Origin of the sequence: Kurthia sp. 11kri321, assembly GCF_001534765.1 — a bacterium.
GTDB classification, from domain to species: domain Bacteria; phylum Bacillota; class Bacilli; order Bacillales_A; family Planococcaceae; genus Kurthia; species Kurthia gibsonii.
This window is the reverse complement of the sequence record NZ_CP013217.1, coordinates 2,324,976-2,382,646: the sequence shown is the minus strand read 5'-3', so window position 1 is coordinate 2,382,646 and position 57,671 is coordinate 2,324,976. Positions and strand designations below refer to the sequence as shown.

The window sequence follows — 57,671 nt, the reverse complement described above, 5'->3', positions numbered from 1 at the left end:
GCAATTTTTATTTGGAATACCCTCCGTTTACTGTTGTAAAAAGTGTGAAGAACAAATTGAATATACATCCGATTCTCATGCTATCTATTTCTATAATTCATTTATGCAAGATGTTCTGCACCAATTTAAATTTTTAAAAGATATTCGTGTAGCGGACTTTTTTGCCAAGGCTTTAAAAAAGAAAGTAAGGGGTATGGAATATGACTTAATTATTCCGATTCCGATGCATGTTGAGATGGAAAAAAAGCGAACATTTTCACCAGTAGAAGTCGTTTTACAACAAGCGAAATTACCTTTTCAATCGGTTTTAGAGAAAACGACCATGTCACAACAGAGTAAAAAAACATATGAACAACGTATTAATAGCTCCTCTTTTTTCAAAAGTTTACCTCAAGTAGATGTAACACAGCAAAAAATCCTATTAATTGATGATTTAATCACAACTGGAACGACAATTAAACATGCTAAAACAATTTTACTCGAATTAGGGGCAAAATCCGTTGAAGAAGTCATTTTCATCTCAGGGAAGAAGTGAATTATGATAAACTACATGAAGAAATGGTCGACATTAATAGTAGATTGAAAATGTGGAGGTAATGGAGCATGGGTGAAATCAGAAATTGTCCAAGATGTGGAGAATTCTTTAATTATAATGGTGTACGCGATATTTGTGGGAAGTGTGCAATGGCTGAAGAAGAACAATATGAAATCGTATATCGTTTTTTAAGAAGACGTGAAAATCGCGCAGCAACAGTAGAACGTATTGTGGAAGCAACAGGTGTAGAAGAAGACTTGCTACACAAATGGGTACGTAAAGGACGTTTACAGCCAGCACTGTTCCCGAATTTAGGTTATCCATGTGATCAATGTGGACATTTAACGACGACTGGAAAGTTGTGTAGTTCATGCCAAGATGAATTAAAAGGTGAGTTACGTAAGTTTGAAGCAGGACAAGAATTTAGAGAAGCTGTGAAGAAAGCAGAAAAAGGAACATATTTATCTGATAAAAGATAAAAGAAATCGTAAAAAAATAGTTTAAGAGATATTTAGAAAACGATATATGAGTATATTGAACTAATGAGTTATTTCTTGAATAGTCATAGTTACTCTATTATGCATTTATTACTAAAACAATGATGTTTACTGCCGAAATAAGGAGTACATCAACAATAAATGAAGGAGGTCGAATGAAAATGAAGATAAATAATTACGGCGTGAATCCAATCAATCCATACAAGAATCAGCAGTTGAAAACAGAAGCAACAAAAAACGCAGGTATGAAATTTGCGGATCAAATCGAAATTTCTTCTCAAGCAAAGGACCTTCAGGGGATAAAAGATTATTCAACTGAACGAGCTGATAAAGTTCAACGAATCAAACAGCAAATTGAAGCTGGCACGTATCAAGTAGATGCGAATAGATTAGCGAACGATGTAGCGACATTCTATCGCCTATAAGAAGGAGTTTTAGAACGATGTCAACTGAGCAAATTATTTCGATTATGGATAAATTGAACATGATGCATCGTAGTTTATTAAAATTGGCGTATCATAAGACCGAAATTTTAAAAACATCGAATGTAGAAGAATTAAGCGAAACGATGAAAAATGAGCAGTCACATATCGCAGCAATTAGTCAATTAGAGGAACAACGTCAAAAATTAGTTGTACAATTCTTTCAAGCGAATCAAATTGACTACAAAGAACCGACAATTAACGAGTTATTAAAATATGTAACAGGTGAAGAAGCAGCACAATTAGATACAAAGCGAAAAGAATTGCTTTTAACAATTGATACATTGCAAAAGCAAAATGACTTAAATCAAAAAATGTTGTTTCAGTCACTTCAATTCGTGAATCTTACATTAGACTTACTTCGTCCACAACCAGATCAGATTAATTATCAATCTAAAGCTGGTGGACGTTCTGCTATAAAAACAGGACAATTCGATTCACAAGCATAAAGAAATCATACAATGATGTGTGATTTCTTTTTTATTTTCAAAAATATAAGATTGCTCGAAAAGCATGTATTTTACGTGAAATACTTAAAAAAATTCGATTCATGTCGATGAAAAGAACAGAATGAATATGCGTGATTTTTATTAAAAGGAGCGATTCGATGGGTTCAACATTTATGGGACTTGAGACGAGTAAACGTGGTTTAAGTGCTCAACAGTCCGGTTTATATACAACAGGTCATAATATTTCAAACGCCAACACAATCGGTTATTCACGTCAAACAGTGAATTTAAAGCCAACGAACGGTTTCCCAGGTACCGGGATGAATGCACCACAAATTCCAGGGTATTTAGGTACAGGTTCGACAGCTGGTTCTATTCAACGTGTACGCGATCAATTTATAGATAATCAATTCCGTCAAGAGACGACGAAATTAGGCTATTGGGGTTCTCGTACAGAGGCGATTGGTCAATTAGAAGGCATTTTAAAAGAACCGTCAACATATGGTATTGATACAGCATTTAATGATTTTTTCAAAGCTTTACAGGATTTAAGCGCTTCGCCTGAAAACAGTGCGGCACGTCAAGTAGCGATTGAAAAAGCGAAAACACTTGCAGAAAGTTTTAACTATACGAATAAACAATTAACAGAAGTACAAGAGAATTTAAAAAATCAAATTAATGTTGAAACGAAAAATGTCAATTCGATTTTAAAACAGATTGCACAACTGAATGATCAAATTGCGAATTCAGAGCCAAATGGTTATTTACCAAATGATTTATATGATGAGCGCGATATTTTAGTTGACCAATTATCACAATATTTACCGATTACGATTAAAAAAGAAGGTAATGGTGGTAATTCAAAAGAAGCTGCTGAAGGAACATATAATATTTTCTTGAAATTAGCAGATGGTTCAGAAGTTCAACTAGTAAATAAACGAGAAGCGGCAACATTAACACCACAAACGACAACAGTTGATGTAGGTGGAAATCTTGTCGATTCAAATTTTGATGAATCGAAAACATTTACTCCCTTCTCACAATTTAATATTGTAATGGGTTCAGGTGGCGGTACGGGTGCTACTGTGAATATGAGCCAATTAAATAAAGGTTCTGGTATTTTACAAGGAATCGTAGAAAGTTATGGTTACGTAAATAAAAATACAGCGGGAACAGCGATTTCTGCAGTAGATGGTGTCTTTTCAGACAAATTAGCGGAATTAGATCAATTAGCAGATGAGTTTGCGAAAGAATTCAATAAAATTCATAAAACAGGATATACTCTAGAGAAAAAAGATGCGAATGGCGTCGTAATTGATGCATCTGTACAGGGTGGAGATTTCTTTGTAGGAAATGGCGCAGGTGGTATCAAAGTATCGGATGGTATTTTAAAAGATTTTAATAAATTCGCTGTATCAAGTGCTGCTAATGAAGTTGGTAATGGTAAAATTGCGATTGAATTATCTAATTTAAAAACAAAAGCCCTAGCTGGTTTAAATAACGCATCAGCTCAAACTTTCTTCCAAAGTATGATTGGAGATGTGGGTGTAATGGGTGAGCAAGCAACGCGCATGTTTAAAAATTCATCTTCTCTGCAATTAAGTATTTCGAATAACCGTGCATCTGTTAGTTCGGTATCTTTAGACGAAGAAATGACAAATATGATTATGTACCAACAAGCATATAATGCGTCAGCACGTATGTTAACAGTTATGGATGAAACATTAGAAAAGATTATTAATGGTATGGGGCGCGTAGGTCTATAAATAAGGAGGACGTATAAATGCGTATTACACAAACAATGCTTTCAAATAATATGTTACGTAATTTAAATAGCAGTTATTTGAAAATGGGTAAACTACAAGAACAACTATCGTCTGGTTCTAAATTAACAAAACCTTCGGATGATCCAGTCGCGTCTGTAAAAGGTATGGGATATCGTACAACATTAGCGAAAAACGAACAGTACACTCGTAATATGAATGAAGTGAATAGCTGGTTGGATACAACCGATTCAACACTTTCAGAAGTAAATAAAGCACTTCAACGTGTAAAAGATCTTGTAACACAAGCAGCGAATGATACAAATAAACCTGAAGACCGAGAAGCGATGCAAAAAGAAGTAGATCAATTACGCATGCAAATTCGTGATTTAGCCAATACACAGCAAGGTGGAAAATATTTATTTGCGGGTACGGCAACAGATCAGCCATTATTTGCGGACTCATCTGTGAATGCGGGTGCAAATGATCCATTACCAACTTTAGGAGGTAATGATAATTCAGTCGACATCGAAATCTATGAGGGAATTACGTTCCAAATTAATGAAAATGCACGTGGTTTATTTGAAGGTATCGACAAAATGATGCAACAAGTTCAACAAGGTCTGAAAGGGACAGGTGCGGATTTAAGTAATCTCGTTGGAACTGTTTCAGCTCAAACAGATAAAGTACTTGAAATGCAGGCGGGGGTCGGTGCAAAACAAAACCGTATTGATGTTATGACAGACCGTTTAAGTTCTCAAAAAATCAACGTAACAAAACAAATCTCAAACAACGAAGATGTTGAATATGAAGATGCGATTACACAGTTGATTACAGAGGAATCGATTCATCGCGCAGCTTTATCAGTTGGGGCAAAAATCATTCAACCAACATTAGTTGATTTCTTATAGTCATAAAAAGCGTTCAGCGAATTGCATCGCTTGAGCGCTTTTTTCATAGGGAGGCGTTTTTATGAAACTTGATCAAATTCAATTAAATATACAAGATGCTAAAGTAGATTTAAATATCCTACAGCCGAAGCAATATATTGAACAACCACAAGCACAGCAACATATTGAGCAACCTGCAGCAACACTTCAAATTCAACATACAGACGCAAAATTACTTGTCGATTCCTCACAGGCCTATCGTGATTTAGGTTTAATTTCAAATGGAGAGTCGATTCAAAAATTTGCGTCGAAAGGTCAGTCAGCTGTCATGGAAGGAATAGCGAGACGTGCTTCAGAAGGAAAGCAAATGATGGAAATAAGAAAAGATAATGGGCGATTGACATTATCGAATATTGCGAAACAACATGACACATTTGAACAACAGCGACTTGGGATTACATGGAAGCCATCTGTTGGTTCAGTAAAGATTAAATACCAAGAAGGTAGTTTGGATATTCGCATTAAAGCCCAAAAACCACAAATTGATGTACAATTAGGAAAAGTCGTTCATGATTATACACCTGGTGATGTAACAGGGACACTTGTTCAACGTGAAAAAGTTGAAACAACTGTAATTAAAGGAGAATAGTCTGTGAAAATTCAAACAAAATTTTTAGGTGAAGTTCAAATCGATCCCGCTTCAATTATTCAATTTCCACAAGGTATTCCAGCTTTTGAAGAAGAAAAAGAGTTTGTCGTTATTCCATTAGGTGCACAATCACCTTTTGTGACGTTACAGTCGGTCCAAACACCATCTGTTGGTTTTATGGCAGCCTATCCATACCATTTTAAACCAAATTATGCTTTTGATTTAGAGCAAGAAGATTTACAGCAACTTCAAATTGAGAAATCAGAAGATGTATTGGTATATGCTATCTTGACGTTAAAAGATACGTTAGAAAACTCAACAATGAATTTATTAGCTCCAGTTGCTATTAATGTAAAGAAACAAATTGGTAAACAAGTTGTTCTACACGAAAATGCCGAACACCCACTTCGTTATCCTTTAAAACCACTGGAAGGAAGTGTGCGCTAATGCTGGTACTTTCACGTAAAATTGGTGAATCGATTATGATTGGAGATGGCATTGAGGTAAAAATCATTAGCATTGATGGTGATCAAGTGAAGCTAGGAATTGAAGCACCCCGTCATATTAAAGTACATCGTCATGAAATATTTAAAGCGATTCAAGATGAAAATAAGGCTGCTCTTGATGTAACAGAGCAGTTAATCAATCAATTAAAAAATTTTTAAAAGAAATACTAAACATTTTAAAACCCACTTCGATATATATAGTGTAAGGTAGAAATACCGAACAACTCCACAGGGACGTGGACATTAAAACAAATTCAAGGAGGAATCTCAAAATGAGAATTCAACACAATATCGCAGCTTTAAACACACACCGTAACTTAGCAGCAAACAATGCAGCAGCTTCTAAAAACTTAGAAAAATTATCATCAGGTTTCAAAATTAACCGTGCTGGTGATGACGCAGCAGGTCTTGCAATTTCAGAAAAAATGCGCGGACAAATCTCTGGTCTAAACATGGCTTCTAAAAACTCAAGTGACGCTATTTCATTAATTCAAACTGCTGAGGGTGGATTAAATGAAACACACGCAATTTTACAACGTATGCGTGAATTAGCAGTTCAATCTCGTAACGATACGAACGATGAAGCTACAAATGACCGTTCAAATCTTAACGATGAGTTAAAACAATTACAAGAAGAAATCACTCGTATTTCTAGCCAAATGGAATTCAACAACAAAAAATTATTAGATGGTTCTCAATCAACTAATGGTTTAACTTTCCAAATCGGTGCGAATGCTGGTCAAACAATCACAATGAAAATTTCAACAATGTCAGCTACTAAATTAGGCGTTGACGCTGCAAAAGCAAGTATTTCAAAAGGTACTGCAGCATCTAAAGCAATTAAATCAATTGATGATGCAATCAATACAGTATCAAAAACACGTTCAGCTCTAGGTGCTGTTCAAAACCGTCTAGAACACACAATCAATAACTTAGGTACATCTGCAGAGAACTTAACTGCAGCAGAATCACGTATTCGTGATACTGATATGGCTGCTGAAATGATGGCATTCACTAAGAATAATATCTTAACTCAAGCTGCTCAATCAATGTTAGCTCAAGCTAACCAACAACCACAAGGCGTTCTTCAATTATTACAATAATATTGAAGTAAGCAAATTATTACTTTTATGTACACCTTTAATAGCAGTTTATTCTGCTATTAAAGGTGTACTATTTTTTTATTAAAATGCTTTGATTTTTCTACATATGCAATAATAAAGTCTTGATAATAAAATAATTTAACCGATATAGAGGATGAGGTGAGTATGTATGAATCAGATAAATTTAATAGAAGATACTTCAAAGATAGGTTTACCTGTATATCGATATAAAAATATATATCTACATAGTAAATATGATCCATTAAAAGAAGCACAACGATTTGTAGAAAAAAAATATGAGGCTGCTTCTTTACAAATTTTAATTGGGTATGGTAATGGATATATATATGAGGAACTTAAAAATAAAATAAAAAAAGATGAAAAAATAATTGTAATTGATTCATTCATATCTCCGAATATTGCAGATTCTTCATTAAATGAATTCACTCATCAAGCTATTCAAGATTTTCTAAACCAACATATAAAAGTGACTGATAGCATTAATTTGTTAATTTCAATAAATTATGAAAAGATAATTGAAGATAGTCCGGAATTACAGTTATTTGTCAAATCTTTAAATGATCGCATTCGCTCTAACCAAATTACAGAAAATACAATTACGTATTTTATTAGTCAGTGGAACGAAAATTATTTGAAAAATTTAAAATATGCTTATAATGACCATTCTATTCGAGAGTTGTTTAGTGAAAAAAACCTTCCAGTAGTAGTGGCTTCTGGAGGACCATCTCTGACAAAACAATTGGATTTAGTAAAACAATACAGAGAGTCGATTATTTTAATCGCTGCTGGAACAACAATTAACTCTTTATTATCTCAAGGGATAAAACCAGATTTAGTCGTTTCAGTTGATGGTGGGGAAGTTAATTATCAACATTTTAAAGATTTAAAGATTACAGATTTCCCTCTTATTTATTGTCCTACAGTCCATTATGGAATAAGAGAAAACTTTAAACATGCATATTATTGTTTTTTAACAATGGAAGAGCAGTTAATTCCACATTATGAAAAATATGCGAATGATTCAGTTGAAACATTGATTGGTGGAAGTTCTGTAGCAAATGTTGCTTATAATTTAGCTCTCTTTTTAACTAATGGACCAGTTGCTTTAATAGGGCAAGATCTTGCATTTACAGATGGCTTTACTCATGCAAAAGGAAATTTGAATCGTATAGAAAATAAAAATACAGAAATGTTATTACGTGAAGGGTATTACGGTGATTTAGTTAAAACAAATGGTGTGTTTTTACAAATGAAAGAAGCTTTTGAGTTTATACAGTCCAAATTATTAGCACATAATCGTTCATATAATTGTACGGAAGGTGGATTGAATATAGAGAGTTTTCAAAATATATCTTTCTGCGAGTTTTTAAAAACTTATGCACAGAAACCAGTTGAAATTCAATATAGTTATCCAATAGTAGAAGAGAATTTGACAAGTTATAGACGACAGCTACTAAAAGATATACAACAATATGAAGGAATCATTATTTTATTTGAGAGGGCATTAAAAGTATTAAAAAGTAATGTCAGTAAAGTTAGCTATGAAGAGCAAGTTTTGAAAAAATTAGAAAAGATTGATTCGAAAATAAAAAAAGAAATTCAAGATACAAATTTATCTTATGCATTCAGCACCATTAATTTACATGTATTACGATATTTTAGAAGTTCCAAAAATGCTTCGCGTGAAGAAGAGTTTGCACTCTCTTTTAAGCAAAGTGAATATATGTATGAAGAAATGCTCAAAGTTACTCGACAAACAGTAGATATACTAAATACATTAAAAGAAGAGGTGTAAAATGGAACAAATCGTTTTTGAAACAATGGTAAACTACAATGAATATATTGAAAGAATTAAATTAAATATAAATCCTTTGATTGAAAGTTTAAGAGAGGAGAAGCCAGAAGAACAATTAAATGAAGTAGCTAATCTAATAGAAGGATTAGAGTGGTTAGTAACTGTAAACCAAAAATTAAGTGAGCTTAATTATGAAAATAAAATAGATGTATTTTCTTTAAATCAACAACTACAAGAAGTCGTGGTTGCGATAGAAAATCAAGATTATAATCTATGTGCAGATATTTTAGAATATGATATTTTAGAAACGATTCAAACATATCAACCATATAATTTAGAAGGTGAAATAAAGTGAATAACTTAGAAAATAAAACAGTACTTGTAACAGGCGGTACGGGTTCTTTTGGCAAAAAGTTTATTACAAAAGCTTTAACAATGGGTGTGAAGAAAATTATTGTATTTTCACGCGATGAGTTGAAGCAATATGAAATGAAGCAGCAATTTACAGATGAGCGTATTCGCTTCTTTATTGGGGATGTTCGCGATAAAGAGCGCTTATATCGTGCGTTTGATGGAGTAGATATTGTGATTCACGCAGCTGCTATGAAACATGTAGAGGCTTGCGAATATAATCCTTTTGAAGCAGTTAAAACAAATATTCATGGTGCACAAAATATTATCGATGCAGCGATTGATCAAGGCGTAGAAAAAGTAATCGCATTATCAACAGATAAAGCATGTAGTCCAATTAATTTATATGGTGCGACAAAATTAGCTTCAGATAAATTATTTATTGCGGCGAATGCTTATGTAGGTGATAAACATACAAAATTTGCAGTAGTTCGTTACGGAAATGTTGTAGGTAGCCGTGGAAGCGTAGTGCCTTTCTTCCAAAAGATGCGCGAAACAGGTACATTACCAGTTACAGATGAGCGTATGACACGCTTTTGGATTACATTAGAACATGGTGTTCAGTTTGTAATTGATAGTTTGGGACGCATGCATGGTGGTGAACTATTCGTTCCGAAAATTCCAAGTATGAATGTTATCGATTTGGCAAAAGCAATTGGTCCAGAATGTAAAATTGAAATTGTAGGAATTCGTCCTGGTGAAAAACTACATGAGGCGATGATTACAGAAGATGATGCCCGTCATACAATTGAATTTGATGATTACTATGTCATTCAACCTGAATTTAATTGGTGGTCAGCTGACTATGCAAAAGGCGGAAAGACGTTACCAGATGATTTCAATTATATTAGTAATCATAATGAAGATTGGTTAACAGTTGAAGAATTAAGAGAATTAGTGGAAAAAATGTAGTCAATTTGACTGCATTTTTTTATTTGAGATAAATAGATAATTTTTATTGAAAATAACCGATATTAATGTAGTAGAAAGAAAACATATATAAATAAGGGAGGAAACATAATGAAAGTTGTAGTAGTTATACAAGCGCGAATGGGTTCTTCTCGTTTACCTGGAAAAATACTTATGCCACTGGGAGAACAAACAACTTTACACTATGTGACAGAAAGATGTAAACAGATTAAAGGAGTAGCAAATGTAATTGTTGCAACGTCTACTTTAGAAAAAGATAACCAAGTAGAGCAATGGTGTTTAGAAAATCAAATACAATGTTTTAGAGGCTCAGAAACAAATGTTTTACAACGCTATATGGATGCAGTTCAAGATATAAAGCCAGATTATATATTGCGTGTAACAGCAGATTGTCCATTTGTAGATTATGAACTTGCTTCCGAATTAGTAGAAAAGCTAAATGATACAAGTATAGACATTATAGATTTACAAGGCGAGTTACCACGTGGTTTAGCAGTAGAAGCTATTTCTTATCGTGCTTTACAATATATCGCAGAACATGCATATGCAGAACGACATTATGAGCACGTAACATACTATGCCTATGAATATAAACAAGAATTTAAAAGAGCGATGTATGAAGTATCTAAAGATCATCAACAACCACAATTGCGAATCACATTGGATACAAAAGAAGATTACGAAGTACTATTAAAAATTGCTAGTCATTTTAAGAACCCACTTGTATCGAGTTCAGATATCATCGACTTTTTATTAAAAAACCCACACATTGCACAAATTAATCGTGATATTGTGCAAAAGCCTGTAGTGTAATGTGGAAAGTTATTATTCGAGTTGATGCCTCACAAGATATTGGGTCAGGTCATGTTATGCGCTGTTTAACATTAGCTCACCAATTACAAAACTGTGGTCATCAGGTCAAGTTTATTTGTCGAGAAGCAGATGGAGACTTAGAAAATTATATTCGAGAACAAGGTTTTGAGGTAAGGTTACTCCCATATATTAAATCTAATATATGGGAATGGATGAAAGAGAACTACAAACAAGATGTAAATGAAACAACCCAACTATTAAAAAATGAAATGATTGATTTACTTATAGTTGATCATTATTCAATTGACGAAAAGTGGGAAAAAGTATTATCTAAATATGTGAAAAAAATAATGGTAATTGATGATTTAGCTAATAGACGCCATCACTGTGATTTATTACTTGATCAGAACTATTATAAAAATAAAGAAATACGCTATCAAAAATATATCTCAAATGAAACAATTCAATGTTTAGGGCCTAATTTCATGTTAGTTAGAGAAGAATTTTACGCGTCTTATTCAACTAATCAACAACCAACGATTTTTATATTTTTTGGATCAGTAGATCAAACAAATGAAACGTTAAAAGTCTTAAAAGCGTTAGGTAAATTACAGAAAAAACGTTTTTTTCATATAATTACAGTTGTAGGTTCAATAAACCCTAAACGCTATGAAATAGAGGCTTACTGTCAATCGCTATCTTCTTGTGAATTTCATTGTCAAGTGGATAATATGGCAGAATTAATGGCAAAAGCTCATTTTTCAATTACATCAGGTGGGACAATTACGTGGGAACGTGCAATGATGGGTTTGATGGGAATTGTGATTACTGTGGCAGATAATCAGATAGAATTAACAGAAAACCTTAATGAACAACAGGCTATTTGTTATTTAGGTGAGTCTATACAAGTATCTGAAGAAATGATTTATAATCAAGTTTTAGAAATTTTTCAAAAACCTAATCTCTTAAAGACTTGGCAATTGAATATGAATAAAATATTTAATAAAGAGTATGTTATGAAAAAGCCTTTACTAGAAAAAATAAATGAGGTTATGGCAGATGTTAGATATTAATAAAAGTCGACTTGAAGACTTATCAGAATCTACAAAAACAACTGTATTGAAATGGAGAAATCAACATCATATTCGAAGTATGATGTTTAATCAAAATAAAATTACTGTGAGAGAACATGAACAGTGGTTTGAGAATTTAAAAAACAATCAAAATCAAATTGTAAAAGTCTTTTATTATGATGAGATGCCAATGGGTGTTGTTACATTTACGAAAATTAAAAATACACTTTTATACGAGTGGGGATTTTATATTGGCAATATTGAAGCACCAAAAGGACTAGGTACGCTACTAGGGGTATGCGCGTTAGATTATTATTTTACTTCGATGAACAAACATAAGTTAGTAGGAGAAGTCTTAGCATATAATCAAAAAAGTATTGCATTTCATAAAAAGCTAGGTTTTCAGCAAGAAGGCATTTTAAGACAGCATTATAGCGTTAATGAAAAATTACATGATGTACATCTATTCGGTATTTTAAAAGAAGAGTGGTTTGAAATAAGACCGTATTTTAATAAATGAGGGAGATTAGTATGACAATTAAAGTAGAACAATATGAAATTGGCTTTGACCAAAGACCGTTTATTATTGCAGAAATGTCAGGCAATCATAATCAGTCTTTAGAAAGAGCTTTAGAAATTGTAGAAGCGGCTGCAAAGTCAGGTGCACATGCGTTGAAAATCCAAACATATACAGCTGATACATTGACATTAAATGTAGAAAGAGATGATTTTCTAATAAAAGATGAAGAAAGTCTTTGGAAAAGTAGAAAATTACATGATTTATATAATGAAGCCTATACACCGTGGGAGTGGCATGAACCGATTTTTAATCGTGCAAAAGAATTAGGTATGTTAGCGTTTAGTACTCCTTTTGATGATTCAGCTGTCGATTTTTTAGAAACTTTGGACGTGCCACTTTATAAAATTGCATCATTTGAAAACACTGATTTACCTTTAATTAAAAAAGTTGCAGCTACAGGAAAGCCAATGATTGTTTCAACGGGTATGGCAAACGCAGCAGAATTAGATGAGTTAGTTAGAACAGCAAAAGAGAATGGTTGTAAGGATTTAATTCTATTAAAATGTACAAGCACGTATCCTGCTACTCCAGAAAATACAAATATTGCAACAATTCCACACATGCGTGAATTATTCGATGTACAAGTGGGATTATCTGACCATACGATGGGAACTGGCGTGGCTGTTGCTGCAGTTGCATTAGGTGCAACAGTTATTGAAAAGCATTTTACGTTAAGTCGTGCGGATGGTGGTGTGGATGCCGCATTTTCAATGGAACCTGCTGAAATGAAAGCACTAGTAGAAGAAACGGAACGTGCATGGCAAGCAATTGGTAAAGTAACGTATGGTCCAACAGAGAAAGAGAAGGCGTCATTAAAATTTAGACGTTCTATTTATGTTGCGAAGGATATTCAAGCAGGTGAATCTTTCACAGAAGAAAATATTCGAATTGTACGTCCTGGATATGGATTAGAGCCAAAATATTATCCTAATCTTATCGGAAAAGTAGCTAAAAAAAGTTATACAATGGGAACACCTATTACATTTGACGACTTAATTTAACGGAGTGATTTGAATGAAAAAAAGAACTGATTTTTTACCTTACAGTACACAACAGATTTCAGATGAAGACATCAAAACTGTAATCGAAACACTCAAGTCACCCTATTTAACAACGGGACCAAAAGTTAGTGAATTTGAAAAAGTAGTGGCAGATTATGTAGGTGCGACTTATGCTGTTGCTTTTTCAAATGGCACAGCGGCGCTTCATGCAGCTTGTTATGCAGCGGGTATTACACAAGGTGATGAGGTGATTACAACGCCTATTACGTTTGCTGCGAGTGCTAATTGTGTGCGCTATATGGGGGGCGAAGTTATATTTGCGGATATTGATGAAGAGACTTACAATTTAGATCCAAAAGAAGTAGAAAAAAAGATTACTTCAAAGACAAAAGCCATTATTCCAGTTGACTTTACAGGACAACCAGTTGATATCGATGCTTTTATGGAAATCGGTAAGAAACATAATATAGTTATTATTGAAGATGGCGCTCATTCTCTTGGTGCTAGTTATAAAAAACGTAAAGTCGGTGCCACTGCAGATATGACGATGTTTAGTTTTCACCCTGTCAAACCAATTACCACAGGTGAAGGCGGTATGATTGTTACAAATAATCGTACCTATTATGAAAAACTCCGTTTATTTAGAGGGCATGGTATTACACAAACAGCCTATGCAAAAGAGCAAGGTGATTGGTATTATGAAATGACGGATTTGGGATATAATTATCGCATGACTGATATTCAAGCAGCTTTAGGTATTTCACAGATGAATCGTCTAGATGAGTTTATTGAAAAAAGACAAGAACTAGCGAATTTATATACCGAAAAAATTAATCAGTTACCGACATTAAAAGCACCAAACCAGTTAGCAGATACAAAATCAGGTTGGCATCTATACTCCGTTCAACTGGATGAAGTAGCTTTAGGTAAAACACGTAAAGAAGTATTTGAAGATTTAAGAAATGCTAATATAGGCGTTCATGTACATTACATTCCAGTATATTGGCACCCATATTATCAAGAGTTGGGCTATAAAAAAGGGATATGTCCAAAGGCAGAACAATGGTATGAACGTGCATTAACATTACCATTACACCCACAGATGAATGAAGCAGATGTAGATTTTGTTTTGTCATATTTTAAATAATAAAGAAAAAAGGGGATGTAATATAGACATCTCCTTTTAAGTAGATTTTTATGAGTTACTGAATGTTTTTTTGAAACGACCGATAATAAGGGTAATAACGTTTTGTAAAAAGGAGAGTTAATTATGAAAATCTCAACTGATACAACATTAGAAAGTACTGTATATGCTCAAAAAAATAAAGAGAAAATGATTACTAATCCTATTCCTAATAATACAGTGCGTACATCAAATATTTCAGAAATGACCGATGAGTCTGGCCATCCCACAAAAGAAGCATTTCAAGTCGCTGTGAATAAATTAAATGAATTCATGGAATATACAAATAAAAGTTCGAAATTTATTTTTCATGAGGGTTTAGGTAAATATTACGTTGAAGTTGTCGATGCTAAGACAGAAGAAGTAATTAAAGAGATACCTCCAAAGGAATTACTAGACGCATATTACGAAATGCAAAAAATGATAGGCAATATTGTTGATCAAACGATTTAAAAGGGAGCTGAATGTTAATGGTGAATAATGTTAATAACTCAAATACAGCAACGTCATCTTACTCTTATTTACAATACAAAAATAAAGTAACAGGTCTTGCGTCAGGTATGGATATCGACTCTATTATGGAGAAGTTAATGAAAGCTGAAAGTGCCCAAATGGAAAAGCTACAGCAACAAAAGCAAAAATATGAGTGGAAACGTGACGCTTATAGAGAAGTAAACACAACGTTATCTGCATTTGAAAAAGGAATATTTGATAATTACGGTTTGTCAAAAAACTGGAATGCTAAAACGGCAACAAGTACATCGTCTTCAGTTTCCGTAACGGCAAACAGTACAGCTTCAGGTAATTTAACAATTACAGAAGCAACAGCAGCAACAGCAGGACAAAAAGTAGGAGATTTAGTTGGAGTTACTAGTCAATCTACATTATCAGAATTAGGTATGACAACAGATGGGAAAATTAAAATTAAAGCAATTAACGATTCTGGTACGTATACTGAGAAAGAAATTTCTTATAAAACGACAGATACGATTTCTGATTTAATGTCTAAAATTAATAACTCGGGTGTAGGTATCACAGCTTTAGCTTCTGAAAATAAAATTTCTTTGCAAGCTAATTCAACTGGAACTGGAGTAGATGGTTCTATTAATGTAACCGAAGATGATGGCGGTGTATTTAAAGCGCTAGGTTTATTGGCAACTGGTACAGGTAAAGTAGCAGAAGGCACGAATGGTTCAATGGTTGTAAACGGTGTAAAGATGGAAAGCACATCGAATAAATATAATGTGTCGGGCTATACAGTAAAGGTAACGAATAATATCGTTGCAGGTACAGATGCGCCAGCAAAAATATCTTCTACAACAGAAACAAAATCCATTGTAGACAAAGTAAAAGAATTTGTTGCCACATATAATGGATTAATTGAAGATTTAAATAAGCGAGTTTCAGAGAAAAAGAATCTATCATACCAACCTTTAACAGATGCACAAAAAGCAGAATTAAAAGATGATGAAATTAAAAAGTGGGAAGATAAGGCTAAAGCTGGTCTTTTAAAAAGTGATGCGAATATCAATAAAGTACTTTCAGACATGAGAAGTACTATTTCGAACTATGGTGCAGGTTCAGATGACATGTTAGCTAAGATTGGAATCAGCACTTCGAAAACTTGGTCTGATAATGGGAAATTAGAAATCGATGAAAATAAACTTACAAAAGCTTTAGAAGAAGATCCAAATGTTGTCATGCGTATTTTTACAGGCGACCCTGAAAAAGGTACAAAAGGAATTGTTTCAGAGTTAAAAACTACAGCTCAAAATGCAGTGAAGAATATTGAAAAAACAGCAGGTAGAGAATCTGCTTCAGATAGTTCATATGCTTTAGGGAAAAATTTACAAGATATCAATATGAAAATTGATGATTGGAAAGATCGTTTAAAAGGAATTGAGGAACGATACTGGAAGCAATTTGCAGCGATGGAATCGGCCATTCAAAAAGCAAATTCACAGTCAGCTATTTTTGCACAATAATTTTAGTAATGAGTTTTAAATAAAAAGGAGTTGTTCGATTTGTCAGTACAAAATGCTTATAATGCGTATAAACAAAATAGTGTTACGACCGCGTCCCCTGGTGAACTGACATTAATGCTTTACAATGGCTGTCTTAAATTTTTAACACAAAGTAAAAAAGCAATTGAAGAAAAACAATACGAATTAAAAAATACGTACATTCAAAAAGCGCAAGCAATTATATCGGAATTAATGGCTACATTAAATATGGATATAGAAGTTTCTAAAAATATGTTGTCTTTATACGAATATATGTATCATCAATTAACATTGGCAAATGCAAAGTTAGATGTCTCAATAATTGAAGAAGTAGAAGTTTTAATTACAGATTTTCGTGATACATGGAAACAAGTAATTCAAATCAACCGTAAGCAACAATTTGTATCTGGAGATTCTGTATAATGGACTTAGTTCAACAGCTTCTTCTTTTATCTGAAAAGTTGTATCAAACACTCGAATATGTTGAAGAAGATAAAGACGAAAAACGTGATGAACAAATTGATTTAATTAATAAATTACTTGATGCACGTGGACAAACAATTTCGAAGCTAGAAGAATTGGGTGAACGCCCACTTCATGGACATGAAAAAGAAGCATATTTACGTGATTTAAATCATGGTATTATTGAACGTCTTCATACCTATAAAGGACGTATTAAAGAAGATATGCAAAAACTACAAGTATCCATGAAGTCAGAGACACGTTATGTTAACCCATACAGTCATCTTCAAAATTTAGATGGAACATATTTTGATAAAAGAGAATAAATCAGAATCTAATAAGTGATACATCAATGAATAAAATAGAATACTAAGAAACGCGGAAATGTAATTTATATTACCTTTTCGCGTTTTTCTATAGGGTAGATATTTAAATTTTTAATAAATGTATAGCTTGGCTAGCAATAGAGAATTCTTTTTCAGATAGAATGTTAACAGCTTCATCAAAGTAAATAGAGCTATGAGAGCAAGCTTTAGTAAATTTTTGAACGATTTTAACTAAACTTTGACTATTCATATCTATATGGTTTATATTCCCGATTATTAATAAGCGTAAAAGAGAAAAATGAATTACAAGATATGAAAAGAAATGAATATTTGTTTTTGCTTCACTTTCGAAATATTTAGTGAAAACTAAATTTACAAGATAATTTTCAAGTATGATTTGAATATCACTATTATTTTGGTAATCTTTTTTATACGTATTGATAAATTCACTAAAAGCAATAATGTCTTCAAGTAAGTCTATACTATTGAAAGCAGAAGTAGCTATTTCTTTAAAGTAAGCAGAGTCTGTATTAAATTCTTTTAAAAAATAATGAGCTAATTTAGTTTGTATTAAAGGGTATGTTTGGAATGTTGCTAACAATTCATCTTCTTCAAGTTGATTTAGTAAGTCCAGATAGTGAGTACTAAGATATGATGATTGTTTCATACGTTCTTTAATCGATAAATTTTCAATTTTCTTAATATAAAGTCCAATCACCAACAGTCGTGTTTCAATAGAATGCTTTCTATGTTGTAGAGCACTAATAAAGAAAATACGGTTATCCCAAAAGTATTGATATTCTATCTCTGTCTTTTCGACATGTTCTATATAAGATGTATGTTGTATAGCTTCATCTTCAATAAAGTCAATGCCTTCTTTGTTTAATAGGATAAGTCTAGCTGCTTCTGGACAAGAAGTGTCTAAACTTTTCTCAAACGTCTGGTTAATTTGGATGTTTTGTCTTGGATATACAGTACACGTATGACAAAGCGCTTTTTCACCTAACGTTTTTTGAATTGTACATAAGTTTTCTTCATCAAGCATCGTACATTTTTCATCGGTATCTAATTTGAATTTTCCATATTGTAAATCAGTTTGTCCTTGGCGATTTCGTTGAATATTCTTTTTTAACACATCTTTAATTGCGAGATTTTTTTCATTTTTATATTTTTGATACGATTTTTTATCAATATCTATTCTCCAACCAGCACAACATGTATCTTCGCATGCTCCACCAATACATGAAAATTGATCGTAGTAGCTAGGTTTTAATTCAGTCTTTTGCATAGTTAAAACGCCTCCTTATTCTCTCATAATATCGGTAAGACTTTTAAAATGTTGCTTTTATTACAAAAGTTACAAAAATCTTTTTTCCTCAATAATGTATTCCTACGGACGATATAAAAATTATAGATTGATTCAATAATTATATAGTATGAACAACTTAGTTTAACAAAATTATTATAGGGAGGGTCCTTCATGAAAAAGCAATTAATCGCATTTGGTTTAGCTTCCATGCTGACAGTACCGACATGGCTTGCAGCAGCGCAACCAATGGATGTAAGTGCCAAGAAAAAAGTGACCGTATCGAAAAAAACAAAAGCTGTCATCTCAAAAATTAAAGCACTCAACTCCAAAAAATCCAATTATGTTAAGAATACATTAGCTGCTCAAACAGCATATAAAAAATTATCAAAAGCTGATAAAAAACAAGTTTCTAACTATAAAACACTTCAAAAGCATATGAAAGCTGTTCAACCAATGGTGAATCAAGTGAATTCGCTAAAAAAAGAAGCAGCTAAACTATCTTCTAAAAACTATAAAACACAAGCCGCAAAAGTTTCGATTCAATACGGAAAGTTAAAAAAATCCGCAAAAGAATATGTTCCAAAATCAACCGTTAATAAGATTACATATTACGATAATCTGAACTCTGCAAATGTAAATATGCGTAAGTTGACGAAGTTAGCTACTACAACAGACATTTTTTCATTAGGAGCTGAAAAAAGTGGCGATATTTTGAGTTTCATTGTAGCTTATGAAAAGTTAAGTGATAACCAAAAGCGTATTTTAGGTGGGTCTCAAGAAGAAATCGACTACTTATTACAATTAAAGCCGATTGTTCAATTAGCTATTAATTACGATACGCAGTATGAAAAATTAGCCCCAACAAATAGTAGCTATTTAAAACAAGCATACGATTTGCATGGGAAGTATAAAACAGATCGTGAACAAAAAGTTGAAACATCAAAAGGTCCTCGTCAAGTAAATCAGTTTACGAAGAATGATAATACTTTGACAAAGTTACTGGACACAATTCAAGTTGAAATAACATTGAAAAATAATTTTGAAGCAGCAGTTAATGCACTTCCAGGTCAATCAGATCGCTATACTCTTGTTCAAAATGCTGTGAATCTTTATAAAAATATAACGGCAACAACGTATAACGGTAAACGACTAAAAGGAAAGCCAATTGACATAGTTGATAAAAAAACACTTGCTGAGTATAAAAAGTATGAAACAATTCCTTCTGTTGTAAAAGATTTGAGAGAGGCAGAATCTTATAATTCAACAAATAGTTTTGCGATTACGAATCAAGCACGCTTAATTACAGCAGGTTTTGATCAAGAAACAATTGATAAAATCCGTAATCAAGGCCGTATTCCTTATGAAAAAAACATTACAACATTAGATATTGCTATTAAAAATTATGAGAAGTTAGGCGCAGATCAAAAATCGATTGTAGATGAGGTAGTAACTACACAAAAAAATTATGCGAATGATAGCGCCGCGTTTAAAAAGGGTCAGGCGATGACAAAAGCTTTTAATGATGGTATTGCGAAAAATGATTTAGCTGCTATTATGAAACAATTCGATTTGTATAAAAAAATAGCACAAGAAAATGACCGTAGTATCCGTTATGTTTCTGCTTCGGATTTATTAAGTGTTACACCGCTTACGTATAAGACACAGTTGGATCATGTGAAAAATTTTGAAACAGCTGCTGGACAATATGCGACAAAAGCAGATATTCAAAATTTAGTAAAGTTATATCAAACAGTTGAAAAAGATAAACCTTCAGCTCTCAAAATGATTGATACAAAAGTAGCCAAAGATTATACGTTGGCAAAATCAATCTTAGAAATTGATACATTGATGGCAAAATCAAAGCCGAGCTACACAACAGCGAAATTAAATAATATTTTAGCTGCTACAAAATTGTATAGTAAATTGGATGCGCCGAAAAAGTCAATTGTGGATAGTTTAGGACATAATGTAGATAGTTTTGTAGAAGATGAAGCTGCAATCAAACAAGCAATGACTATCGATAAAAAGTATTTAGCATTAAAGCCATCTCAAAAGTCTTATACAAAGGATGCAAAATCAGTCTTTAACAGTTATTTAGATGCAAATGATACGGTAAAAAAGTATATTTTAAATAGCACAAAGATTTCAAACTTAGCTTCTACTTTAAAAGAACCACAAGATAAAGTTGATTTATTTGAAAGAACAATTAATAACGTGTATGAGGAAGTCTATTCTAATGATTTAGTGAATAAGACAACAATTGCAAATATTAAAGCGGTTATTAATACGTATGAAAATACGATTAAACCTTATGCAAAATATAATAATTTGGTTGATAGCGATGTAATGAAGAAATATAAAAAATTAACACCAATTGTCGATGTATATAATCAAATTTTTAATTTAAAAGCAACACCTACAACAGAATTACAACGTGAAAATATTTTAACAGCTAAAAAAGCTTTTAATAAGTTGGACACTTTCGGTAAGGCAGTTATTCAAATTGAAGATAAGGTACAGCCGAAATTACGTTTATTGGATGATGAAAAACAAATTATCGAAGCGAAAAAAATTGATGGGATGTATAAATTATTAAATGTGAATGACACAAAATACGAAAGTAAGTTATACAATGTGTACAAAGAATATGTAAAAGCAACAGATGATGTAAAAAATTATGTCATTAATAAAGGTATTCTTACTGCAGTTCCTGCGAAATACGATAAAGCCATCAAAGCAGCCATTGTATTTGAAGAAAGTGTAAAATCAATTAATCGTACAAGTAAAATTATTAATGTACACCAGTTAAAGGCAATTTATGATCAGAATAAAAAAGTAGCACCTGAATTTGTTCAATTTGTTGATCCAGCAATTATGAAAAAATATGATGAATATATTCAATTATTATTCATTCAAGATGTTGCTCAAAATTTATATGAATATCAGCGCATTAATGGTAACTGGGTAAAATATGATGCATGGTTCTATGCATTCAGTCAATCGACAGATAATTTAAAAGACGTTTTAAATATGCGAAAAGCTTTACTTTATTTTAAAGAATTCAATCCAATTCAAATGTCAATTTTAAATAACTCACCGAACTATACAAGTTATGAAGGATTAAAAGAAGATTCTAATGGTAATAATATTCCAATTTATGATGTGAATACAGGAGAAATTATTGGTTATAAACCAGAACTTGACTATAAAGATAAGTTTGCACCAGATGAAGTAATTTATAATCCGATTGATTGGTTGAACTATACGCAAGTTCAAAATTTATTAGATGCGATGAAATATGAAGAACGCTATAAGACATTAAATAATAGTGGTAAAAATAACGCGCGTGATGCGATAAAATTAGTACGTGATTTTGAAAAAGAATCTTTAGGCGTACGCGGGTATTTCTTATATAGACCTGAATTAAAACAATTAGAAAATACGTTTGCAATTCCTGTAGCAAACGCAGATGCATTCGAAGAAGCAGTAAAAGTATATGATCCAAATACAGGCAATGTAACGGGTTTAGAACCGATGCGCTTAGCATATAATAAACTAGATTCAACTGCTTTAAGTATCGTGAGTGCATCATTATTAAAACAATACAAAGATTACATGTTGTCGAAAGACTTATATAGTCAGTATCAGCAAATTAATCCAACAGCTAAAACAATGAGTAATATTGAAAATATGGACTTGTTTTTAACAGCCTATACAAAATTACCAGCAGGTTCTAAAAAAATTGTACGCAATTCGATTGCAGACCCGACTTTCTTCAATCGTCTATTGACGGATGAAAAAGATATACGTGCTGCACATGCAGTTGATAAAAAATATGAAAAATTAGATACACAAGGTGATTCATATGAAGTAGAAGCTCTAAAATTATATAAAGAGTATGCGAAGTTAACAACGAATGCTCAAAATAATTACTCTGTATATGGCAAAATATTAGCTGATTTACATGCAAAGTATGGTGATTCTTTAGGCTTTGGAAATAAAGAAGATAATGCAAAAGCGACAGCAGATGAATTCACACGTTTAGTAACAGCTTTAAATGCAGATTCGACATATGCAGATGTAGTTAAAGCAGCTGAATTTTATGATTTTTTATCTGTACCACAGCAATATACAGGCAGCAGTAAAAAAGTTATTGGACTGACATTTGTTGATAAACCGATTGTGACCAAATATAAACTGTATGAGGGACTTATCACAATTAAAAAACAACTCGATAAAGTAACTTATCCAAAAGCAGCTCCAGCAAAATATACAGTAACTGAAAAAGAAGCAATTAAAACAGCGATTGCAGCTTATAAAAAGCTGTCAAAAAATCCGAAAAATATTTTAGAGCAAGATGATTCAGCATTTGGACCAGCAGCACAACCAGAAAATGAAAAACGTTATCTATTATTAATTGAAGAAGATATTAAAGTAGCTGAGGCGGCAGATGCGAACTTCTTAAAAGTGAAGAAAGGCGACAAAACATTTGTTAAAAATATTATTGTAGCGATGAAATCGTATAATGTATTGACAGATTTACAGAAGCAATTCTTTACACAAACGAAATTGTATACAACATATAAAAAATACGATATGGCAACATCAATTGTTGGTAAAGTCGATACAATTCCAGAAGCAATTAAAATTATTGTAGATTTTGAAAAAGCGATTCAAGAAACACAAGAACTACATGATGACATTAATCAAACACCAGGTACTATAGATCCGAAAAAGTACACAGAGATTCGAGATAAAATGGTTGAAGCGAATAAGGCTTATAACTTCATTAACCGAGATTTTAATATTGAAGGACAGGTCATTCGCCCACTTTCATTAGCAGATAAAGTGGCTGTACAACGCTATAAATACTTTATGGCTGTTTATAAAGTACAGGAATATTTGGATAATCTAAAAAAATAAGTGTAACTTTTAAAGCACCTCATATGTTGAAGTATGGGGTGTTTTTTTATAGGCTACAAAAGTGTTTCATCTATTAAAAAACCAGGAATTGTTCAAAAAGTCGACAAAATATCGTTTATTCTATAACAATGGTTGTGTTATATATAATTTATTTAGTATAAAAGTAATTGATATTTGGTATAATTAAAATAATATTATAAAGATAGGAAGGTAGTAAAAATGGAATACAAACGTTCTGAATCTTTCAGGCATATTTTAATTAAGCCTGTCGATGTTCAATATAGTTGTAATGTGGACCAGCAAGTAGCCTTAACACGTACGGGTAAAATGTTAGATATTAGTCCGAGTGGTATGAGCTTGTTAGTGACAAAACAGCTAACAGATGAAGAGAAAGAATATCCACTCTTGCTATCTTTTTGTTTATATAAACAAACGATTGAATCTCAAGGGGCGATTAGGTGGGAGAGGTTTCATCCAGAAGGTTATCAATATGGCATTGAGATGGTGGAAAGTACACAGTTAGAGAATATAATTGTTTCTGAGCTAAAACAACGTCGTCGACAAGAAGTATTAGATGCTAAAAAAGGCACTTTCTAAAATTTCTTTTATATTTCTATAATTTTTTCGTCGTTTAAAGAAGGAGTTACAGGGTAAATGTAGAATATAGTAGATATAGGTTCATGAAGGAGGAGTTAATATGCTAACATTTAACATTCGTGGTGAAAACATTGAAGTTACTCCAGCAATTCGAGAGTATGCTGAAAATAAGGTCCGAAAACTTGAAAAATACTTCAATGAGGAAATTGATGCTACAGCTCACATCAACCTAAAAGTTTATCAAGATCGTAGCTCTAAAGTGGAAGTTACAATTCCAATGAAGAAATTAATGCTTCGTGCTGAAGATCGAAATGATGATATGTATGTAGCGATTGACCAAGTAGTTGCAAAACTAGAGCGTCAAATTCGTAAGCATAAAACAAAAGTGAATCGTAAATTCCGTGAGCGTGAAGGCGTAGGCACTTATTTTGCACAAATTCAGCTTGAGCCAGAGAGAGTAGCGGATGATGCAGAAGAAAGTTTAGAAATCGTACGTACAAAACAATTCGATTTAAAACCAATGGATGATGAGGAAGCCATTCTTCAAATGAATTTGTTAGGTCATGACTTCTATATCTTCACAGATGCAGAAACAAACGAAACAAACATTGTTTATAAACGTAAAGACGGCAAGTACGGTTTAATTGAAACAAACCAATAATTTATTTTAGAATAGAAGGAGAACTAGTTCAGCTAGTTCTCCTTTTTGGTGTAAAAAATATGAAGAATGCTATCATATCGCACCTTTTTAATGATATAATCAAAAAGCCGTGTGAAAGTAAAAATTTAGGCTATTTCTAAGTCGAATGAAATAATCGATTCAAAAAAATAAACCAAGTAACTCGTATGAGAGAAATAAATATATCGTTCGTTTGCACTAAGAACTTTAAAAATGATAAAATGAAATATAAGACTATATAGGATGTGAAATGAAATGCTTGGCATATTTAATAAAGTTTTTGATCCGAATAAACGTGAACTGAAAAAAATCGAGAAGATTGCAGACGCGGTTGATTCGTATTCAAAAGAGATGGAAGCATTAACGGATGAACAATTACAACAAAAGACAACGGAATTTCGTGAGCGCTTAAATAATGGTGAAACACTTGATCAAATTCAACCAGAAGCTTTTGCGGTTGTACGTGAAGCTGCGAAGCGTGTACTTGGAATGTTCCCTTACCGCGTACAGGTAATGGGTGGTGCTGCATTACATGGTGGTAACATTGCAGAAATGAAAACAGGTGAAGGTAAAACATTAACAGGTACATTACCTGTTTATTTGAATGCCCTAACTGGTAAAGGTGTACACGTCGTAACAGTCAACGAATATTTATCAAGTCGTGATGCTGAGATTAACCGTCCTCTTTATGAATTTTTAGGTTTAACGGTAGGTTTAAACTTAAACAGCTTATCAAAAGAAGAAAAACGTGCTGCTTATGCATGTGACATCACATATAGTACAAATAACGAACTTGGGTTTGACTACTTACGTGATAATATGGTGCTTTATAAAGAAGAACGCGTACAACGTCCATTACACTTTGCTGTAATTGATGAGGTCGATTCCATCTTAATTGATGAAGCGAGAACACCATTAATTATCTCAGGTCAAGCAAACCAATCAGCTGCACTATACAAACAATCAAATGCGTTTGTACGTATGCTGAAAAAAGATGAAGATTATAACTATGATATTGAATCAAAAGGTGTAACGCTAACAGAACAAGGGATTGAAAAAGCTGAGCGTGCTTTCAATATTGAAAACCTATTTGATTTAACACATGTTGGCTTAAACCATGCGATTAACCAATCGTTACGTGCGCACGTTGCGATGCACTTAGACGTTGATTACGTTGTACAAGACGGCGAAGTGATGATCGTTGATGGCTTTACAGGTCGTATTATGAATGGTCGTCGTTATTCAGAAGGGCTTCATCAAGCAATTGAAGCAAAAGAGGGCGTTGAGATTCAAAATGAATCGATGACGATGGCGACAATTACATTCCAAAACTACTTCCGTATGTATCAAAAGTTATCAGGTATGACAGGTACAGCAAAAACTGAGGAAGAGGAATTCCGTAACATTTATAACATGGATGTTATTGTGATTCCAACGAACCGTCCAATTGTACGTGAAGACCATGCAGATTTAATCTATGCAACAATGCAAGGGAAATTTAACGCAGTTGCACAAGATATCGCAGAACGTCATAAAAATGGTCAACCTGTATTGATTGGTACAGTAGCAATTGAGACGTCTGAATTATTATCACAACTTTTAACAAAATTAAAAATCCCACATAAGATTTTAAATGCGAAAAACCATGAATTTGAAGCAGAGATTATTGCAGAAGCAGGTCATAAGGGTTCTGTAACAATCGCGACAAACATGGCTGGTCGTGGTACGGATATTAAATTAGGTGAGGGCGTTCTTGAATTAGGCGGTCTTGCTGTAATCGGTACAGAACGTCATGAATCACGTCGTATTGATAACCAGTTACGTGGTCGTGCGGGTCGTCAAGGTGACCCGGGTGCGACACAATTCTATCTATCATTAGAAGATGAATTGATGAAGCGTTTTGGTTCAGACAGTATGAAAGCGATGATGACACGTTTAGGTATGGATGATACGCAACCAATCCAATCGAAAATGGTATCGAGAGCTGTAGAATCAGCGCAAAAACGTGTAGAAGGTAATAACTTTGATGCACGTAAACGTCTTCTACAATATGATGATGTATTACGTAAACAACGTGAAATCATCTACAAAGAGCGTTATGAAGTTCTAGAAACAGATAATATGCGTGAATTAGTTGAGTCAATGATTGATGAAGAATTAACAACTGCTGTAGCAACATATACACAAGGTGATACACCTTCTGAATGGAATTTACAAGGTTTAGAAGCGTATGTTGGTAGCACACTATTACCAGAAGGTGAAGTGCGTGTTGCAGACTTTGAGCATAAAGAGCCTGAAGCAATCATTGAGATGTTACGCGAAAAAATTAAAGCTGCATACGATGAAAAAGAAGCTGAGCTATCTGAAGAACGTATGCGTGAGTTCGAAAAAGTTATCTTACTTCGTGCAATCGATTCAAAATGGATTGACCATATTGATGCAATGGATCAATTACGTCAAGGGATTCATCTGCGTGCCTATGCACAAATCGATCCATTACGTGAGTACGAGCAAGAAGGTTTCCGTATGTTTGAAGAAATGGTTGCAGCAATTCGTTCTGAAGTTGCCCGTTTCGCAATGAAAGCGGAAATTCGTTCGAACTTAGAGCGTGAAGAAGTAGCAAAAGGACAAGCGGTGAACCCGAAAGAAGAAGGTTCAAAACCGAAGAAAAAACGTCCAATCCGTAAAGAAAAAGAAATCGGTCGTAATGACTTATGTCCTTGCGGCAGCGGTAAAAAATATAAAAACTGCCACGGTGCGACTGAATAAATCAGAAAAAGAGAGGTTGGCCTATTCTGTGGCTAACCTCTTTTCTGTTATAAATATCAAAATTACTTGGAGGAATATGTATGATTGAATTATCAGAAGTACGAAATGCACTAGATGACACAGCGAAGAAAATAAATGATTTTAGGGGGTCTCTTTGACTTAGAGAACAAAGAGGCACGTATTCAAGAGACAGATGAAATGATGCTTGACCCGAATTTTTGGAATGACCAAAATGCAGCGCAAGAAATCATTGCGGAATCTAAGGGGTTAAAAGAAATCGTCAATGAATTTCATCGTCTTGTAGAGGAACAAGAAAATCTTGAAATGACGTTAGAGCTTTTAAAAGAAGAGCCAGACGATGATTTGCATGAAGGTTTGGAAGAAGAACTCGCAACATTTAAAAAGAGCGTAGCCGATTATGAACTGCAATTATTATTAAGTGGTCCATATGATGCGAATAATGCCATTTTAGAATTACATCCAGGTGCTGGCGGTACGGAATCACAAGATTGGGGCGAAATGCTGCTACGTATGTATACACGTTGGGCAGAAAAACACGGCTTCAAAGTGAAAACACTTGATTATCTACCGGGTGATGAAGCGGGAATTAAATCCGTTACATTATCGATTCAAGGACATAATGCATATGGGTATTTAAAAGCTGAAAAGGGTGTACATCGTTTAGTGCGTATTTCACCATTCGATTCAGCTGGTCGTCGCCATACATCGTTCGTTTCATGTGACGTGATTCCAGAATTCAATAATGAAATTGCAGTTGAAGTACGTCAAGAAGACTTAAAAGTGGACACGTACCGCGCAACAGGTGCTGGTGGTCAGCATATTAATACGACAGACTCAGCGATTCGTATTACGCATTTACCGACTGGAATTGTCGTAACATGTCAGGCTGAACGTTCACAGATTAAAAACCGAGAAAAAGCGATGAACATGCTTCAAGCAAAATTGTATCAATTAAAAGTTGAAGAACAACAGGCAGAAGTAGATGAAATTCGTGGTGAGCAAAAGGAAATTGGTTGGAGTAGCCAAATTCGTTCATATGTATTCCACCCGTATTCAATGGTAAAAGATCACCGTACAAATGCTGAGACAGGCAATGTACAAGCAGTAATGGACGGCGATTTAGATTTATTCATCAATGCATATTTACGTTCGTTAATTTAATAAATGAGAGATAAAGAATCCTGATGTCTATCGGCGATTCTTTATTTTTTAGTCTAATCGTTTTAAGTTATTGGAATCGATGAATACCACATGATTTTCAGAAATCGGTTCAGGCATTAAATCTTTTAATAAACGATAATTTCTTTTTAAAAACATCGCACGTGTAAGTTGTGTTTGTAATGTAGCGGTTGAGACATTTGTTTTAAAGAATGGACGGATTTGATTATCTAAATGAACAACGCAGTCCACTTTAGAATTTACATCGCAATTTAAAATAGCATGATGTGCGAGCCACATGGTGTAGGGACGATCAGGAGAAAGGGTAGGAATTAAAATATAAGGTTGTTCAGTTGTTCCAAGTACGATAGGAAGTTTATTTGTAGCTTTAGTAATCGTGCGAGAAAAACGCAATGCTTCGTCTAATGATGTTCCAAAAAGAAAACAACATTTTCGAATGACGCGTTTAATAGAAGATTGAATGAGATATTCACGTTGTTTTTCAAGTACATATGTAAATCGTTGTTGATTGTTTTTAGAAATGACTGGTTCAAGAACTTGGATTGCATCATTAAATCGAAAATCTTCTAAAAGAATAACAGGTAGACGATCTTTTATCATATTTGACACTCCTTTTTCTTTTGTTTAACAAAAACCAATTAATGGAATTTATTAAAATGATTATATGTGATTTTGTAGCCATAAGCAATGGTATTTAGACAAAAGTGGCGTTTTTAGAAAACGGGCTATTTCTATAAAGTCAGATAATTTTGAAATAAATAGTTTCTTTTAGTTGCTTTCTTGAATCTTTTTCGCATATAATAGCAAAAAGGTATTCGAGGTGATGAAGATGGAATATCGTTACTCACAGCAGAACTCTCCAAACAATGAACAGCCACTTAGTCAAGGGTTACAAGGTCAAGACTTATTGAACGATTTGTACATGGATATGTTTTTACAACATCTTCTAGCAGACCAACAAATTCGCTTACTTCGTGAAGCAATTGATGTCGCGTTAGACGAAAGAGATAAAGAAGCCTTTAAACGATTTACAAAAGAATTAATTCAATTACAAGACACTTTGATTGATGAAGAATAAATGATGACATAGGATTTCTATTAGGGGTAACTTAATAGAAATCTTATTTTTGTTCCAATTAAGAAACGTATGTTCGTAAAAGGGTTTGAGATATGTTAAAATAGAAGAATGAGAAAATGAGGAGGCAGCCGCATGTCACATGATTTTGATTTACAAGCGCCCTATCAACCAGGTGGTGACCAGCCACAAGCGATTGCAGAATTAGTGGAGGGTGTTAAAGCAGGGAAAAAACATCAAACATTACTTGGTGCAACAGGTACAGGTAAAACGTTTACGATTTCAAATGTGATTCAAGAAGTGAAAAAACCAACACTTGTTATTGCACATAATAAAACATTAGCAGGACAATTATATAGTGAATTTAAAGAGTTTTTCCCAAATAACGCGGTTGAATACTTCGTTAGTTACTACGACTATTATCAACCAGAAGCCTATGTACCACAGACGGATACATTCATTGAAAAAGATGCGAGTATTAATGATGAAATTGATAAATTACGTCACTCTGCTACTTCGGCTCTTTTTGAAAGACAAGATGTAATTATCATCGCTTCTGTATCATGTATTTATGGTTTAGGTAATCCGGAAGAATACGAAGAGATGGTCGTATCGCTTCGTACAGGCATGGAGATTGAGCGCAATCAATTACTGCGTAAATTAGTAGATATTCAATATGATCGCAATGATTTAAACTTCATTCGCGGTACTTTTCGTGTGCGCGGCGATGTAGTCGAAATTTTCCCAGCATCGCGTGATGAGCATTGTCTTCGTGTTGAATTTTTCGGTGACGAAATTGACCGTATTCGAGAGGTGGATGCATTAACAGGTGAAGTATTAGGTGACCGTGAACATGTTGCGATCTTCCCAGCATCCCACTTCGTTACACGAGAAGAAAAAATGAAAGTAGCGATTGAAAATATCGAAGCAGAATTAAAAGAACGCTTAGAAGTGCTTCGTGAAGAAGGAAAGTTACTTGAAGCGCAGCGCTTAGAACAGCGTACTAATTATGATTTAGAGATGATGCGTGAGATGGGCTTTACATCAGGAATCGAAAACTATTCACGCCATTTAACGCTTCGTGAAGCAGGTGCAACACCTTATACGCTGCTCGACTATTTACCAGAAGATTTCTTACTTGTAGTAGATGAAAGTCACGTAACATTGCCGCAAATTCGCGGGATGTATAATGGTGACCAAGCACGTAAAGGTGTGTTAGTAGATCACGGTTTCCGTTTACCCTCAGCGCTTGATAACCGTCCATTAACATTTGAGGAGTTTGAAAAACATATTCATAATGCAATTTTCGTTTCAGCAACACCAGGACCATATGAATTAGAACATACACCTGAAATGGTAGAACAAATTATTCGCCCAACAGGATTGGTTGACCCAGTCATCGAAGTGCGTCCAATTGAAGGACAAATTGATGATTTAATTGATGAAATTCAAATGCGGATTGCGAAAAATGAGCGTGTATTAATTACGACACTTACGAAGAAAATGTCCGAAGATTTAACAGATTATTTAAAAGAGATGGGCATTAAAGTAAACTATCTACACTCTGAAATTAAAACGTTGGAGCGAATCGAGATTATTCGTGAATTGCGTATGGGTGTATTTGATGTTCTTGTCGGAATTAACTTATTACGAGAAGGTTTAGATATCCCAGAAGTCTCGCTTGTTGCGATTTTAGATGCTGATAAAGAAGGATTCTTACGTTCAGAACGTTCACTTGTTCAAACAATTGGACGTGCGGCACGTAATGCGAACGGGCATGTCATCATGTACGCAGACCGTATGACCGATTCGATGCAAAAAGCCATCGATGAAACGGAACGTCGTCGTACCATTCAGCTTGCCTATAACGAAAAACATGGCATTGTACCACAAACGATTCGTAAAGAAATTCGCGATGTGATTCGTGCAACAACAGCGGCGGAAGAGCCAGAAGCGTATATTTCAAAGGTGACAGAAGGTAAGAAATTAACGAAGAACGAACGTATATCACTCATTGAATTACTAGAAGTCGAAATGAAAGAAGCGGCGAAAGCACTCGACTTTGAACGTGCAGCAGAACTACGTGATACGATTTTAGAACTGAAAGCAGAAGGGTGAGACCATTTTGAAGAATACTGAAATTATTGTACAGGGCGCACGCGCAAATAATTTAAAAAATATCGATGTGGCAATTCCGCGCGACCAACTCGTTGTCATGACAGGGTTATCGGGTTCAGGTAAATCTTCACTCGCATTCGATACAATCTATGCAGAAGGACAACGACGTTATGTCGAGTCTCTTTCTGCTTATGCACGTCAATTTTTAGGACAAATGGATAAACCTGATGTAGATTTAATCGAAGGTTTATCACCAGCGATTTCCATCGACCAAAAAACAACAAGTAAAAATCCACGTTCAACAGTAGCGACGGTGACAGAGATTTACGACTACATGCGTCTTTTATATGCACGTGTTGGTAAGCCAATCTGTCCAAATCATGGCATTGAGATTGCATCGCAAACTATTGAGCAAATGGTCGATCGTTTAAAGCAATATCCTGAACGTACAAAGATGCAAATTCTATCTCCAATCGTTTCTGGACGAAAAGGTACACATGTCAAATTACTAGAAGACTTGAAAAAACAAGGTTATGTGCGTGTGCGTATTGACGGTGAAATTCGTGATTTAGATGATGATTTAACATTAGAAAAGAACAAAAAACATTCAATCGAGGCAGTGATTGACCGCGTCGTATTAAAAGAAGGTGTGGAAGCACGTCTAAGTGATTCTCTCGAAACAGCATTACGCCTTGCTGAAGGTCGTGCAATGGTCGATGTAATGGAACATGAAGAACTTTTATTCAGTGAACATTTTGCATGTCCAATCTGTGGCTTCTCAGTCGACGAATTAGAACCACGTATGTTCTCGTTTAATAACCCGTTCGGTGCTTGTCCAACATGTGATGGTTTAGGAACAAAGTTAGAAGTCGATGTAGATGCGGTTATTCCAAATCGCGATTTAACATTGAATGAAGGCGCAATTGAGCCGTGGATTCCAACGAGTTCACAGTACTATCCAACGCTGTTAAAAACCGTTTGTGATCATTTCAATATTGATATGGATACACCAATGAAAGACTTATCAAAAGAGCAATTAGATATCATTTTAAAAGGTTCAGGGGATGAAAAAATCTTCTTCAGTTACACAAATGAGTTTGGAAAAACGCGTGAACAAGAGATTGAATTTGAAGGTGTATTACGCAATGTAGAACGCCGTTTTAAAGATACTTCGTCAGACTATGTACGCGATCAAATGGAAAAATATATGGCGCAGTCGAACTGTCCGTCATGTAAAGGCTATCGTTTAAAACCAGAATCACTTGCAGTAAAAGTTGACCATAAACATATTGGTGAAATCACTACTTTTTCAATTAAAGAAGCACTTGCCTTCTTCCAAGAACTACAATTGAGTGAAAAAGATATGAAAATTGCGAAGCTCGTTCTTCGAGAAATTTCAGAACGTCTCTCTTTCTTAGATAATGTAGGGTTGGATTACTTAACGCTAAATCGTGCTTCTGGTTCACTTTCAGGCGGTGAAGCACAGCGTATTCGTCTAGCAACACAAATCGGTTCACGCTTAACAGGTGTCCTTTATATTCTAGATGAGCCATCTATTGGTTTACATCAACGCGATAATGATCGCTTAATTGAAACATTACAAAGTATGCGTGATTTAGGAAATACATTAATCGTTGTAGAGCATGATGAAGATACAATGCTTGCGGCAGATTATTTAATTGATGTTGGTCCGGGAGCAGGTGTTCATGGTGGCGAAATTATCGCTGCTGGTACGCCAAAAGAAGTCATGGCAAATGAAAAATCATTAACGGGTCAATATTTAAGCGGCAAAAAATATATCCCTGTACCTGTAGAACGACGTCAAAACGATGGACGCATGATTACGATTCAAAAAGCTTCAGAAAATAATTTAAAAAATGTTTCAGTTGATATTCCACTTGGCGTCTTCACAGCGGTTACAGGTGTATCGGGTTCGGGTAAGAGTACATTGATTAATGAAATTTTGTATAAAGCATTAGCACAAAAAATTAATCGAGCAAAAGCAAAGCCAGGTGCAGTGAAAGCAGTTGAAGGAATGGAACAAATCGAGAAAATTATCGACATTGACCAATCACCAATTGGACGAACACCTCGTTCAAACCCAGCAACGTATACGGGCGTATTTGATGATATTCGTGATGTTTATGCAGCGACGAACGAAGCGAAAGTACGTGGTTATAAAAAAGGGCGCTTCAGTTTTAACGTAAAAGGCGGACGCTGTGAAGCTTGTCGTGGTGATGGGATTATTAAAATCGAGATGCACTTCTTACCAGACGTATATGTACCATGCGAAGTATGTCATGGTAAACGTTATAACCGTGAAACGTTAGAAGTGAAGTATAAAGACCGCTCGATTTCAGACGTGTTGGAGATGACAGTTGAAGATGGTCTGGAATTCTTCCAAAACATTCCGAAAATCGCACGTAAACTTCAAACACTTGTCGATGTAGGTCTAGGCTATGTGAAGATGGGGCAACCTGCAACAACTCTTTCTGGCGGTGAAGCGCAGCGTGTGAAGTTGGCTTCAGAGCTACACAAGCGCTCAACAGGTAAATCAATTTATATTTTAGATGAACCAACAACTGGACTGCATGTCGATGATATCGCACGCCTTTTAAAAGTTTTACAGCGTTTAGTAGACGGTGGTAATACAGTACTCGTTATTGAACATAATTTAGATGTTATCAAGACGGTGGATCATATTATTGATTTAGGTCCAGAAGGTGGCGACCGAGGTGGTCAAATTATTGCGACAGGTACACCGGAAGAAGTAGCGAGGGTGAAGGGTTCCTATACAGGGAAGTACCTACTGCCTATCTTAGAGCGTGACTGTAAACGCTTGGAAAAAGATTTACAAGAAGCAACCGGAAAATGAAACCTTCTGTCTGGTTCAAACGTATTAGTAAGTATTAAAGCACAAGGAGGCCACAACAATGCAAGATGAACGTAAGCGAATTTTACAGTTAGTTGAAAACGGCACCATTAGCGCACAAGAGGCAATTACATTACTAGAGAAGTTGGATCAAAAAGGTGTAAAGTCAGAAGACGCACCAAAAAAAGAAGAAGTTAAACAATCAACACATCAACAAGAGCAACTAAAAGAAGAACAAACCTATAAACATACACAGGAAGATGAAAAATCGAAAAAAGAAGATGAGTTTATTAATGATATAAAGCGTGATTTTAATGAATTCGGTACAAAATTCATGGACTTTATTGGTGCAGCAGTCAATAAAGTACGCGATATTGACTTCTCTTCGATGACATCAGGAAACAACAAATTTAGTTGGATTGAACCGATTGAAAATACATTATTTGATAACATCAGTGTGGATATGCCAAACGGTCAATTAACCATTCGTGATTCTGTAGATGGTTCGGCTTATTTAGAAGTATCAGCTACACCATTATTCCGAGTGGGCGCTCAAAAAGATTTATCAAATGAAGAAATTAAAAAGCAGTTTAACTGTGGAAACGATGCAGGAACATTACGCATTCATAACACAGCGAAAATGCTGAAAACAGATGTCATCATGTACGTACCGAAAGGCGATTATCGTCGTATTCGTGCTAATCTATTCAATGGTGGTTTTACATTACACAGCATTAATGCGGATCAAGTCAATGTAGAAACGAAAAATGGTTCGATTCATATTTCGGATGTCACATTTGATTCAGTAGATGTTGAATCAGCGAATGGAAGCATTGATATTCGCGATGTTGCAGGACGTGAAGTTGAAGCAGAGACGATGAATGGACGTGTATATATTGACGGTTCATTACGTTCGATTGAAGCGAAATCATTAAACGGACACGTTGTGGTTACATCGAAATCACAACAAACAGAACGCATTAAAGCCAATACAGCAGCAGGGACAATCGAGCTATATGTTCCTGAAAGCGTATCTTTAATCGGTGAATTATCTTCTACATTTGGTAAGATGGATGTTGTTTTGGGAGATGTTGAATTCTTACGTGAAGATAATCAAATGTTCAATAAGTCTGTTCGTTTCCGTAAAGTTGTACCTGACGCACATCAATTAACAATTGATGGCGAAACACAAACAGGCTCTGTCATTGTTCGTTATACTGTATAAATAGATGATGCTGAAACAAAGTGTTGTTTCGGATATACGAAAAAGCTAGGACATAACTGTAAAACACTTTCTCATATGAGCATAAAAACTGGAATCGCGCCGTGGTGCGGTTCCAGTTTTTCATTGTGAACGCTAAAAAATAGAAGAGAAGTGTTTTGTGCTAACCTATTATATATATTGAATCGATTTATGATAAAAAAATAAAAAGTGTCTGTTCTTTGAAAAAAAGAGTGCAAAAAACGTATAAAATCTATTTTTTTGTAACTTATTCCCTGTTATTTTAGTAAAATAGATACTATTAGTTATGTGAAAAAAAGCCTGTTTTTCTGTAGAATGGATGAAATTCGACGAAGTGTTACAAGCGAGGAGCAAATTGAAATGGAACTGTAATGGAGAAATGATTTTTAGATGATATACTATTGAAGTGCAGTTGAGTTCTTAGATACCTATGTGCTCAAATTCAGTAGTCACAAAGAGAAACGAACTACAATTTATAATAATAGGTGGTACGAACATGATCGAAATGAAAAATGTTGTAAAGAAGTACCCGAATAGTGTAGTAGCTGTTAAGGGACTGAACATACAAATTAAGCAAGGTGAGTTTGTTTATATTGTTGGACCGAGTGGTGCTGGTAAGTCGACATTCATCAAAATGATGTATAGAGAAGAAAAAGCAACTTCAGGTGAAATCAAAGTAAACGGAACAGACCTTACAACTTTAAAAGATAGAGAAATTCCGTTTTTGCGTCGTAATATGGGTGTTGTTTTCCAAGATTTTAAATTATTACCTCGTAAAAATGTATATGAAAATATTGCATTTGCTTTAGAAGTAATTGAAAAAGATCCAGAAGAAATAAAAAAACGTGTAATGGATGTTTTAAAATTAGTTGGTTTAACGAAAAAAGTAAAAATGTTCCCGGATGAATTATCAGGTGGTGAACAACAACGTGTGGCAATAGCACGTTCTATCGTTAATTCACCTAAAGTCGTGATTGCAGATGAGCCGACAGGTAACTTAGATCCTGAAACATCATGGGAAATTATGCGTTTATTTGATGAGATTAATGCTAGAGGAACAACGATTATTATGGCTACACATAACAAAGATATTGTAAATACAATGCGTAAACGAGTAATCGCCATTGAAAACGGACAAATTGTTCGAGATGAACGTGGGGGTGACTACGGTTATGAGTTTTAATACAATGAAGCGTCATTTTAAAGAGAGTTTCATCTCGATGGCACGAAATCGTTGGATGAGTTTTGCATCAATTAGTGCTGTAACAGTAACACTACTATTAGTTGGTGTATTTTTAACAATCATGATGAACTTGAATAAGATGTCTACAGATATTAAGAATGATGTTGAAATTAAAGTATTAATTGATTTAAGTGCAAACGAAACATCAGAAGCAGAATTACAGCAACAGGTAGAAAAAATGCCAGGTGTAGAATCTGTAAAGTATTCGTCGAAGAAACAAGAGCTTGATAAATTAGTCAAAGATTTTGGTAATGATGTTTCACTATTTAAACAAGAAAATCCACTTCATAATGTACTGTATGTGAAGGCAGATGATCCTGAACAAACAGAAAAAGTCGCAAAAGAGATTGAGAAAAATCCAGCTGTCGACACAGTGAAGTATGGTAAAGATAAAATTGAAAAATTATTTAATGTATTAAATATTAGTCAAAAAGTAGGCATTGTATTAATTATTGCGTTGTTATTAACAGCGACATTCTTAATTTCTAATACAATTAAAATTACGATTACAGCACGTCGTCGCGAAATCGAAATTATGAAATTGGTTGGAGCAACGAATTCATTTGTTCGTGTGCCATTTATTTTAGAAGGTATGTGGTTAGGAGCAATCGGTTCAATTCTGCCAATTATCGGTGTCACAACGCTTTATAGCATTGTGCATAGTTCGCTTGCGCCAAAACTTGAAAGCAGTGTTGTTCAAATTTTAGATGTCATGCCGTTCATTTTAGAAGTTGATATCATTCTACTTGTCATGGGTGTATTAATTGGTGTAGTCGGCAGTTTTATGTCTGTTCGAAAGTTTTTAAAAGTATAGGAGGATTTTGTTGTGTTACAAAAAAATAAAGTAATCGCAGCAGCACTTGCAACGACGCTCTTAGTACCTACTATGAGCGCGAGTGCTGAATCTGTTAGTGATTTGAAAAAAGAGAAAAATGCGTTGGATCAAAAGAAAAGTAAAATCAGCAAAGAACTTCAAGCTAAAAAAGAAAAAATTGCAAAAGCCCAAGCTGAAATTGAGAAGTCTGCAAAAGAAGTTTCGAAAATCACAGTGAAAATTCAAGAGACAGATAATAAAATCGAAGGTGTAGAGCAAAAGATTGCACAGACAAAGTACGAGATTGAAAAATTACAAAAATCAATTGAAGTACTTCAAAAGAAAATTGATGAGCGTAATGAAATCTTAAAAGAGCGTGCACGCGCAATGCAAGAAACAGGTGGACAAGTTGGCTATATCGATGTTCTTTTAGGTTCTAATAGCTTTTCTGATTTTATCGACCGCGTCTCAGCAGTGAATGAAATTGTCAATGCGGATGAACGCATTGTAGAAGAACAAAAAGCTGACCAAGCAAAAGTAGAAGAACAACAAAATCAAGTGAAAGAAAAACTTGCTGAACAAGAAGATCGTAAAAAAGAATTAGAAGACTTAAAAGCAAGCTTGAAAAAACAACAAGATAAGAAAAAAGCAGCTTTAACACAGATGGAACGCAAACAAGCAAAACTGAATAAAGAGCGTAAAGGATTAGAAAATCATTATTCAGAAGTTGCAAGTGTCAGCTCGAAAGTACAAAAGAAAATCGAAGCAGAGCAGCGTAAAGCAGCTGAAAAAGCACGTAAAATGGCTGAGGCAGCAGCAGCGAAAAAAGCTAGTGCAGCGATTTCAACAACATCCAATTCAATTTCAAGTGGCTCTTCATCAAGTGCAAGTGTAGGATCTGTACCAACAGCTTCATCGGGTACTTGGATGAAACCAGCACAAGGTCGATTCACTTCAGGTTTTGCAGGACGTGACATTGGTGCAGGAGCAGAATATCACTATGGTATTGATATTGCGAATAGTGAAGGGACACCAATTGTAGCAGCAGCAGACGGTGTTGTATTCCGAGCAAGTCCACTATCTACATATGGTAATGTCGTGATGATTACACATAATATTAATGGTCAAACATACACATCACTTTATGCACATATGAGTCGTTTTGGTACATCAGTTGGTAAAACAGTTAAAAAAGGTGAAGTTATTGGTTACATTGGGTCAACAGGACGTTCAACAGGACCTCATGTTCACTTTGAAATTCATATTGGTTCTTGGGTGAATCAAGCAACGGGTGCTGTAAACCCACTGCAATATATTTCACTATAATTCAATTCAAGAGGAGAGAATTGAATTGAAGCTGAGTCTGAAGAGAGAGAAAATCACTTCAGACTCGGCTTTTTTAGTTGTATTTCATATAAGAATATTATACCGTAACGGGTATAGGAGGATGTCTATGCAAAATAATATGTGGTACACCATATTCAATCTATCATTACCTGCAACATCGCTCGCCGTTTTAGGCGCAATGAGTATAACGATTCTTTTTCTCTTTATTTTAAAACGTAGAAAATGGATTGATTCATTTTTAAATTATTTCGTTCTTTTTATATTAGTTTGGAAATTTAGTTATGTTTTAACGAATTGGCAAGAAGTTATGAATTACCCACTTTCGATGCTTTATTTTGATGGTGGAACATTTGGTATTGCGTTGGCAGCGATCATTTTATTCATCTATAGTGTTTTACGGGTGAAAAGCGAAAAAGATACGATTCAACAACAGAGTTTCTATTGGCTTAGTATGTATAGTAGCTCGCAGTTTTTATACGCACTTTTAAATGATGGAGTGTTATGGCTAACGATTTTGATGGTTTTCTTTAACTTGGCTATTCTTATTTTAATCTTGTGGCAACGTTCTTTTAAAAAAATGGATCGTTTTGCGTTACGTATGACACTTATTTATTTATTGTTTACACTATTAGTTGAACCACTCGGTTTTCAACAACCTAAACTATGGATGATCTTAACATTTATTGTCTATACAGCATGGTATCAGTTTAAAATGAAAAGGAGCGAACTTTCGTGAAGTGGCAAAGAATTGCAAGTTTTGTTTTAGTAATTGCGCTAATTGGCATTGCGGTTACAACAATTATTCAAAAAAATACAGAACCAAAAGAACAAAAAAAAACAGTCGTTGAGGGGAAAAAACCAGAAGATATTCCTGGTATTGCAATCGGGCAAAAAGCACCTGATTTTACGCTTCGAACATTAGAAGGTGAAGAAGTTTCGTTATCGGATTTTAAAGGGAAGAAAGTTATGATTAATTTCTGGGCGACATGGTGTCCACCTTGTAAAGCTGAAACGCCCCACATGGTTACATACTATAATGAACATGCGAAAGATGAGAATTTTGTCATTTTATCTGTCAATGCGATGAGTACTGAACGTAAGAGTACGGATGTTGAGAAGTTTATTGACAAATATAATATGACGTATCCTGTTGTGATTGACCCACGCGGTGAAATTATTAAAAAATACGATGTATTAAACTTCCCTACATCATTCTTTGTGAATACAAAGGGAGTTATTCAACAAAAATTAAATTTAGTGAATGAACAGCAGCTTGCTGATGTTGTAAAGTCATTAGATTAATTCAATACCTTTTAAGGCTTTAGCAAACTGTTGCTGAAGTCTTATTTTATGTTAGCTCTTGTTTTACTTTGTATGAAAAGGGTAAAAATAGTCGATATGTAATAGAATATGCTACTCATTAAAACAGCCTTTTGGTACAATTATGATAAGCTACCATTTCTTAATATAATGGGGTATAAATAAATCTTTTAGAGGTGGGAACAACTGTGTTTTGGGACATTATTGTCGAATTATTAAAAGGCGTTTTACGTCTATTTATGAACCCCTTACTTTATATAACCATCATCTTCACCGTTTTATTAGGTTATCGTCGTGTCATTCGTGAACGTCAATCTTTTAAAATTCGTATTCATTGGGGACTATCTGAAACGATTCGTTTATTACGTGAAGGCTGGCTTGCGGCTTTCTGTGTATCCCTATTTAGTTTATTAGTTGGGATTGTCTTACCGATGGAATATATCATGCTAGTAACCGTGTTATCGATTCTTTTCGTCGTGAGCTTTTATTATCAACTAGCATCTGTCGTATATCCATTCGGAATTGCATTCTTAGTTCTATGGGTAACATTTACACAAAACTGGGGCTTCACATTATTTGGTTTTACAATTAATGCAAGTGATTTTAAGTTAAGTATGCTCTCAAGTATCCCTTTATTAATAGGGATTCTACTAATTGCTGAAGGTATGCTTGTGCAAAAGTACGGGGCAGACTTGGCTTCACCACGATTACAACGAACTGCTCGCGGCTTAAAGGCCGTTACATTCCTTTCAAAAAGATTGTGGATTCTTCCAGTTTTCCTTGTCATTCCAGGAGATACAATCACAAGCTTTGTGTCCTACTGGCCTGTCTTTTCTTTAGGCGGTGAAACATATGGATTTATTCTATTTCCTATCGTCATTGGCTTTCAACAGCGTGCACGTAAGATGTTGCCAATGTACTTCTATCCGCAAATGGGTCGTACCATCGTTTTATTAGGAGCTTTAGTGTTCGTTGAAGGGATTGTCTCTTATTTCTATCCAATTTTAGGATTAGCAAGTGTTCTTGTAGCAATCATTGGGCGTATCCTCATTTCATTTATTTACGGGTTAAGTGAACGAAAAGGCAAGTTTGCAGTGACACCACAGAATGAAGGGGTTGTCATTGCTGCCATTTTACCGAATTCACCTGCTGAGGCGATGGGGTTACAAATTGGTGAAACGATTCGTAAAGTGAACGGGGAATCTGTGCATTCAGAAGAAGAGTTATATCGTGCACTTCAACAAAACGCAGCGCAATGTAAAATTGAAGTATTAGATACAGACGGAGAAGTTCGACTACGTCAACATATCGTGTTCCATCACGATCATTTCCGTATTGGTTTACTACTCGTACAGTAAACGTATGAGGTGAAGCGCTAATTTATGCGTTTCACCTCATTTTATTAACAATAGCTTGTCAGAAACTTTCTACTTAGTTACATCGTATACTAAGTAATGAGTTGTATGTTTTAGAGGGGGTAACAACTGTGCCAGATTGGTTGAGCATTGATCAATTTCAGCAATTAGCTGAACAACATCGCGTTATTGGAACATTCGGTGCAATTTTATTACCATTTATAGAAGCATTTTTACCATTTTTGCCACTAGCTGCATTCGTTGTTGCAAATGCTACTGCTTATGGCTTGTGGTTAGGCTTTTTATTTTCATGGGGAGGAGCTGTACTTGGCTCTTACTGCGTCTTTTTATTAATTCGTAAATTTGGTCACAGTCAATATTTTCGTTTTGTTACGGACCGAACAGGTGTAAAAAAATTAATTCAGTGGGTAGAAATTCAAGGGTTCATGCCATTATTCATTTTACTTTGTTTTCCATTTACACCTTCTGCCATCGTCAATGTGGTAGCAGGACTTTCGAATTTAAAGAAAAAAAGTTATCTTATTACGATTATGTGTGCAAAATTCATTATGATTTTAGTTATTAGTTGGATTGGAGCTGACTTACAATCCCTAATTACAAAACCTTGGAAATCAGTCGTCGTTGTTCTCATCATTGTCCTAATGTGGGTTGGTGGAAAGTATGTGGAGAAACGAAATAATCGTAAAATGGAAGAGCATTTACGTTCACTTCAAAAAGATGATCATGAAAAATTATAAACATTATGAGGGCGAAATGATGAAATTCGTCCTCTTTTTTATTTCAAAATAAAAAAAAGGCGAATCTATGTTTTCATTGTGGATTTTTTGTACAATAAAGGAAGAAGAAAAGGAGGGAAATGAAATGGCTTTAACGATTGTACATGGTCGTGCAGGAAGTGGGAAAACCACGTATCTACAACAAGAGATTATTCGACAGTTGAAAGAAAATCCGACAGGTAATCCACTCTTTTTACTTGTGCCTGACCAAATGTCTTTCTCATCTGAACATCAATTAACAACAGCAGGTGGAATCAAAGGAATGATTCGTGCGCAAGCTACAACATTTAAACGACTTGCATGGCGCGTATTATCAGAAGTGGGTGGAATTAGCCGACAAGAAGTGAATGGCTTTGGTTATCGTATGTTGGTACGAAATGTATTGCAAACACTGCAACCAGATTTAAAACTATTTAAAAAATCTGCGAGTAAACGAGGATTCACTGAAGAAATTGAAGCAGTTTTAAAAGAATTTAGTCATTATCATATAGATCATGCGACTTTACTAGGATTGCAGCAGCAACTAGCTGAACAAGTAAATGCGCCTGTAAGCTTACAAGATAAAATGCATGATTTACAACTTATTATGCAGGCAATTGATGAGCAATTAGGAGAGGCGTATATTGATTCGGAAGGGTATGTTCCACTATTAATTGAAGCGGTCGATCAAAGCCAACTCATTCAGCAATCGCATATTTATATTGATGGTTTTGAAACATTTACAAAGAGTGAATATGAACTTGTATTAAAGTTAATAGTTCATGCTAAAGATGTAACGATTGCCTTACCTTATGACTCAGAGTGGGATACACAAGATCCTCAAGCTTTATTCCACCGCCCAGCGTTGCTCGCTCAAAAATTACGTGATGATGCATCTTCATTAGGTGTTGTCATAAATCCAGCCATCTATTTACAAGAAGCGAAACGATTTCAATCGAATGTGCTTCGTTATATTGAGAAAAACCTACATCACTATCCATTAGAACAGATGACTGAACAGGCAGATCGTGGACTTGAATTATATGCGGCGACGACTAGAAAGGCTGAAATTCATGCTGTGGCACGTCATATTCGTGATTTTATTCAACAAGATGAAACACATCGTTATCGTGATGTAGCCATCTTATATCGACAAGCAGATGTATATGATCCGTTAATCGAAACAATTTTTAAAGAGTATGATTTACCGGTATTCCTCAGCCAAAAGAAACCGATGCTTCATCATCCATTAATCGAGTTAAGTCGCTCTGTTTTAGAAGTAATTGAAAAAGGGTGGATGTATGAACCTGTCTTTCGTGCAGTGAAAACCGATTTATTCTTCCCAGTTGGTGCAAATAAATCAATTTGGCGCGAGCGCGCAGATCGTATGGAGAACTATGTCATCGCAAATGGAATCTACCGTGAACGTTGGTTTGACGATGCGCGTTGGATTTATAAAAAATATCGTGGCCTTGAATTTTATCAAAAAACACAAACAGATGAAGAACGAGCGATGCAAGCAGAAATTGAAGCGGTACGTCAATTGTTGTTGCAACCAATCAAGCAGTTAAGTGACGCACTTACAAAAGCAAAAGTAGGACAAGACTATGCAGCAGCATTATTCAATTTCATGGAAGAGTTGCATGTATATACGAAGTTACAGACGCTTCAAACAGATGAATTAGAACATGGTAAATTATTTGAAGCAGCTGAGCATGAACAAGCTTGGAATGGCTTCATTCAATTACTCGACCAGTTTGTAACAATGTTTGGAAATCAAGAGATGACACTTGAAGAAGTCATTCCGCTATTAGATGAAGGCTTTGATACGTTAGAGTTTGCGCGTATTCCGCCTTCTGTGGACCAAGTGACTGTTGTTAATGCAGATTTAGCACGTCTTTCGAATATTAAAGTAGCCTATGTTGTCGGTATGAATGACGGTGTCTATCCAACACGTATTGATTTCGAAGGAATGATTGCAGATTCTGAGCGTGAATGGTTTACAAGACTGGGCGCTGAGATTGCACCTACTTCTAAAGAGCGTTTATTAGAAGAAGATTTAATCATTTATCGTACACTAACTGCTGCTTCTGAAAAGCTTGTGGTGAGTTATGCGATGAGTGATGAAGAAGGAAAATCATTACTTCCTTCTTTATATATAAAACGTCTGCAAGATTTAACAGGTGTCTCAGAAGAAATCATCTTTATGACACCAGATGAAGCACTGACATCTGAAGATGACTGGGCGTATATCTCACATCCAAGAACTGCACTTGCTTATTTAATGGCGCAGATTCGTCGAAGTGAGCATGACGGTGTTCCATTATCACCTGAATGGCAAGCATTACAGAGTTATTATGAACAAGATCCAACATGGCAAACGATTTATGAACGTCTTATGTATGCGACACATACACATAATAAAACGGAACCGTTGGAACAGCAGATTACAGAGGAGCTATATGGTCGTACGATTACATCTAGTGTATCGCGCGTTGAAAAATATTTTAAATGTCCCTTCTCTCATTTCGCCACATACGGTCTCCGTTTAGAAGAACGTGCGGAATATCGTTTAGAACCACCAACAATCGGTGACTTATTCCACGCGGCACTCAAATGGATTTCAGACGAAACAGCGAAAGAACATATTCAATGGCGTGAACTCTCCATCGAGCAGTGTAAACAACTCGCACGTGACGCGGTTCAAGTCGTCGTGCCACTACTCTACCATCAAATTTTACTAAGTACAGCACGCTATCAATACATCTTACGTAAACTCACAATGATTGTAGAACGCACGATGATTTCGATGCGTCACCATGCAAAAAATGCAGGATTCAAACCAATCGCTGTAGAGGCTGCTTTTGGACCGGGTGAAGCGATTCCGCCAATGGTTATCGAATTAACAAATCAGCATGAAATGAAGCTGCGCGGACGAATCGACCGCATTGACGCCACAAAAGTAGGGGACGAATCATACCTACGTATTATTGATTACAAGTCTTCATCTCAGCGTCTCGACTTGAATGATGTCTATCATGGTTTATCGCTTCAAATGTTGACGTATTTAGATGTTGCAGTCGAAAATTCTACGCATTGGTTAGATGAAAAAGCAGAGCCAGGTGGCGTATTATACGTGCATATGCACAACCCGATGCTCAAGCAAGAAGCGGTACTAAATGAAGTTGAAACTGAAGCAGAAATGCTGAAAAAGTTCAAAATGAGTGGTTTACTACTGGAATCAGAAGATGTCATTTTGGAAATGGATGAAACATTAGAAGATGTCGGCGGACGCTCACAAATCGTTCCTGCCTATTTGAAAAAAGATGGTTCTGTTTCAAAAGGAATGTCTTCTGTTATTCAACGTGAAGAATTAGAGGATTTACGCACATTCGTCCGTAAGAAACACCAAGAAGCAGGCGAAGGAATTTTAGCAGGCGACACAAAAATTAGCCCTTATCGCTTAAAACAAAAAACAGCATGTGACTACTGCCCGCAAAAAGCAGTTTGTCAGTTTGATACAACAGATACACAACAACAATATCGCACATTACGCGCTGAATCAGATGATACCGTGATTGAAAAAATTCGAAAGGAGTCGACAACTTATGATTCCAACTAAACCAGAGAGTGTTACGTGGACAGATGCTCAGTGGAAAGCCATTTGGGCAAAAGGTCAAGATACGCTTGTATCCGCAGCAGCAGGTTCAGGAAAAACAGCTGTCTTAATTAATCGTATGATTGAAAAAGTATTGGACACGACGAACCCAATCGACGTCGATCAATTACTCGTTGTAACCTTTACGAATGCTTCTGCCGCTGAAATGCGTCAGCGTATGTCGAAAGCTTTGGAAGAGGCGATTGATGAAGACCCATCATCTCAGCATTTACGCCGCCAACTTTCTTTAATGAATAAGGCACAAATTTCGACACTTCACTCGTTCTGTTTAAATATTATTCGCCAATATAACTATCTACTCGATATCGATCCAGGTTTCCGTATTGCGAATGATACAGAAGCTGCCTTATTACGAGATGATACCATGGCAGAAGTATTAGAAGAAGCCTATGCAAAAGAAGATAAGCAAGAGGTATATCGTCTCGTCGATGCTTTTACATCTGACCGCGATGATCAGGCGATGGAATTATTAATTGCGCAGTTATACGAGATGTCTCGCGTTAATCCGCAACCGTTTAACTGGCTCGACCGTTTACCAGAACAATATGATGTGACAGGAATTCAACACATTGATGACTTACCGATTGCTGCAATTATTAAACAATCACTGTTATTACAAGTGGAAGCGGCGATTCAATTAGTGCAAGAAGTACGTCAATTAGCGATTCAGCCGAATGGTCCGGATGCTTTTGGTAGTACGGCTGAAAAAGATTTAGAACAATTAATGATAGCACGCGCGCTTGTAACAGAAGGTACATGGTCAGAGATGCAAGCTTACTTCTCGCAGTTCAAGTGGGGACGACTTGCTTCACAAAAGAAAGATACATGCGATGAAGGTATGAAAGAGCGTGCAAAAGCGAAACGTGAACAAGCTAAAAAAATCATCAACGATTCTGTAATGGTTTACTTCACACGCCCACCTGAAAAGCTACTAGAAGAAATGAGTGCGATGAAGCCACTCATTGAGACATTAGTTGATTTAACGAAACAATTTAGTACGCGCTATGCGGCTGTTAAAGCAGATAAGGGTTTGATTGACTTCTCGGATTTAGAGCATTTTGCTTTAGCAATTTTAACAGATGATGATTTACAACCTTCTGAAGTTGCGTTAGATTATCGTGCTCGTTTTGAAGAAGTCTTAGTCGATGAATATCAAGATACAAACCGACTGCAAGAGACCATCTTACAATTAGTAAAGCGCGGTGATGCAGCAGACGGTAATCTGTTCATGGTTGGGGACGTAAAGCAGTCAATTGTGCGCCCATAAGGGTATTGTATATTTCACCATTTGGCGGTGAATAAACTACAGAAACGGTTTATATATCAGCCGACTTATCTTGGCGGGAAACCAAAAAGGGAGTGTAGCATGTCGGTACAAGTCATAAGTTAGCCTAAACGGAAAGGCTACGACTGAATGGCGAGATATAAAAGATTCATATAAGGAAGAAGGCTAAACTGCTTGAAGAATAGTCCGAGTGGGGTCATGTCTAACCGTCTAGGAAACCGTTTGAAACCTAGAATCTATTCTGTTCAGTGTACTAAATGGATGCAACTGAACATGGACGAACGCTATAAATTGAGGCTGAAATCTAGTTTCTGATTGATGAAAGAATAGACACACTTCAAGATTGAAGAAAAGGATGAACGTTCCTTCCGACAATGAATCGAGCCTGTATACAATATACTAAATGGGGATTACCTAAGTTGGAATGCCATTAGGCTATGTACAAAGGTACTGAATATCCAATATGGTAACGGAGCTCCCGTAGTAGTCCGAGATAGGGAAAACCTATTACACGGCGAAGGGGAGCAGCTTATAACGTATAAAACAATAAAGAAAGGAGCGAAATGCTCTATGCAAAGTTCAGAAATTGTCTTATACAATCTATCGAAACAAGCAATGAAGGACGGTTTTGAATTTGACCGTCTATACAGACATTTATACAACGAAGATTTTTATATAAAAGCCTATACAAAGATATACAAAAACAAAGGTAGTGCAACAAAAGGTATCGACGAAGAAACGGCAGATGGATTTGGTGAAGAAAAAATTCATGGGATTATAGAATCTTTAAAAGATGAAAGTTATCAACCCAAACCTGTACGTCGTATTCATATCCCAAAGAAAAATGGTGATACAAGACCACTTGGTATCCCTACATTTACAGACCGTTTAGTACAAGAAGTATGTCGTATGATTATAGAAGCAATTTATGAGCCGAAATTTTCAAATCATTCTCATGGTTTTAGACCGAAAAGAAGTTGTCATACAGCGTTAGTCGAAATAAAGAAAACCTTTACGGGCGTCAATTGGTTCATTGAAGGAGATATTAAAGGATTTTTCGATAACATCAATCATCAAGTACTAATCAATATTTTGCGAAAACATATTAAGGACGAGAAATTTATTCGTCTCATGTGGAAATTCTTAAAAGCAGGATTCGTGGAAGATTGGCGATTCCAAAAGACTTATAGCGGGACACCACAGGGCGGTATCATTAGTCCATTACTCGCAAATATTTATTTAAATGAATTTGATGAATATGTTGAAAATAAATTAAAACCTTCATTTGATTTAGGTGAGCCAAAGATAGGACGTAAACGAAATACGGAATATCGAAAATATGATATGCGTAATCAGCGTTTGCATAAAAAAATTAATACGACAGAAGACGAAAATTTACGACAACAGATGATTGAAGAATATAAGGCGAATAAGAAAATATTGCTTAATTTACCGTACTATGAACCAAATACCGATACGTATAAAGCAATGGAATACGTGCGTTATGCAGATGATTTTATAGTCGGTGTAAATGGTAGTAAAGAGGATTGTGAACGTTTAAAACAAGCAATGAAAGAGTTTTTGAAAGACCGTTTGCAATTAGAACTATCGGAAGAAAAAACACTCATTACACATAGTACAAAATTTGCAAGATTTTTAAGCTACGATATCTCAATTAGCCATGATTTAAGTGTGGCAAAGGATAAAAACGGTGTGAAAAAACGTAAATATAGAGGATATGTACAACTACGTATTCCAAAAGGGACGATTGAAAAAGTAATTGTCAAAAATAAAATGGTTAAAGATATTGATGCCAAGCAATGGGATATGTTGCATCGGCCAAGACTTGTCGGTTTATCTGATTTAGAAATCATCGAAACATATAATGCGGAATTACGAGGGATTTATAATTATTATGCTTTAGCTGAAAATGTAAATCGAAAAATGTGGCAACTGCGTTATGTAATGGAATATAGCTGTCTGAAAACACTTGCGAATAAATATAAATCCACAGTATCAAAAATGAAGGTTAAGTTTAAACAAGGTAAGTACTGGGGCGTAAAGTATGAAACAAAGCAAGGTGAGAGAATAGCTTACTTTTATAAAGATGGTTTTGAAAAAAAGAAAGAAATCTTTCAATCAGAAATGGACCAACTACCAAATTTGTATGTATATCAAGGCAGAAATGATTTAGAAAAACGACTAAGTGCAAAACAATGCGAATTATGTGGAGATAACCACCCAGATACGAAGTTCGAAATTCATCATGTGAATAAAATTAAGAACTTAAAAGGTAAAGAATACTGGGAATGGACAATGCTCGCCAAGCAACGTAAAACACTAGTTGTATGTATAAAATGTCATAAAGAAATTCATAAACAACGATAGGTTTGTTATAAGTGGAGAGCCGTATACTCTGAGAGGAGTACGTACGGTTCGGGGAGGGGTTCTCTGGAAACCTACTACGGCAATGTAGCAAGGCGCTGGGTTCCTACTCTACTACCGTTTCCGACTCGCTGAACCAACGCTATTTTTAAATAAGTATCTACAATATCAAGACGAACCGACGGATACAGGTATGAAAATTGATTTGAATGCGAACTTCCGAAGCCGGCATGAAGTGTTAGATGGTACGAACTATATCTTCAAGCAAATCATGGGTGAAAAAGTTGGCGAGATTGACTATGACGAAGCAGCGAGTTTAAAACCAGCTGCGCCTTATCCAGCACAAGATACGCCGATTACGGTCGCTGTACTGCATGCGACAGAAGAGGAAGAAGTGGATGAAGAGATTGAGGAATTACGTACTTCACAACGAGAAGCACGCTATATCATCTCGCAAATTCAACAATTAATGAATCGTGAACAGTTGATTTATGATGCCTTCAAAAAAGACGAGCATGGTAATCCTATCAGTCGCCCAATTGAATATCGCGATATTGTCATTTTAATGCGTTCGATGACATGGTCTGCCGATTTTGTAGAGGAATTTAAGTTAGCAGGAATACCGTTATACGCAGAACTATCACGCGGTTATTTCGATGCTATCGAAGTGATGGTCATGATGAATACTTTAAAAGTAATTGACAATCCATACCAAGATATTCCGTTAGCTTCTGTATTACGTGCACCTTTTATCGGTCTAACTGAAAATGAACTAGCTGAAATCCGTCTAGCAGACCGTAAAGCGTCGTTTTATGATGCACTGAAGTCTTTTGTTGGGCAAGGGCAAGCGATGCGTACAGAGGCAGCAGAGAAGCTACAGCGCTTCTTACTATTACTTGAAGATTGGCGGAATTTAGCACGTAGAGGTTCGTTAGCGGACTTAATTTGGAAAGTATATCTTGATACGAATTATTATGAGATGGTTGGTGCGATGGCGAATGGTAAACAACGTCAAGCGAATCTTCGTGCCTTACATGACCGAGCAATTGCTTATGAAAAAACGGCATTTCGTGGGTTATTTCGTTTCCTTCGTTTTATCGACCGTATGCGCTTGAGAGGCGATGATTTAGGAACAGCGAAAGCGATTGGACAATCCGAAAATGTCGTACGTATTATGACCATTCACTCGTCAAAAGGTTTAGAGTTCCCATATGTATTCGCTGCAGGAATGGGGCGACCATTCAACCGTATGGACTTTAATCAATCCTATCTATTTGACCCTGTGTTTGGATTAGCAGTTAAAATGATTGACCCTGAAAAACGAATTGAATATACATCACTACCTTATTTAGCGATGAAAGAGAAAAAAATGCTTGAGATGAAGGCGGAGGAAATGCGTGTTTTATATGTTGCAATGACGCGTGCAAAAGAAAAACTCTATTTAGTTGGTTCAGTAAAAGAGTGGGCGAGTGCGCAAGAGAAGTGGCAAGATGCGCAACTACTCGCACTGGGCGACCCGCTTCCAGAACATCAGCGTGCAAAAGCGAGTAATTATTTTGATTGGATTGGTCCAGCTATTGCAAGACATCCTGATTATTTAGCCGATGTCGAAGAAATGGAACGTACAGCATCACCCGACCATTCACGATTTAAAATAGAGATTGTCGATTGTCAGGATATGACGGTTGCAGTAGAAGAATATGAGGTATTGCCAAAATCTGTAACGGAAGAAAATCAATTTTTCTCTACGCTTATTCATCAACGTCTGGACTATCGCTATCCATTTGAAACATCGACGCGTAAAAAATCGAAAACGTCTGTTTCAGAAATGAAGCGATTGAAGTTGTTAGAAGATCAGGCAGAACCAGAGATGATTTTTGAACCTGTGAAAGAGAAGGTGGAAGTGACGCAAGGTCCACGACCAAAATTCATGCAAGAACAGACGAATATGAGTGGAACTGAAAAAGGAACTGCTGTCCATGCAGTGATGGAGCATGTGCCACAACAAGGTTTTGAAACAGTAGAAGAAATTGAAGTCTTTTTGCAGACACTTGTAAAACGCCAGCTCTTAACAAAGGAAGAAGCACAAGTTGTTGAACCACAAGACCTACTGACGTTCTTTGCGAGTCCAACTGGACAGGAGTTTAAGTCAGCGCCTATTTTAAAAAGAGAATTACCATTCACACGTGCGATTGTTGATGAAGACGGAGATGCACAGATTGTACAAGGGATTATTGATTGTTTATATCAAACGACTTCTGGTGAATGGGTACTGCTCGATTACAAGACGGACCGTCTCACAGCTACAATGCAAACAACAGAAGGATTAGAAGCTGAATTACGTCGACGCTATTCGATTCAGTTACACACATATAAGCAAGCTGTTGAAGAAATTTTAGATATTCAAATTACGCGTACGATGATTTATGCATTCGCTGCACATCATGGGTTTGACGTATAGGAGGAGATAGAAGTTGATGCAACTTGCACCAACGAAACAACGTATTGGCACATTAGATTTATTAAGAGGACTTAGCTTATTTGGGATTTTACTCGTCAATTTATTGGCGTTTAATTTCCCTGTAAACTATGTGTCATTACGTGAGTTTTTAGAACATCCAACTGATTTACAGATGGAAAAATACTTAACGATTTTTGTACAAGGAAGTTTTTACCCTTTATTTGCAGGTTTATTCGGGTATGGTTTACAGATGCAAATGAACAAATCAAAGGAACTTGGTGAATCATTCATTGGTTATGGTTCTAAGCGGCTAAGCTTCCTATTATTGATTGGTTTATTACACGCTTTTTTCATCTGGTATGGTGATATTTTGACAACCTATGCTGTACTTGGTTTTGGTTTATTATTTTTATTAAAGTTAAGACCGATTTTCCAACTACTTATTGCGACTATTTTATTCGGTATTTGCAGTTTGACAGTAACCGTTTTATTTTATATTTCAAGTCAATTTATTTCCGATTCGTCTGAATACACAGATGTAGCAGGTGTGGCACAGTCGATTGAGGCTTATCGTTATGGTGGAGTCATTGAAATCTTTTTCCAACGTCTAAATGATTTATCTTTACAATATTCAATTATGATGTGGATTTCAGCATTCTTTACAATCCTCCCATTCATGCTTGTTGGTGCTGCCGCAAGCCAGTGGCGTTTAATTGAACGAGCAGGAGAACTTAAGAAGCTTTGGTTCGTCTTATGTATTATAGGGTTGTCACTCGGGCTCTATTTAAAAAATCTCATTTATCATGAACCTACTTCGATTTTTTATGAAGGTATTGGTCAAGTGATCGGGGCGCCGATTTTAACGGTAGGCTATGTATCATTAATTGTACTTCTTGGACTCATTCCGTGGGTGCAAATCATTACAAAACCGATTCAAGCAGCAGGTCGTATGTCATTAACAACTTACTTAATGCAATCTGTTATCCAAAGTATTTTATTTTATGGCTTTGGTTTTGGTTTGTATGGCAAGTTAAGTCTGTTACACTTATTCTATATTGCACTCGCAATTTATGCGATTCAGCTCGTTTTTTCAATGATTTGGTTCAAGTACTTTAAACAAGGTCCTGTAGAAGCGCTTTGGAAAAGTGTCACGTATGGAAAGAGATTTGAAAAATAGAGGAAATTTAATAGAAAATAAGGTATTATTGTAAAAAAAGAAGGAGTGCCACTATTCATGAAAATTTTATCATTTCGTTACAACAATGAAATCGGATTTGGTCCGAAAGTAAAAAGAGAAGAAGCAGTTTGGGATGTACTAGCAATTCAAAAATCGTTAAATGTCTTACCTTCGTTTTCTGAAACAATTGTTGAAGGTATGACTTATGGTTTTGAATTTGTAGAGCAAATGCGAAAATTAGTAGAGGCGGCTGAACAATCTCCAAATCCAGCTATTTTCAAACATGCATTTACAAACATCGAATGGCTTGCACCAATTCCACGTACGACAAAGAATATTATTTGCGTAGGGAAAAACTATGATGAGCATGCAAAAGAGATGGGCGCTGATCATGCACCAGAAGATTTAGTTGTATTCACAAAAGCACCAACAGCTATTGCTGCCGATGAGCAAACAATTTCTGTTCATGCAGATGTAACAGATTCACTTGATTACGAAGGTGAATTAGCAGTTGTAATCGGAAAAAAAGGGAAGAACATTCCAGCAGTTTTAGCATTTGACTACGTATTTGGTTATACGATTGCAAATGATATTACAGCACGTGATTTACAAGAACGTCATAAACAATTCTTCTTAGCAAAAAGTCTAGATGAGTCTTGCCCAATGGGACCTTATTTAGTAACGAAAGATGAAATTCCAAATCCACAAAATCTAACAGTAGTTACAAAAGTCAACGATGAAGTACGTCAAAATGGTACAACACGTGACATGATGCATACTGTTGAAGATTTGATTGTAAAAATCTCAAGCATGGTAACATTGGAACCAGGTGATGTGATTTTAACAGGTACGCCAGCAGGAGTTGGTAAAGGTATGACTCCACCAACGTATTTAAAAGCAGGCGATACAGTAAAAGTATCAATCGAAGGAATCGGTACATTAGTAAACCGTTTCGAATAAGATATTATTCAATCTCGACATGCCTCGGCTGTCGAGATTTTTTTGTTATTTGGTCGGGTGACCCATTTTCGCCCTCGAGTGACCCGATTGGACGAGCGAATGTCCCGAATCGAGGAACGAGTGGCCCGAACACTTCCACCAATGGCCCGTTTCGCTGCCCGAATGTCCTAACCTAAGCAATAAGAATTCCTTTTTTACTCAGTTAACTTTTAGCTGAATAAGGGAACAGTAGAAGTAGCATTTGTGCATCTATGCTATTTAGAACGATGTTTTTGTATCTTCTTCCTATATTCGTTTTCTGTGGGTATTTTTGTTTGTATAGTCTGCATCTCTTTGGTAACATGAAAAAGAAATATGACAATTATACGAGGTGAAAAACATGCTTGAATTTTTAGGTTCACAAACTCATTTGCATATTACGACATGGGTTGTAGCACTAATTTTATTCTTTGTTGCAGTTAGTATGCAAAAAGGTTCAAAAGGGCGCAAAATTACACATATGATTTTACGTCTATTCTATATTTTGATTATCGCAACAGGTGTTGCTTTATTCATTACAGCGCTTGATTACGGTCAGGGTATGTTGTACGGATTTAAACTATTATTCGGTTTAGGTGTAATCGCCTTTATGGAATTAGTATTAGTTCGCAGCAATAAAGGTAAATCGACTGGTGGTATGTGGGCAGGTTTTATTATCTGCTTAATCGTTGTACTTGTACTAGGCTTCAAATTGCCAATGGGCTTCCAGTTCTTCTAAAAAACCATCTATAAAAAGTAGTACAGACCGAATTTATGGTTTGTACTACTTTTTTTCGTTAAAGGGGGTAAAGGATAAGAGTGAATAGACTATGAAAGGTGGCAAAGGATAGATGAAAAAAATAAGTTCTTTCATCTTGTCGTTATGTTTACTCTTTTTAATTTCGCCTACCTTTTTTGTAAAAGCTAAGCAGGACATGCACGATGAGAGTATTTATGACATTATTGTTGATCGTTTTGTGGATGGAAATCCAGCAAATAATGGACCGACAAACTTAAAAGAGCCTTTTATGGGTGGCGATTTTGAAGGAGTTCGAACGAAGGCAAGTTATTTTAAAAAATTGCGTTTTTCATATATTTCACTCGGAAGCCTAGCAAAAGCAGAAGACTATCGCGGAAAAAAAGTAGTGGATTATGGTCAACTACAACCTTACTTTGGGACAGAAGCAGATTATCAAAAGATGCGTGAAGCCTTAAATAAAGAGCAAATCAAAGTGATTGCTGATTTTCCGATTAATGGTGTGAGTGAAAAGAATGTATTGATTCCAAAGGGTGAGGAAGCGAGTTGGACGAAGCCTGCGACTGAAAAGGGAACGGTTAATTGGAATTTAGAAAATAAACAAGTGAAAAAAGCTTTGATGAAAGCTGCAGCAGATTATGCTTATCATAATCAAGTGGATGGTATTCGACTTACAGGGATACAAGGTGTAGATCCAACTTTTTTAAATGATTTAATGCTGATTTTAAAAGCAAGTAATCCTGACTTAGTCGTCCTATCTGATGATGACTCAGATGCGAATTTTGATGTGGATTATGATGTAGGAAAGATGAAGGCTTTTCAGGAAGTCTTTAAAAAACCGAATGCAACTGCTACATCGGTTGTGAAAAATATTCGAGAAGATCGTGAAGTTAATCCACGTCTACTCATGATTGATGATGTGAATAATACACGTTTTTCAGAACATACCAAAATATCGAAAGGTGAATCGAGTCCACAGTTGAAATTGGCGCTAACGACCTTATTTACTTTACCAGGGACGCCCATTATGATGTATGGTACTGAAAATGAAATGAGTGGAAAAAATCCACCTGATACACTTGGTATGATGGAATTTAAAGAAAATAATGAGCTAACAGATTACATCAGAAAGCTTCAAAAAATTCGTTCAGATAATCCAGCCTTGCGAAATGGTTCATTCAAGTTATTAAATCATCAAGATGGTTTTGTCGCTTACGAACGATATGATGATAAAAAGAAATGGCTCGTAGTTGTTAATAATACAGATCAGACACAGCAAATGAACCTTTCTGAAAAGGCGATTGGGAAGAATCGAGAATTGGTAAGTTTATTAGATGGAGAAAGAGTCTATGCGAGTCCTAATCAAAAGTATCGTGTCGCATTAGATCGTGAACAGGCAGAAATTTTTGAAATCCAGCCAAGAAAAAGTGTGGATTTTCCGTATCTATCACTGGCGGTTGTAGGGACACTATTTGTATTGCTTATGATTACGATTGTGATTGGTGTTGTGCGAAAAAAGAAGGGGGAAGGAATATAGTGTACCTCTTTAAAAAAGGTTGAGATCTAATGTGTTTATAACACATAGGTCTCAACCGATTTTTGATTTATAGAGCTTCAGGATATAATTCGTTTAAGAAAAAGACAGCGATTGTTCCAGGGCCTGCATGACATGCGATAGTCGAACCAATCACATGTAACTCAACAGCGACAGGGTGGAAGCGTTCGATAATCATTTCCTTCATTTCCTGTGCAGCTGCTAGGTCGTCACCATGACTAATTGCAATGACTTGTTTAGATAGTGTTTCACCACGTTCTTCCATTACGTCTAAAATACGCT

At 35.4% G+C, this 57,671-nt stretch carries 47 protein-coding genes and 2 pseudogenes (2 of these 49 cut by a window edge); 46 read left to right on the top strand and 3 right to left on the bottom strand.

What is annotated here, in order from left to right:
• The 22 genes from ASO14_RS11990 to ASO14_RS11885 all read left to right on the top strand — a co-directional run.
• A protein-coding gene (locus ASO14_RS11990; RefSeq protein ID WP_068455604.1) for a ComF family protein crosses the window boundary here: on the top strand, positions 1 to 535 show its 3' portion. It extends 50 nt beyond the left edge of the window; 535 of the gene's 585 nt are visible here — the last part of the coding sequence; its start codon lies off the left edge, out of view; its stop codon occupies positions 533 to 535.
• Between the two features lie 68 nt (positions 536 to 603).
• The gene (locus tag ASO14_RS11985; RefSeq protein WP_068455601.1) at positions 604 to 1,014 is read left to right on the top strand and encodes a TIGR03826 family flagellar region protein; all 411 of its coding nucleotides are present in this window, start codon (positions 604 to 606) and stop codon (positions 1,012 to 1,014) included.
• Positions 1,015 to 1,193: 179 nt separating this feature from the next.
• Complete coding sequence (flgM, locus tag ASO14_RS11980; protein WP_068455598.1) at positions 1,194 to 1,457, top strand: flagellar biosynthesis anti-sigma factor FlgM; 264 nt, start codon at positions 1,194 to 1,196, stop codon at positions 1,455 to 1,457.
• Between the two features lie 17 nt (positions 1,458 to 1,474).
• A complete protein-coding gene (locus ASO14_RS11975) occupies positions 1,475 to 1,963 on the top strand; it encodes a flagellar protein FlgN (RefSeq protein WP_068455595.1) in 489 nt (162 codons plus the stop codon).
• Positions 1,964 to 2,121: 158 nt separating this feature from the next.
• Positions 2,122 to 3,729, top strand: a complete 1,608-nt coding sequence (flgK, locus tag ASO14_RS11970) for a flagellar hook-associated protein FlgK (protein ID WP_068455592.1) — start codon at positions 2,122 to 2,124, stop codon at positions 3,727 to 3,729.
• A 17-nt stretch (positions 3,730 to 3,746) separates the two neighbouring features.
• Entirely contained in the window at positions 3,747 to 4,637 is an 891-nt protein-coding gene (flgL, locus tag ASO14_RS11965) for a flagellar hook-associated protein FlgL (RefSeq protein WP_068455589.1), read from the top strand.
• A 61-nt stretch (positions 4,638 to 4,698) separates the two neighbouring features.
• Complete coding sequence (locus ASO14_RS11960; RefSeq protein WP_068455586.1) at positions 4,699 to 5,265, top strand: DUF6470 family protein; 567 nt, start codon at positions 4,699 to 4,701, stop codon at positions 5,263 to 5,265.
• A 3-nt stretch (positions 5,266 to 5,268) separates the two neighbouring features.
• Entirely contained in the window at positions 5,269 to 5,712 is a 444-nt protein-coding gene (gene fliW, locus ASO14_RS11955; protein ID WP_068455583.1) for a flagellar assembly protein FliW, read from the top strand.
• Positions 5,712 to 5,930: a carbon storage regulator CsrA gene (gene csrA / locus ASO14_RS11950; RefSeq protein WP_068455580.1), complete on the top strand. Its 219-nt coding sequence runs from the start codon at positions 5,712 to 5,714 to the stop codon at positions 5,928 to 5,930. Before fliW ends, csrA begins: the two co-directional genes overlap by 1 nt.
• 113 nt (positions 5,931 to 6,043) lie before the next feature.
• Complete coding sequence (locus ASO14_RS11945; protein ID WP_068455577.1) at positions 6,044 to 6,874, top strand: flagellin N-terminal helical domain-containing protein; 831 nt, start codon at positions 6,044 to 6,046, stop codon at positions 6,872 to 6,874.
• 169 nt (positions 6,875 to 7,043) lie between these two features.
• Positions 7,044 to 8,690 (top strand): motility associated factor glycosyltransferase family protein, encoded by a 1,647-nt coding sequence (locus ASO14_RS11940; RefSeq protein WP_068455574.1) that lies wholly within the window; start codon positions 7,044 to 7,046, stop codon positions 8,688 to 8,690.
• 1 nt (position 8,691) lies between these two features.
• Entirely contained in the window at positions 8,692 to 9,045 is a 354-nt protein-coding gene (locus ASO14_RS11935; protein ID WP_068455571.1) for a DUF8042 domain-containing protein, read from the top strand.
• The gene (gene pseB, locus ASO14_RS11930; protein WP_068455568.1) at positions 9,042 to 10,013 is read left to right on the top strand and encodes a UDP-N-acetylglucosamine 4,6-dehydratase (inverting); all 972 of its coding nucleotides are present in this window, start codon (positions 9,042 to 9,044) and stop codon (positions 10,011 to 10,013) included. The genes ASO14_RS11935 and pseB overlap by 4 nt, the downstream gene beginning before the upstream one ends.
• Before the next feature lie 108 nt (positions 10,014 to 10,121).
• The gene (locus ASO14_RS11925; RefSeq protein WP_068455565.1) at positions 10,122 to 10,844 is read left to right on the top strand and encodes a cytidylyltransferase domain-containing protein; all 723 of its coding nucleotides are present in this window, start codon (positions 10,122 to 10,124) and stop codon (positions 10,842 to 10,844) included.
• Positions 10,844 to 11,917: a UDP-2,4-diacetamido-2,4,6-trideoxy-beta-L-altropyranose hydrolase gene (gene pseG, locus ASO14_RS11920; RefSeq protein WP_068455564.1), complete on the top strand. Its 1,074-nt coding sequence runs from the start codon at positions 10,844 to 10,846 to the stop codon at positions 11,915 to 11,917. The genes ASO14_RS11925 and pseG overlap by 1 nt, the downstream gene beginning before the upstream one ends.
• Complete coding sequence (gene pseH / locus ASO14_RS11915) at positions 11,904 to 12,437, top strand: UDP-4-amino-4,6-dideoxy-N-acetyl-beta-L-altrosamine N-acetyltransferase (protein ID WP_068455561.1); 534 nt, start codon at positions 11,904 to 11,906, stop codon at positions 12,435 to 12,437. Before pseG ends, pseH begins: the two co-directional genes overlap by 14 nt.
• A gap of 11 nt (positions 12,438 to 12,448) precedes the next feature.
• Positions 12,449 to 13,498, top strand: coding sequence for a pseudaminic acid synthase (pseI, locus tag ASO14_RS11910; RefSeq protein ID WP_068455558.1), 1,050 nt, complete (start codon positions 12,449 to 12,451; stop codon positions 13,496 to 13,498).
• A 13-nt stretch (positions 13,499 to 13,511) separates the two neighbouring features.
• Positions 13,512 to 14,645: a UDP-4-amino-4,6-dideoxy-N-acetyl-beta-L-altrosamine transaminase gene (gene pseC / locus ASO14_RS11905; RefSeq protein WP_068455555.1), complete on the top strand. Its 1,134-nt coding sequence runs from the start codon at positions 13,512 to 13,514 to the stop codon at positions 14,643 to 14,645.
• 123 nt (positions 14,646 to 14,768) lie between these two features.
• The gene (locus tag ASO14_RS11900) at positions 14,769 to 15,134 is read left to right on the top strand and encodes a flagellar protein FlaG (RefSeq protein WP_068455551.1); all 366 of its coding nucleotides are present in this window, start codon (positions 14,769 to 14,771) and stop codon (positions 15,132 to 15,134) included.
• Between the two features lie 17 nt (positions 15,135 to 15,151).
• Positions 15,152 to 16,666, top strand: coding sequence for a flagellar filament capping protein FliD (gene fliD / locus ASO14_RS11895; RefSeq protein WP_068455549.1), 1,515 nt, complete (start codon positions 15,152 to 15,154; stop codon positions 16,664 to 16,666).
• 39 nt (positions 16,667 to 16,705) lie between these two features.
• Entirely contained in the window at positions 16,706 to 17,107 is a 402-nt protein-coding gene (gene fliS / locus ASO14_RS11890; protein ID WP_068455544.1) for a flagellar export chaperone FliS, read from the top strand.
• Positions 17,107 to 17,472, top strand: a complete 366-nt coding sequence (locus ASO14_RS11885; RefSeq protein WP_068455541.1) for a flagellar protein FliT — start codon at positions 17,107 to 17,109, stop codon at positions 17,470 to 17,472. The genes fliS and ASO14_RS11885 overlap by 1 nt, the downstream gene beginning before the upstream one ends.
• 103 nt (positions 17,473 to 17,575) lie before the next feature.
• On the opposite strand, the gene fliB is transcribed toward ASO14_RS11885, so the two are convergent.
• A complete protein-coding gene (gene fliB / locus ASO14_RS11880; protein WP_068455538.1) occupies positions 17,576 to 18,760 on the bottom strand; it encodes a flagellin lysine-N-methylase in 1,185 nt (394 codons plus the stop codon).
• 192 nt (positions 18,761 to 18,952) lie between these two features.
• Between fliB and ASO14_RS11875 the strand changes: the two genes are divergently transcribed.
• The 5 genes from ASO14_RS11875 (at position 18,953) to prfB (ending at position 28,931) form a co-directional block, all read left to right on the top strand.
• Positions 18,953 to 23,704 (top strand): hypothetical protein, encoded by a 4,752-nt coding sequence (locus ASO14_RS11875; protein WP_068455535.1) that lies wholly within the window; start codon positions 18,953 to 18,955, stop codon positions 23,702 to 23,704.
• Between the two features lie 219 nt (positions 23,705 to 23,923).
• Positions 23,924 to 24,301, top strand: coding sequence for a PilZ domain-containing protein (locus ASO14_RS11870; RefSeq protein WP_068455532.1), 378 nt, complete (start codon positions 23,924 to 23,926; stop codon positions 24,299 to 24,301).
• Between the two features lie 100 nt (positions 24,302 to 24,401).
• On the top strand, positions 24,402 to 24,962 hold the full coding sequence (gene hpf, locus ASO14_RS11865) for a ribosome hibernation-promoting factor, HPF/YfiA family (RefSeq protein ID WP_068455529.1): 561 nt from the start codon (positions 24,402 to 24,404) through the stop codon (positions 24,960 to 24,962).
• 273 nt (positions 24,963 to 25,235) lie between these two features.
• Positions 25,236 to 27,749: a preprotein translocase subunit SecA gene (secA, locus tag ASO14_RS11860; RefSeq protein ID WP_068455526.1), complete on the top strand. Its 2,514-nt coding sequence runs from the start codon at positions 25,236 to 25,238 to the stop codon at positions 27,747 to 27,749.
• A gap of 83 nt (positions 27,750 to 27,832) precedes the next feature.
• A protein-coding gene (gene prfB, locus ASO14_RS11855; RefSeq protein WP_141274250.1) for a peptide chain release factor 2 occupies positions 27,833 to 28,931 on the top strand; the annotation gives its coding sequence in 2 pieces (ribosomal slippage) (positions 27,833 to 27,895 and positions 27,897 to 28,931; 1,098 coding nt in all).
• 48 nt (positions 28,932 to 28,979) lie between these two features.
• Here the strand turns inward: prfB and ASO14_RS11850 are convergent.
• A complete protein-coding gene (locus ASO14_RS11850; protein WP_068455523.1) occupies positions 28,980 to 29,549 on the bottom strand; it encodes a competence protein ComK in 570 nt (189 codons plus the stop codon).
• A gap of 229 nt (positions 29,550 to 29,778) precedes the next feature.
• Here ASO14_RS11850 and ASO14_RS11845 point away from each other — a divergent pair, with 229 nt between their 5' ends.
• The 19 genes and pseudogenes from ASO14_RS11845 to ASO14_RS11755 all read left to right on the top strand — a co-directional run bounded on the left by ASO14_RS11845 (position 29,779) and on the right by ASO14_RS11755 (position 57,371).
• Positions 29,779 to 30,027, top strand: a complete 249-nt coding sequence (locus tag ASO14_RS11845; RefSeq protein ID WP_068455520.1) for an IDEAL domain-containing protein — start codon at positions 29,779 to 29,781, stop codon at positions 30,025 to 30,027.
• A gap of 132 nt (positions 30,028 to 30,159) precedes the next feature.
• Positions 30,160 to 32,142, top strand: a complete 1,983-nt coding sequence (gene uvrB, locus ASO14_RS11840) for an excinuclease ABC subunit UvrB (protein WP_068455517.1) — start codon at positions 30,160 to 30,162, stop codon at positions 32,140 to 32,142.
• Positions 32,143 to 32,149: 7 nt separating this feature from the next.
• Positions 32,150 to 35,017: an excinuclease ABC subunit UvrA gene (gene uvrA, locus ASO14_RS11835; RefSeq protein WP_068455515.1), complete on the top strand. Its 2,868-nt coding sequence runs from the start codon at positions 32,150 to 32,152 to the stop codon at positions 35,015 to 35,017.
• A gap of 58 nt (positions 35,018 to 35,075) precedes the next feature.
• Positions 35,076 to 36,239 carry a DUF4097 family beta strand repeat-containing protein gene (locus ASO14_RS11830; protein ID WP_068455512.1) on the top strand — a complete coding sequence of 388 codons (1,164 nt, stop codon included), beginning with the start codon at positions 35,076 to 35,078 and terminating at the stop codon, positions 36,237 to 36,239.
• 514 nt (positions 36,240 to 36,753) lie between these two features.
• Positions 36,754 to 37,440 (top strand): cell division ATP-binding protein FtsE, encoded by a 687-nt coding sequence (gene ftsE / locus ASO14_RS11825; protein ID WP_068455508.1) that lies wholly within the window; start codon positions 36,754 to 36,756, stop codon positions 37,438 to 37,440.
• Positions 37,430 to 38,314 (top strand): permease-like cell division protein FtsX, encoded by an 885-nt coding sequence (ftsX, locus tag ASO14_RS11820; RefSeq protein WP_068455505.1) that lies wholly within the window; start codon positions 37,430 to 37,432, stop codon positions 38,312 to 38,314. Before ftsE ends, ftsX begins: the two co-directional genes overlap by 11 nt.
• A gap of 12 nt (positions 38,315 to 38,326) precedes the next feature.
• Positions 38,327 to 39,640 (top strand): murein hydrolase activator EnvC family protein, encoded by a 1,314-nt coding sequence (locus ASO14_RS11815; RefSeq protein WP_068455502.1) that lies wholly within the window; start codon positions 38,327 to 38,329, stop codon positions 39,638 to 39,640.
• Between the two features lie 127 nt (positions 39,641 to 39,767).
• Positions 39,768 to 40,397 (top strand): hypothetical protein, encoded by a 630-nt coding sequence (locus ASO14_RS11810; protein WP_068455498.1) that lies wholly within the window; start codon positions 39,768 to 39,770, stop codon positions 40,395 to 40,397.
• Positions 40,394 to 40,963, top strand: a complete 570-nt coding sequence (locus tag ASO14_RS11805; protein ID WP_068455495.1) for a peroxiredoxin family protein — start codon at positions 40,394 to 40,396, stop codon at positions 40,961 to 40,963. Before ASO14_RS11810 ends, ASO14_RS11805 begins: the two co-directional genes overlap by 4 nt.
• A 206-nt stretch (positions 40,964 to 41,169) precedes the next feature.
• Entirely contained in the window at positions 41,170 to 42,339 is a 1,170-nt protein-coding gene (locus tag ASO14_RS11800; RefSeq protein ID WP_231726956.1) for a PDZ domain-containing protein, read from the top strand.
• A 128-nt stretch (positions 42,340 to 42,467) separates the two neighbouring features.
• Positions 42,468 to 43,094, top strand: coding sequence for a TVP38/TMEM64 family protein (locus ASO14_RS11795; protein ID WP_068455492.1), 627 nt, complete (start codon positions 42,468 to 42,470; stop codon positions 43,092 to 43,094).
• 124 nt (positions 43,095 to 43,218) lie between these two features.
• Positions 43,219 to 46,734 (top strand): helicase-exonuclease AddAB subunit AddB, encoded by a 3,516-nt coding sequence (gene addB, locus ASO14_RS11790; RefSeq protein WP_068455489.1) that lies wholly within the window; start codon positions 43,219 to 43,221, stop codon positions 46,732 to 46,734.
• Positions 46,721 to 48,052 (top strand): annotated as a pseudogene (locus tag ASO14_RS11785) (UvrD-helicase domain-containing protein); the annotation flags it as partial. The gene addB and the pseudogene ASO14_RS11785, both read left to right, overlap by 14 nt.
• A gap of 594 nt (positions 48,053 to 48,646) precedes the next feature.
• Entirely contained in the window at positions 48,647 to 50,464 is a 1,818-nt protein-coding gene (ltrA, locus tag ASO14_RS11780; protein ID WP_068455483.1) for a group II intron reverse transcriptase/maturase, read from the top strand.
• A 112-nt stretch (positions 50,465 to 50,576) separates the two neighbouring features.
• Positions 50,577 to 52,922, top strand: a pseudogene (addA, locus tag ASO14_RS11775) (helicase-exonuclease AddAB subunit AddA); the annotation flags it as partial.
• A gap of 16 nt (positions 52,923 to 52,938) precedes the next feature.
• Positions 52,939 to 54,099, top strand: coding sequence for a DUF418 domain-containing protein (locus ASO14_RS11770; RefSeq protein ID WP_068455478.1), 1,161 nt, complete (start codon positions 52,939 to 52,941; stop codon positions 54,097 to 54,099).
• Between the two features lie 57 nt (positions 54,100 to 54,156).
• Entirely contained in the window at positions 54,157 to 55,059 is a 903-nt protein-coding gene (locus tag ASO14_RS11765; protein WP_068455475.1) for a fumarylacetoacetate hydrolase family protein, read from the top strand.
• Between the two features lie 379 nt (positions 55,060 to 55,438).
• Entirely contained in the window at positions 55,439 to 55,816 is a 378-nt protein-coding gene (locus ASO14_RS11760) for a YisL family protein (RefSeq protein ID WP_068455470.1), read from the top strand.
• Positions 55,817 to 55,928: 112 nt separating this feature from the next.
• The gene (locus ASO14_RS11755) at positions 55,929 to 57,371 is read left to right on the top strand and encodes an alpha-amylase family glycosyl hydrolase (protein ID WP_068455467.1); all 1,443 of its coding nucleotides are present in this window, start codon (positions 55,929 to 55,931) and stop codon (positions 57,369 to 57,371) included.
• Positions 57,372 to 57,438: 67 nt separating this feature from the next.
• Here the strand turns inward: ASO14_RS11755 and ASO14_RS11750 are convergent, their stop codons facing one another.
• Positions 57,439 to 57,671 carry the 3' end of a DegV family protein gene (locus ASO14_RS11750; RefSeq protein WP_068455464.1) on the bottom strand. The gene runs 631 nt beyond the window's last position, so 233 of the gene's 864 nt are visible here — the last part of the coding sequence; the start codon falls outside the window, past its right edge; it ends in the stop codon at positions 57,439 to 57,441.

What these genes read in the sequence shown, in the direction of transcription:
- ASO14_RS11985 (WP_068455601.1), top strand. Translation starts at nt 604, where the DNA reads ATGGGTGAAATCAGAAATTGTCCAAGATGTGGAGAATTCTTTAATTAT.
- flgM (WP_068455598.1), top strand. Translation starts at nt 1,194, where the DNA reads ATGAAGATAAATAATTACGGCGTGAATCCAATCAATCCATACAAGAAT.
- ASO14_RS11975 (WP_068455595.1), top strand. Translation starts at nt 1,475, where the DNA reads ATGTCAACTGAGCAAATTATTTCGATTATGGATAAATTGAACATGATG.
- flgK (WP_068455592.1), top strand. Translation starts at nt 2,122, where the DNA reads ATGGGTTCAACATTTATGGGACTTGAGACGAGTAAACGTGGTTTAAGT.
- flgL (WP_068455589.1), top strand. Translation starts at nt 3,747, where the DNA reads ATGCGTATTACACAAACAATGCTTTCAAATAATATGTTACGTAATTTA.
- ASO14_RS11960 (WP_068455586.1), top strand. Translation starts at nt 4,699, where the DNA reads ATGAAACTTGATCAAATTCAATTAAATATACAAGATGCTAAAGTAGAT.
- csrA (WP_068455580.1), top strand. Translation starts at nt 5,712, where the DNA reads ATGCTGGTACTTTCACGTAAAATTGGTGAATCGATTATGATTGGAGAT.
- ASO14_RS11945 (WP_068455577.1), top strand. Translation starts at nt 6,044, where the DNA reads ATGAGAATTCAACACAATATCGCAGCTTTAAACACACACCGTAACTTA.
- ASO14_RS11940 (WP_068455574.1), top strand. Translation starts at nt 7,044, where the DNA reads ATGAATCAGATAAATTTAATAGAAGATACTTCAAAGATAGGTTTACCT.
- ASO14_RS11935 (WP_068455571.1), top strand. Translation starts at nt 8,692, where the DNA reads ATGGAACAAATCGTTTTTGAAACAATGGTAAACTACAATGAATATATT.
- ASO14_RS11925 (WP_068455565.1), top strand. Translation starts at nt 10,122, where the DNA reads ATGAAAGTTGTAGTAGTTATACAAGCGCGAATGGGTTCTTCTCGTTTA.
- pseG (WP_068455564.1), top strand. Translation starts at nt 10,844, where the DNA reads ATGTGGAAAGTTATTATTCGAGTTGATGCCTCACAAGATATTGGGTCA.
- pseH (WP_068455561.1), top strand. Translation starts at nt 11,904, where the DNA reads ATGTTAGATATTAATAAAAGTCGACTTGAAGACTTATCAGAATCTACA.
- pseI (WP_068455558.1), top strand. Translation starts at nt 12,449, where the DNA reads ATGACAATTAAAGTAGAACAATATGAAATTGGCTTTGACCAAAGACCG.
- pseC (WP_068455555.1), top strand. Translation starts at nt 13,512, where the DNA reads ATGAAAAAAAGAACTGATTTTTTACCTTACAGTACACAACAGATTTCA.
- ASO14_RS11900 (WP_068455551.1), top strand. Translation starts at nt 14,769, where the DNA reads ATGAAAATCTCAACTGATACAACATTAGAAAGTACTGTATATGCTCAA.
- fliD (WP_068455549.1), top strand. Translation starts at nt 15,152, where the DNA reads ATGGTGAATAATGTTAATAACTCAAATACAGCAACGTCATCTTACTCT.
- ASO14_RS11885 (WP_068455541.1), top strand. Translation starts at nt 17,107, where the DNA reads ATGGACTTAGTTCAACAGCTTCTTCTTTTATCTGAAAAGTTGTATCAA.
- fliB (WP_068455538.1), bottom strand. Translation starts at nt 18,760, where the DNA reads ATGCAAAAGACTGAATTAAAACCTAGCTACTACGATCAATTTTCATGT.
- ASO14_RS11875 (WP_068455535.1), top strand. Translation starts at nt 18,953, where the DNA reads ATGAAAAAGCAATTAATCGCATTTGGTTTAGCTTCCATGCTGACAGTA.
- ASO14_RS11870 (WP_068455532.1), top strand. Translation starts at nt 23,924, where the DNA reads ATGGAATACAAACGTTCTGAATCTTTCAGGCATATTTTAATTAAGCCT.
- hpf (WP_068455529.1), top strand. Translation starts at nt 24,402, where the DNA reads ATGCTAACATTTAACATTCGTGGTGAAAACATTGAAGTTACTCCAGCA.
- secA (WP_068455526.1), top strand. Translation starts at nt 25,236, where the DNA reads ATGCTTGGCATATTTAATAAAGTTTTTGATCCGAATAAACGTGAACTG.
- ASO14_RS11850 (WP_068455523.1), bottom strand. Translation starts at nt 29,549, where the DNA reads ATGATAAAAGATCGTCTACCTGTTATTCTTTTAGAAGATTTTCGATTT.
- ASO14_RS11845 (WP_068455520.1), top strand. Translation starts at nt 29,779, where the DNA reads ATGGAATATCGTTACTCACAGCAGAACTCTCCAAACAATGAACAGCCA.
- uvrB (WP_068455517.1), top strand. Translation starts at nt 30,160, where the DNA reads ATGTCACATGATTTTGATTTACAAGCGCCCTATCAACCAGGTGGTGAC.
- ASO14_RS11830 (WP_068455512.1), top strand. Translation starts at nt 35,076, where the DNA reads ATGCAAGATGAACGTAAGCGAATTTTACAGTTAGTTGAAAACGGCACC.
- ftsE (WP_068455508.1), top strand. Translation starts at nt 36,754, where the DNA reads ATGATCGAAATGAAAAATGTTGTAAAGAAGTACCCGAATAGTGTAGTA.
- ftsX (WP_068455505.1), top strand. Translation starts at nt 37,430, where the DNA reads ATGAGTTTTAATACAATGAAGCGTCATTTTAAAGAGAGTTTCATCTCG.
- ASO14_RS11810 (WP_068455498.1), top strand. Translation starts at nt 39,768, where the DNA reads ATGCAAAATAATATGTGGTACACCATATTCAATCTATCATTACCTGCA.
- addB (WP_068455489.1), top strand. Translation starts at nt 43,219, where the DNA reads ATGGCTTTAACGATTGTACATGGTCGTGCAGGAAGTGGGAAAACCACG.
- ltrA (WP_068455483.1), top strand. Translation starts at nt 48,647, where the DNA reads ATGCAAAGTTCAGAAATTGTCTTATACAATCTATCGAAACAAGCAATG.
- ASO14_RS11770 (WP_068455478.1), top strand. Translation starts at nt 52,939, where the DNA reads ATGCAACTTGCACCAACGAAACAACGTATTGGCACATTAGATTTATTA.
- ASO14_RS11765 (WP_068455475.1), top strand. Translation starts at nt 54,157, where the DNA reads ATGAAAATTTTATCATTTCGTTACAACAATGAAATCGGATTTGGTCCG.
- ASO14_RS11760 (WP_068455470.1), top strand. Translation starts at nt 55,439, where the DNA reads ATGCTTGAATTTTTAGGTTCACAAACTCATTTGCATATTACGACATGG.
- ASO14_RS11755 (WP_068455467.1), top strand. Translation starts at nt 55,929, where the DNA reads ATGAAAAAAATAAGTTCTTTCATCTTGTCGTTATGTTTACTCTTTTTA.